This is a genomic window from Streptomyces sp. NBC_00083, from assembly GCF_026343295.1.
GTDB lineage: Bacteria > Actinomycetota > Actinomycetes > Streptomycetales > Streptomycetaceae > Streptomyces.
This window is the reverse complement of sequence record NZ_JAPELY010000003.1, coordinates 1-56,682: the sequence shown is the minus strand read 5'-3', so window position 1 is coordinate 56,682 and position 56,682 is coordinate 1. Positions and strand designations below refer to the sequence as shown.

Annotated in this window: 50 protein-coding genes (1 of these 50 only partly in view); 28 read left to right on the top strand and 22 right to left on the bottom strand. The window is 72.4% G+C overall.

Annotated elements, in window-relative coordinates:
• Positions 1-2,008 carry the 5' portion of a S8 family serine peptidase gene (locus OOJ98_RS24175; protein WP_267057118.1) on the bottom strand. Its footprint begins 1,775 nt before the window's first position, so the window shows 2,008 of its 3,783 coding nt (coding positions 1-2,008); the start codon lies at positions 2,006-2,008; its stop codon lies beyond the left edge, outside the window.
• Between the two features lie 192 nt (positions 2,009-2,200).
• Between OOJ98_RS24175 and OOJ98_RS24170 the strand changes: the two genes are divergently transcribed.
• The 4 genes from OOJ98_RS24170 (at position 2,201) to OOJ98_RS24155 (ending at position 6,599) form a co-directional block, all read left to right on the top strand.
• Positions 2,201-3,181: a helix-turn-helix domain-containing protein gene (locus OOJ98_RS24170; RefSeq protein WP_267058215.1), complete on the top strand. Its 981-nt coding sequence runs from the start codon at positions 2,201-2,203 to the stop codon at positions 3,179-3,181.
• A 92-nt stretch (positions 3,182-3,273) separates the two neighbouring features.
• A complete protein-coding gene (locus OOJ98_RS24165) occupies positions 3,274-3,756 on the top strand; it encodes a DUF456 domain-containing protein (RefSeq protein ID WP_267057117.1) in 483 nt (160 codons plus the stop codon).
• A gap of 18 nt (positions 3,757-3,774) precedes the next feature.
• Positions 3,775-4,143: a PPOX class F420-dependent oxidoreductase gene (locus OOJ98_RS24160; protein WP_267057116.1), complete on the top strand. Its 369-nt coding sequence runs from the start codon at positions 3,775-3,777 to the stop codon at positions 4,141-4,143.
• Positions 4,144-4,295: 152 nt separating this feature from the next.
• On the top strand, positions 4,296-6,599 hold the full coding sequence (locus OOJ98_RS24155; RefSeq protein WP_267057115.1) for a VCBS repeat-containing protein: 2,304 nt from the start codon (positions 4,296-4,298) through the stop codon (positions 6,597-6,599).
• A 77-nt stretch (positions 6,600-6,676) separates the two neighbouring features.
• On the opposite strand, the gene asnB is transcribed toward OOJ98_RS24155, so the two are convergent.
• The 5 genes from asnB to OOJ98_RS24130 form a co-directional block, all read right to left on the bottom strand.
• Positions 6,677-8,518 carry an asparagine synthase (glutamine-hydrolyzing) gene (gene asnB / locus OOJ98_RS24150; protein ID WP_267057114.1) on the bottom strand — a complete coding sequence of 614 codons (1,842 nt, stop codon included), beginning with the start codon at positions 8,516-8,518 and terminating at the stop codon, positions 6,677-6,679.
• 217 nt (positions 8,519-8,735) lie between these two features.
• Complete coding sequence (locus OOJ98_RS24145; RefSeq protein WP_267057113.1) at positions 8,736-9,836, bottom strand: calcium:proton antiporter; 1,101 nt, start codon at positions 9,834-9,836, stop codon at positions 8,736-8,738.
• A 42-nt stretch (positions 9,837-9,878) separates the two neighbouring features.
• The gene (locus OOJ98_RS24140; protein ID WP_267058214.1) at positions 9,879-11,252 is read right to left on the bottom strand and encodes a bifunctional transcriptional activator/DNA repair enzyme AdaA; all 1,374 of its coding nucleotides are present in this window, start codon (positions 11,250-11,252) and stop codon (positions 9,879-9,881) included.
• Positions 11,253-11,910: 658 nt separating this feature from the next.
• Positions 11,911-13,038, bottom strand: a complete 1,128-nt coding sequence (gene rsgA, locus OOJ98_RS24135) for a ribosome small subunit-dependent GTPase A (protein ID WP_267058213.1) — start codon at positions 13,036-13,038, stop codon at positions 11,911-11,913.
• Positions 13,039-13,458: 420 nt separating this feature from the next.
• Positions 13,459-13,587, bottom strand: coding sequence for a hypothetical protein (locus OOJ98_RS24130; RefSeq protein ID WP_267057112.1), 129 nt, complete (start codon positions 13,585-13,587; stop codon positions 13,459-13,461).
• Positions 13,588-13,834: 247 nt separating this feature from the next.
• Here OOJ98_RS24130 and OOJ98_RS24125 point away from each other — a divergent pair, with 247 nt between their 5' ends.
• The 4 genes from OOJ98_RS24125 to OOJ98_RS24110 all read left to right on the top strand — a co-directional run bounded on the left by OOJ98_RS24125 (position 13,835) and on the right by OOJ98_RS24110 (position 18,159).
• A complete protein-coding gene (locus OOJ98_RS24125; RefSeq protein WP_267057111.1) occupies positions 13,835-15,583 on the top strand; it encodes an ABC transporter permease subunit in 1,749 nt (582 codons plus the stop codon).
• A 62-nt stretch (positions 15,584-15,645) separates the two neighbouring features.
• Positions 15,646-17,040 (top strand): nitrate/sulfonate/bicarbonate ABC transporter ATP-binding protein, encoded by a 1,395-nt coding sequence (locus OOJ98_RS24120; RefSeq protein WP_267057110.1) that lies wholly within the window; start codon positions 15,646-15,648, stop codon positions 17,038-17,040.
• A 74-nt stretch (positions 17,041-17,114) separates the two neighbouring features.
• Positions 17,115-17,513: a metalloregulator ArsR/SmtB family transcription factor gene (locus OOJ98_RS24115; protein ID WP_267057109.1), complete on the top strand. Its 399-nt coding sequence runs from the start codon at positions 17,115-17,117 to the stop codon at positions 17,511-17,513.
• 247 nt (positions 17,514-17,760) lie between these two features.
• Positions 17,761-18,159, top strand: coding sequence for a VOC family protein (locus tag OOJ98_RS24110; RefSeq protein WP_267057108.1), 399 nt, complete (start codon positions 17,761-17,763; stop codon positions 18,157-18,159).
• Here the strand turns inward: OOJ98_RS24110 and OOJ98_RS24105 are convergent.
• Together OOJ98_RS24105 and OOJ98_RS24100 are read right to left on the bottom strand one after the other, a co-directional pair.
• The gene (locus tag OOJ98_RS24105; protein WP_267057107.1) at positions 18,093-18,854 is read right to left on the bottom strand and encodes a helix-turn-helix domain-containing protein; all 762 of its coding nucleotides are present in this window, start codon (positions 18,852-18,854) and stop codon (positions 18,093-18,095) included. The two genes, OOJ98_RS24110 and OOJ98_RS24105, sit on opposite strands and share 67 nt — an antisense overlap.
• A gap of 28 nt (positions 18,855-18,882) precedes the next feature.
• The gene (locus OOJ98_RS24100) at positions 18,883-20,097 is read right to left on the bottom strand and encodes a YihY/virulence factor BrkB family protein (RefSeq protein WP_267057106.1); all 1,215 of its coding nucleotides are present in this window, start codon (positions 20,095-20,097) and stop codon (positions 18,883-18,885) included.
• A gap of 17 nt (positions 20,098-20,114) precedes the next feature.
• Between OOJ98_RS24100 and OOJ98_RS24095 the strand changes: the two genes are divergently transcribed.
• The 14 genes from OOJ98_RS24095 to OOJ98_RS24035 all read left to right on the top strand — a co-directional run bounded on the left by OOJ98_RS24095 (position 20,115) and on the right by OOJ98_RS24035 (position 33,581).
• A complete protein-coding gene (locus OOJ98_RS24095; RefSeq protein ID WP_267057105.1) occupies positions 20,115-21,767 on the top strand; it encodes an acyl-CoA dehydrogenase family protein in 1,653 nt (550 codons plus the stop codon).
• A gap of 289 nt (positions 21,768-22,056) precedes the next feature.
• Positions 22,057-23,349, top strand: coding sequence for a helix-turn-helix domain-containing protein (locus tag OOJ98_RS24090; protein WP_267057104.1), 1,293 nt, complete (start codon positions 22,057-22,059; stop codon positions 23,347-23,349).
• 43 nt (positions 23,350-23,392) lie between these two features.
• Positions 23,393-23,956 (top strand): GNAT family N-acetyltransferase, encoded by a 564-nt coding sequence (locus tag OOJ98_RS24085; protein ID WP_267057103.1) that lies wholly within the window; start codon positions 23,393-23,395, stop codon positions 23,954-23,956.
• A gap of 154 nt (positions 23,957-24,110) precedes the next feature.
• Positions 24,111-24,194: a putative leader peptide gene (locus OOJ98_RS34845; protein ID WP_310591794.1), complete on the top strand. Its 84-nt coding sequence runs from the start codon at positions 24,111-24,113 to the stop codon at positions 24,192-24,194.
• Between the two features lie 114 nt (positions 24,195-24,308).
• Entirely contained in the window at positions 24,309-26,006 is a 1,698-nt protein-coding gene (locus OOJ98_RS24080; protein ID WP_267057102.1) for a nitrite/sulfite reductase, read from the top strand.
• Complete coding sequence (locus OOJ98_RS24075; protein ID WP_267057101.1) at positions 26,003-26,182, top strand: hypothetical protein; 180 nt, start codon at positions 26,003-26,005, stop codon at positions 26,180-26,182. The genes OOJ98_RS24080 and OOJ98_RS24075 overlap by 4 nt, the downstream gene beginning before the upstream one ends.
• Entirely contained in the window at positions 26,179-26,895 is a 717-nt protein-coding gene (locus OOJ98_RS24070; protein WP_267057100.1) for a phosphoadenylyl-sulfate reductase, read from the top strand. The genes OOJ98_RS24075 and OOJ98_RS24070 overlap by 4 nt, the downstream gene beginning before the upstream one ends.
• 32 nt (positions 26,896-26,927) lie before the next feature.
• Positions 26,928-27,473 carry an adenylyl-sulfate kinase gene (gene cysC / locus OOJ98_RS24065; protein WP_267057099.1) on the top strand — a complete coding sequence of 182 codons (546 nt, stop codon included), beginning with the start codon at positions 26,928-26,930 and terminating at the stop codon, positions 27,471-27,473.
• Positions 27,470-28,405, top strand: a complete 936-nt coding sequence (cysD, locus tag OOJ98_RS24060; RefSeq protein WP_267057098.1) for a sulfate adenylyltransferase subunit CysD — start codon at positions 27,470-27,472, stop codon at positions 28,403-28,405. Before cysC ends, cysD begins: the two co-directional genes overlap by 4 nt.
• A 1-nt stretch (position 28,406) precedes the next feature.
• Positions 28,407-29,756, top strand: a complete 1,350-nt coding sequence (locus tag OOJ98_RS24055; protein WP_267057097.1) for a sulfate adenylyltransferase subunit 1 — start codon at positions 28,407-28,409, stop codon at positions 29,754-29,756.
• A 236-nt stretch (positions 29,757-29,992) separates the two neighbouring features.
• Positions 29,993-31,105, top strand: a complete 1,113-nt coding sequence (locus OOJ98_RS24050) for an aliphatic sulfonate ABC transporter substrate-binding protein (RefSeq protein WP_267057096.1) — start codon at positions 29,993-29,995, stop codon at positions 31,103-31,105.
• A 45-nt stretch (positions 31,106-31,150) separates the two neighbouring features.
• Entirely contained in the window at positions 31,151-31,945 is a 795-nt protein-coding gene (locus tag OOJ98_RS24045) for an ABC transporter ATP-binding protein (RefSeq protein ID WP_267057095.1), read from the top strand.
• A complete protein-coding gene (locus OOJ98_RS24040) occupies positions 31,932-32,831 on the top strand; it encodes an ABC transporter permease (protein ID WP_267057094.1) in 900 nt (299 codons plus the stop codon). The genes OOJ98_RS24045 and OOJ98_RS24040 overlap by 14 nt, the downstream gene beginning before the upstream one ends.
• Positions 32,832-32,837: 6 nt before the next feature.
• Entirely contained in the window at positions 32,838-33,581 is a 744-nt protein-coding gene (locus OOJ98_RS24035) for a sirohydrochlorin chelatase (RefSeq protein WP_267057093.1), read from the top strand.
• A gap of 27 nt (positions 33,582-33,608) precedes the next feature.
• Here the strand turns inward: OOJ98_RS24035 and OOJ98_RS24030 are convergent, their stop codons facing one another.
• Positions 33,609-34,265, bottom strand: coding sequence for a DsbA family protein (locus OOJ98_RS24030; protein WP_267058212.1), 657 nt, complete (start codon positions 34,263-34,265; stop codon positions 33,609-33,611).
• A 185-nt stretch (positions 34,266-34,450) separates the two neighbouring features.
• Here OOJ98_RS24030 and OOJ98_RS24025 point away from each other — a divergent pair, with 185 nt between their 5' ends.
• Positions 34,451-35,302: an aldo/keto reductase gene (locus OOJ98_RS24025; RefSeq protein WP_267057092.1), complete on the top strand. Its 852-nt coding sequence runs from the start codon at positions 34,451-34,453 to the stop codon at positions 35,300-35,302.
• Positions 35,303-35,320: 18 nt separating this feature from the next.
• Here OOJ98_RS24025 and OOJ98_RS24020 read toward each other — a convergent pair whose 3' ends face one another.
• The 5 genes from OOJ98_RS24020 to OOJ98_RS24000 form a co-directional block, all read right to left on the bottom strand.
• Entirely contained in the window at positions 35,321-35,881 is a 561-nt protein-coding gene (locus tag OOJ98_RS24020; RefSeq protein WP_267057091.1) for a DUF1697 domain-containing protein, read from the bottom strand.
• 78 nt (positions 35,882-35,959) lie between these two features.
• Positions 35,960-37,165 carry a S8 family peptidase gene (locus OOJ98_RS24015; protein ID WP_267057090.1) on the bottom strand — a complete coding sequence of 402 codons (1,206 nt, stop codon included), beginning with the start codon at positions 37,163-37,165 and terminating at the stop codon, positions 35,960-35,962.
• Positions 37,166-37,435: 270 nt separating this feature from the next.
• Positions 37,436-38,707, bottom strand: a complete 1,272-nt coding sequence (locus OOJ98_RS24010) for an ABC transporter substrate-binding protein (RefSeq protein WP_267058211.1) — start codon at positions 38,705-38,707, stop codon at positions 37,436-37,438.
• 44 nt (positions 38,708-38,751) lie between these two features.
• Positions 38,752-39,591 carry a carbohydrate ABC transporter permease gene (locus tag OOJ98_RS24005; RefSeq protein ID WP_267057089.1) on the bottom strand — a complete coding sequence of 280 codons (840 nt, stop codon included), beginning with the start codon at positions 39,589-39,591 and terminating at the stop codon, positions 38,752-38,754.
• The gene (locus tag OOJ98_RS24000; protein WP_267058210.1) at positions 39,588-40,490 is read right to left on the bottom strand and encodes a carbohydrate ABC transporter permease; all 903 of its coding nucleotides are present in this window, start codon (positions 40,488-40,490) and stop codon (positions 39,588-39,590) included. Before OOJ98_RS24000 ends, OOJ98_RS24005 begins: the two co-directional genes overlap by 4 nt.
• A 144-nt stretch (positions 40,491-40,634) precedes the next feature.
• On the opposite strand from OOJ98_RS24000, the gene OOJ98_RS23995 reads away from it, so the two are divergent.
• Positions 40,635-41,588 carry a phosphotransferase enzyme family protein gene (locus OOJ98_RS23995; protein WP_267057088.1) on the top strand — a complete coding sequence of 318 codons (954 nt, stop codon included), beginning with the start codon at positions 40,635-40,637 and terminating at the stop codon, positions 41,586-41,588.
• A 64-nt stretch (positions 41,589-41,652) separates the two neighbouring features.
• On the opposite strand, the gene OOJ98_RS23990 is transcribed toward OOJ98_RS23995, so the two are convergent.
• Entirely contained in the window at positions 41,653-42,375 is a 723-nt protein-coding gene (locus tag OOJ98_RS23990) for a 3'-5' exonuclease (protein WP_267057087.1), read from the bottom strand.
• Positions 42,376-42,486: 111 nt separating this feature from the next.
• Positions 42,487-43,722: an SAV2148 family HEPN domain-containing protein gene (locus OOJ98_RS23985; protein ID WP_267057086.1), complete on the bottom strand. Its 1,236-nt coding sequence runs from the start codon at positions 43,720-43,722 to the stop codon at positions 42,487-42,489.
• 343 nt (positions 43,723-44,065) lie between these two features.
• On the opposite strand from OOJ98_RS23985, the gene glgX reads away from it, so the two are divergent.
• Positions 44,066-46,186: a glycogen debranching protein GlgX gene (gene glgX / locus OOJ98_RS23980; RefSeq protein ID WP_267057085.1), complete on the top strand. Its 2,121-nt coding sequence runs from the start codon at positions 44,066-44,068 to the stop codon at positions 46,184-46,186.
• Positions 46,187-46,377: 191 nt separating this feature from the next.
• Entirely contained in the window at positions 46,378-48,759 is a 2,382-nt protein-coding gene (gene treY / locus OOJ98_RS23975) for a malto-oligosyltrehalose synthase (RefSeq protein WP_267057084.1), read from the top strand.
• On the opposite strand, the gene OOJ98_RS23970 is transcribed toward treY, so the two are convergent.
• The 3 genes from OOJ98_RS23970 to OOJ98_RS23960 all read right to left on the bottom strand — a co-directional run bounded on the left by OOJ98_RS23970 (position 48,719) and on the right by OOJ98_RS23960 (position 50,785).
• Entirely contained in the window at positions 48,719-49,750 is a 1,032-nt protein-coding gene (locus OOJ98_RS23970; protein ID WP_267057083.1) for a cytochrome P450, read from the bottom strand. The two genes, treY and OOJ98_RS23970, sit on opposite strands and share 41 nt — an antisense overlap.
• An 82-nt stretch (positions 49,751-49,832) precedes the next feature.
• Positions 49,833-50,057, bottom strand: coding sequence for a hypothetical protein (locus OOJ98_RS23965; RefSeq protein WP_323177930.1), 225 nt, complete (start codon positions 50,055-50,057; stop codon positions 49,833-49,835).
• 173 nt (positions 50,058-50,230) lie between these two features.
• Positions 50,231-50,785 carry a DUF1707 and FHA domain-containing protein gene (locus OOJ98_RS23960; RefSeq protein ID WP_267057082.1) on the bottom strand — a complete coding sequence of 185 codons (555 nt, stop codon included), beginning with the start codon at positions 50,783-50,785 and terminating at the stop codon, positions 50,231-50,233.
• A gap of 190 nt (positions 50,786-50,975) precedes the next feature.
• On the opposite strand from OOJ98_RS23960, the gene OOJ98_RS23955 reads away from it, so the two are divergent.
• On the top strand, positions 50,976-51,929 hold the full coding sequence (locus OOJ98_RS23955; RefSeq protein ID WP_267057081.1) for a GNAT family N-acetyltransferase: 954 nt from the start codon (positions 50,976-50,978) through the stop codon (positions 51,927-51,929).
• Positions 51,930-52,002: 73 nt separating this feature from the next.
• Entirely contained in the window at positions 52,003-53,745 is a 1,743-nt protein-coding gene (gene treZ / locus OOJ98_RS23950; RefSeq protein WP_267057080.1) for a malto-oligosyltrehalose trehalohydrolase, read from the top strand.
• Between the two features lie 56 nt (positions 53,746-53,801).
• On the opposite strand, the gene OOJ98_RS23945 is transcribed toward treZ, so the two are convergent.
• The 3 genes from OOJ98_RS23945 to OOJ98_RS23935 all read right to left on the bottom strand — a co-directional run bounded on the left by OOJ98_RS23945 (position 53,802) and on the right by OOJ98_RS23935 (position 56,653).
• On the bottom strand, positions 53,802-54,932 hold the full coding sequence (locus OOJ98_RS23945; protein WP_267057079.1) for an aminopeptidase P family protein: 1,131 nt from the start codon (positions 54,930-54,932) through the stop codon (positions 53,802-53,804).
• 48 nt (positions 54,933-54,980) lie between these two features.
• Entirely contained in the window at positions 54,981-55,934 is a 954-nt protein-coding gene (locus tag OOJ98_RS23940; protein WP_267057078.1) for a hypothetical protein, read from the bottom strand.
• A 74-nt stretch (positions 55,935-56,008) separates the two neighbouring features.
• Positions 56,009-56,653 carry a nucleoside/nucleotide kinase family protein gene (locus tag OOJ98_RS23935; RefSeq protein WP_267057077.1) on the bottom strand — a complete coding sequence of 215 codons (645 nt, stop codon included), beginning with the start codon at positions 56,651-56,653 and terminating at the stop codon, positions 56,009-56,011.
• Positions 56,654-56,682 lie beyond the last annotated feature (29 nt).

Below are 56,682 nucleotides of genomic sequence, written 5' to 3'. Positions count from 1 at the left end.
GGCGCAGCCGGTAGAGCTGGTCGGTGGCGCCCTCGTTGAAGCGGCGCTCGCCGGTGGCGGTGTCGGTGCCGATGACGTCGAGGGAGGAGGCGCCCGCGGCGGGCCTGCCCTGGCGGTCGACGAGCTTGACGCGCAGGGTGACGGTCTCGGGCTCGACGTACAGCGAGAAGGGGGTGGAGACCTTGACGCCGTGCGCGGTGGCGAGCACGCGGCCGGTGACGTCTCCGTACTGGGCGGCCTTGAGGCGGGCGCCGGGGTCGATGGTGAGCGGCACCTTGACGGTGGCGCCGGCCGGGACGGTCACGGAGCGCGAACGCAGCGCGACCACAGCGGAGTTGACGGCGGAGCCGTCGTTGCCGGTGACCCCCGCGACCTTGAGGTCGAGTGTCACGGGGCGGTCGGAGGCGTTGGTGTAGGGCACGGTGACGGTGGTGCGGTCGCTCTTGTCCTGCGGCCAGTCGAAGGTGCCGGCCTGGACGGCGGGCGCGCCGATGACGGTCTCGTCGACGGCGGCCTCGACGTCGAGCCGGCCGCCGCCGGTCTCGCGCACGTCACCGGGGACGGCGCTGTCGGCGGACGAGACGAGCGCGGCCTTGATCTGCTGCGCGGTCCAGTCGGGGTGGCGCTGCTTGACGATGGCGGCGGCGCCCGCGACGTGCGGGGTGGCCATGGAGGTGCCGGACATGGACTGGTACGCGTAGACGCCCCGGCCGCCGGCGTTGGCGGCGAGGATGTCGACGCCGGGCGCGCTGATCTCCGGCTTGAGGGTGTGGGTGAAGGGCGCGGGGCCGCGGCTGGAGAAGCTCGCGGTGGCATCGTCGTGGTCGACGGCGCCGACGGTCAGGACGGCGGGTGCGCAGCCGGGCGAGGACACGGTGTTCAGGCTCGGGCCCGAGTTGCCGGCCGCGACGACGAACAGGGTGTGGTCGGCGTCGGTGGCGAGTTGTTGCGCGGCGACGCTCATCGGGTCGGTGCAGTCGGTCGGCACGGGGCTGCCGAGCGACATCGAGACGACGTCGGCCTTGTTGTCGACGGCCCACTGCATGCCGGCGATGATCCACGAACTGTCGCCCGAGCCCGAGTCGTTGAGGACCTTGCCGACGAGGAGGCCGGTGCCGGGCGCGATGCCCTTCTCCTTGCCGCCGCTCGCCGCGCCCGAGCCGCCCACCGTCGATGTGGTGTGAGTGCCGTGGCCCTGGCGGTCTTCGGTGTCGGGCGAGTCGGTGAAGTTCTCGGAGGCCACGATGCGGCCCTTGAGGTCGGGGTGTTCGGCGTCGACGCCGGTGTCGAGGACGGCGACCTTGGTTCCCTTGCCGTCGTATCCGGCGGCCTGCGCGAGGTCGGCGCGGATCTGCCGCGACGACTGGGCGAGGGAGGCGGTCACCTTCCGGTCGAGCCACAGCTTCTTGATGCCGGCGGACGCCGACCGGGTGCGGGAGGCATTGACGTCCGCCCACATCTGCGCGGCCTTCGTCTTGTCGGCGCTCAGGGCGCGGCCGTGCACGGCGGGCAGGTCGAGCCCGGCCCTGGTGCCGCGCGGCACGGCCGGGGCCGCCGACCTGGCCGCGGCGCTGCCGTAGACGGCGATCAGCGGGATCGTCTTGGAGTGCGCGTCGTCGTAGCCCTGGCGGATGAGCCCGGCCACGTTGAACAGTTCCTGGTCGACGGTGCCGGCGGCGAGCGCCGGGGCCGCGTCGTCCGGGTAGACGTACAGCTCCTTGCCCACCTGCCGGGTCTGGACGAGCGGTACGGAGCCGTCGTCGCGCGGCAGGGCGGTGACGCCTGTGGGGGTGCCGGAGGCGTCCCGGCCCACCACCACCTTGTCGCCGGTGACGAGTGTGACGGTGGCGGGTGTTCCCGTGCTGCTCGCGGCGGTGCCGACGAGCGGTCTCTTGGCGGTGTCCGCCGTGCCGTCGCCTCGTGGCGCTGCCACGGACGGCGCCACCGCGGTGACGGCGAGGGCGGCGGCGGTCGCCACCCCCAGAGCCGTACGCGATATCGGGCGCATCGCTCTCCCCAGATGATTCCGGAACAAAAGACACGCGTGCCCGAAGAGCACAAATGCCCTGCGCCCGGAGGCTGTTGGTGCTGCGGTGGCTCGACATTGGCAGAGCGGCGACGGATACGGCGATGATGTTGTGCGGCGGGTTTGTGCCGGGGCGGTTTCCCGCCATCGCGCAGGTGAGGAAGGCGGTCCGTGGTGCTGGGAGCGATAGGTCTCGACGAGACCCAGGAGTCGGCGTACCGCGCCCTGGTCGCGGTGGGGGCGGCCGAGGTGAGCGATCTCGCGCACCGTCTCGCGCTGCCGGAGAGCGAGACCGAGCGGGCGCTGCGCCGGCTGGAGCGTCATGGCCTGGCCGCCCAGTCGTCGGCCCGCACCGGGCGGTGGGTCGCGGCGCCGCCGGGGGTGGCGCTGGGCGCGCTGCTCACCCAGCAGCGGCACGAGCTGGAGCAGGCGGAGCTGGCGGCGGCGCTGCTCGCCACGGAGTACCGGGCCGAGGCGGCCGAACCCGCCGTGCACGACCTCGTCGAGGTGGTGACGGGGGCGAGCGCGGTGGCCCACCGCTTCCACCAGTTGCAGCTGGGCGCCGCCGACGAGGTGTGCGCGCTGGTGACGGGCACACCGGTCGCGGTGACCGGCATGGACAACGAGTCCGAGGAACGGGCGTCGAACCGCGGGGTCGTCTACCGGGTGGTGGTCGAGCGCGAGGTGCTCTCGCTGCCCGCCGGGATCGTCGAGCTGTCCGCGGCGCTCGGCCGCGACGAGCAGGTGCGCACGGTGGAGCGGGTGCCGACCAAGCTCGTCGTCGCGGACCGCACCCTCGCGATGGTGCCGCTGACCGGCCGCGGCGCCGAGCCGGCCGCGCTCGTGGTGCACGCGAGCGGGCTCCTCGAATCGCTGATGGGCCTGTTCGAGGCGGTGTGGCGGGACGCGCTGCCGCTGCGGCTCGGCGGCGGGGGGCGCGACATCGTGGAGGACGGGGCGGGCCCCGACGGGACCGACCTGGAGATCCTGTCGCTGCTGCTCGCCGGGATGACGGACGCCAGCGCCGCCAAGCAGCTGGATCTGGGCCTGCGGACCGTGCAGCGGCGGGTGAAGGGCCTGATGGAGCTCACCGGGGTGACGACCCGGCTCCAGCTGGGCTGGCACGCCTACGAGCGGGGCTGGGTCGCCCGCTGAACACCCCGGGCGGCAGCCCCCGCTGAGACCCGCGGAAGCCGCGGTCACCGCCCGGAACTGCGGGAACGGGCCGCTTCCTGCACCCTTGGCAGATGGGCGTGTGGCAGCTCCTCGCGGTCGGGGCGGTGATCCTGATGGGCCTGTGCGGTGTGCTGGTGCCCGGCATTCCGGGGCAGGCGATCGTGTGGGCGGCCGTGGCGTGGTGGGCGCTGGACGACACGACCGGGCTGGCCTGGGCCGTCCTGGCCGGGGCCACCGGCGTCCTGCTCCTGAACCAGGCGCTCCGCCCGTTCCTGCCGCCGCGCCGCTTCAAGTCGGCCGGGGTGTCCAGACGGTCGGTGCTCATCGCGGGCGCCGCGGCCGTGGCGGGGTTCTTCGTGGTGCCGGTGATCGGCGGGATCGCCGGGTTCCTCGGCGGGCTGTACGGGGCGGAACGGCTGCGCCTGGGCAGCCGTGCGAGCGGCTGGGCCTCGGCCCGTACGACCCTGCGCGCGGGCGGATATTCGGTGATGGCCGAACTCTTCGCCTGCCTCCTGGTGACCGGCGCCTGGATCGGTGCGGTCGTCTGGGGCTGAGCGTGTGAGGGTGATGCCATGACCCGATTCAGCGAGGCCGAGCGCACGTACCTCAGGAGCCAGCGCCTTGGCCGGCTCGCCACCGTGGACGGGAAGGGCCAGCCGCAGGCGAACCCCGTCGGCTTCTTCCCGCAGGACGACGGCACCATCCTCATCGGCGGATACGCCCTGGGCACCACGAAGAAGTGGCGCAACCTCCAGGGCAACCCGAGGGCCGCCCTGGTGATCGACGACGTGGTGAGCGTACGTCCCTGGAAGGTGCGCGGTGTCGAGATCCGCGGCAGGGCCGAACTCCTCACCGGGCCCCACGAGTTGGGGCCGCACTTCAGCGAGGAGCTGATCCGCATCCACCCGGAGAAGATCCACAGCTGGGGCCTCGACCAGTGACCGGAAGCAGGCCCTGACCTCCCGGTTGTTAAGATTTCGTGCATCAGTTGCGGGGGGATTCCGCTGATTGTGGGGGGTTCGCGGATGGTGGGGGATTCGCGCCCTCCGGTTGCCCTCGCCTGCACACGTATCACGCAACGCCTGGAGGGCACGTGCACCATTCCGCCATACCGAGCCGGACCCGCTCCTCACGGTCGACCGGAGGATCACGCCGTCTCGTCACCGCGGCCACCGTGCTCGCCCTGGCGGTGACCGCCGGCCCGCTCGCCGCGCCCGCCCTGGCCGCCCCGGCGGTGCCCGCCGCATCCGGTGCTCGGGCCGGCTCCGCCGAGGCGCCGTTCGCCATCGCCGCCGACGCGGAGGTCCTGAGCGCGGGGCGGACCGGTTTCCTGTCCATCGCGGGGTCGGGCAGCGGACACGACGTGCTGTGGACGCGCTACGCCGACGGGAAGACGACGGTCGTGGTGAAGGACGCGCCCTCGTACGCGACGCTGCCCGCGTTCTACGGGGCCGGGTCGGACGTCGTGGCGCTGCGGGACGACTCCACCGCCGCCTCGCAGAAGGTCACCCTCCTCGACATGGCCACCGGCTCGTCGAGCGTCATCGACCTCACCCAGTACGGCTATTACTACCTGGGCGCCGTCGGTTCGCGCGTCGTCGCGTACAAGCGGACCGGCGACACCGTGGAGGCCCACGTCCTGGAGGTCGTGGACCAGAAGGTGACCGACCGCGTCGTCACCGGCCTGCCCGCGGGCACGCGGGATCTCGACGTGAAGGCGGGATCGGGCGATTTCGCCGTGCTGCGGTACACGGTCTCGGCCAACGGCGATTTCTTCGACTACACAGCGGCCGACCTCTCCTCGGCCAAGGTCATCACCGGGAACGGCATGCTGGGCGACTTCGTCGCGGGCGTCGCGGTGTCCGCCACCCACCTCGCCGTCGCCGGCGGTCTCTTCATGAGCGACACCTCGTCGTCGGTGCGGACCATGGAGCTCGGCGGGGACCAGAAGCGCTGGTCCATGGACCTCGGCCCGCAGCAGGGGGACGGGCTGGTGGGTCTGGTCGGCGGCTGGACGCTGTACGGCGAGAACCGCAGGCTCAACGAGGGCAACAGCGTCAAGGGTTCGGCCCTGCGCGCCACCCCGATCGGCGGCGGCACGGAGCGCATGGTCATGGACCACGCCAGCTCCGTCGCACCCGCCCCGGACGGCACTCTCCTGGCGGTGGGCGGCACCGCCGCCGACGGTGAGGGCCTCTACCGGATCTCCGCCGGGGCCGACGGGGCACCCGTCGCCCGCCTCCTCACGGGCACCGGCCACCCCACGAAGCTCGTCGTGGAGGAGGAGCAGGTCCCGGCGGCGGCCGACCTCGACAAGGCCCCCTGGCGGCCGAAGTGGCGGCTGACGCACAACAACGCCGATGTGACCGTCACCCTGCGCCACACCGCCTCCGGCGCGGAGCGCGAGATCGAGCTTCCGGTCGACCCCGCCACGTGGGAGTCGACCGAACCCGCCTGGCGCGAGCTGAACTGGGACGGCCTGCTCGGCCCTTCCTACGCCCCGGACCGGGCCGCCCCCAACGGCGACTACACCTGGACCCTGACCGCCAAGCCCCGCAACGGCATCGGCCCCGACCTGGTCGAGAGCGGCGCCTTCAAGGTGTCCCGCAAGGCCGCCCCGCACGACTTCACCGACAACGGCTCTCCGGACCTGCTGATCCGCAGCGGCCTGGGCGGGCTCCAGCGCAAGGACACCTACCGCGCGCCGGGCACCGGTGAGCTCAAGAGCGGCGAGGCACAGAGCATCGGCTTCGACTGGGACATCTACAACCAGGTCACGGCGGTCGGTGACGTGGCCGGCGGCCCCGGCGCCGACGTCGTGGGCCGGGACAAGGACGGCGTCCTGTGGCTCTACCTCGGCAAGGGCGACGGCACCCTCGACTCCCGGGTGCGGATCGGCGCCGGCTGGGGCGCGTACAACCAGCTCACCGGCGGTGGCGACGTCAGCGGCGACGGCCGCAGCGACCTGCTGGCCCGGGACTCCGACGGGGTGCTGTGGCTGTACAAGGGCACGGGCAACTGGCGGGCCCCGTTCGCTCCCCGCGTGAAGGCCGGCACCGGCTGGAACATGTACAACCAGGTCACGGCGGTCGGTGACGTGGCCGGCGGCCCCGGCGGTGACCTCGTGGCCCGGGACAGCGACGGCGTCCTGTGGCTCTACCTCGGCAAGGGCGACGGCACCTTCGAGAACCGGGTGCGGATCGGCACGGGCTGGGGCCAGTACAACCAGACGGTCGGGATCGGCGACTCGAACGGCGACGGAAAGGCCGACCTGTTCGTCTCGACCCCGGACGGTGACTCGTACGTCTACCGCGGCACGGGCGACTGGCGGGCGCCCTTCGCGCCGCGCGAGCTGACCGGCCTGTCCCGGGTCCGGCCCGACGAGACCATCAGCTAGGCGCGCACGGCGGCGGGGCGGGGTGGCACGCCCACCCCGCCCCGCCGTGAGGGGCGGATACGGCTCCGCCGGTCCCGTCAGGCCAGTTTCACCTCCGGCTTGTACAGGTCGAGCCAGATCGCCAGGTCGAGGGAGCGCTCAAGACCGCGGCGCGAGGCCTGGTGGATCTGCGGGGCGCTCACCTCGGCGGCCCGGCGCAGGCCTTCCCGGTCGATGAGGTCGAAGACCGGGTGCGAGGGCTGGGCCAGCAGGTCCTTGGCGTGGCCCTGGAGGGCGGTGGCGTACTTCGGGTCCTGGGTGGAGGGGTAGGGGCTCTTGACGCGGTCGTACACCGACTGCGGGATGACGTCCCTGGCCGCCTCGCGCAGCAGGCTCTTCTCGCGGCCGTCGAAGGACTTCACCGACCAGGGCGCGTTGTAGACGTACTCGACGAGGCGGTGGTCGCAGAACGGCACGCGCACTTCGAGCCCGACGGCCATACTGGCGCGGTCCTTGCGGTCGAGCAGGATGCGTACGAAGCGGGTCAGGTGGAGGTGGCTGATCTTGCGCATCCGGTACTCGAAGTCGCTCTCGCCGTCGAGGCGTTGGATACCGGCGACGGCGGTGTCGTAGGAGTCCTTGACGTAGGCGGGGACGTTGAGCGCGGCGGTCAGGTCGGGGCGCAGCAGGCCCGAGTCGTCGCCGAACTGCTCGGCGAACTTCACGAGCCAGGGGAAGGTGTCGGCGGCGCGGGCGTCCTCGTCGAAGAACTGCTTGTAGCCGCCGAAGACCTCGTCCGCCGATTCGCCGGACAGGGCGACCGTGGAGTGTTCGCGGATCGCCTTGAACAGCAGGTAGAGCGAGGCGTCCATGTCGCCGAAGCCCATGGGGATGTCGCGGGCGCGGATGACCTTGGCGCGGACCTCGGGGTCGGCGAGCGCCTGGGCGTCCAGGACGATGTCCTGGTGGATGGTGCCGGAGTTGCGGGCCACGTCGTGGACGAAGGGCGTGTCGGGGGTGGCGCGGAGTTCGTCGGCGACGAAGTTCTCCGTCTGGCCGACGAAGTCCACGGCGAAGCTGCGCACCTTCTGGTCCACCTCGCCGAGCTGGCGGGCGGCTATCGCGGTGAGCGCCGAGGAGTCGAGGCCGCCGGAGAGCAGCATGCAGCGCGGCACGTCGGCGACGAGCTGGCGCCGGACGATGTCGTCGAGCAGCTCGCGGACGTGGGCGATGCTGGTGGCGCGGTCGTCCTCGTGCGCGCGGGTCTCCAGGGACCAGTAGGTGTGGGTGCGCAGGCCGCCCCGGTCGACGGTGACGACGGTGCCGGGTTCGACCTCCTTCATGCCGTCCCACACGGCGTGGCCGGGGGTCTTGACCATGGTGAACAGCTCGCGCAGGCCGTCGAGCGAGACGGAGCGGCGGGCCAGCGGGTTGGCGAGGATCGCCTTGGGCTCGGAGCCGAAGAGCACGCCGTCGGGGGTCTCGTAGTAGTAGAAGGGCTTGATGCCCATCCGGTCGCGGATCATGACGAGGCGCTGGACGCGCTCGTCCCAGACCGCGAAGGCGTACATGCCGTTGAGGCGTTCGGCGACGGCCTCGCCCCATTCGAGGTAGCCGTGCAGGACGACCTCGGTGTCGGAGTCGGTGGTGAACCGGTGTCCGCGCGCGGCGAGTTCGGACTTGAGCTCGGTGAAGTTGTAGGCCTCGCCCGAGTAGACGAGGGCGACGGTCTTGCCGCCGGCTTCGACGGTCATGGGCTGGCGCCCGCCCGGAAGGTCGATGATCGCGAGCCGGCGGTGGCCGAGCGCGGCCGGCCCCGCGGCCCAGACCCCGCGGTCGTCGGGACCGCGGCAGTCCATCGTCTCGGTCATCGCATCCAGGGTGTCCCGCTCGGCGCGCAGTTCACGGTCGAAGGAGATCCAGCCGGTGATGCCACACATGGTGCCTCCTGCCTCGCCGCCCGGACCGGAGGGGGGACGTTCCGCCGGCCCAAGCGGATGTATTGAGCAACTACCTACCTTTCGATCGTGTGACTCGGCAGGGGGGTCCGTCAACAGGGCGGCACCCCAGGTGACTTGAAAGCATCGGCGGTCGGCCGGGAAGGGGGCGCGGCCCGGCCCCCGTCACGGGGAGCCGGGCCGCGGGGGCGCTCGGGCGTTACGGGCTGACCGCGAGCACGATGTACGCGGCGAACAGCGACAGATGGACGCCGCCCTGCATCAGCGTGGCGCGCCCCGGCACGACGGTCAGGATGCCCACCGCCACCGTCAGGGCGAGCAGCACCATGTGGCTGGCGCCGAGGCCGAGCACCAGCGGCCCGGAGAGCCAGATCGTGGCGAGCGCGACGGCCGGAATGGTGAGCCCGATACTGGCCATCGCCGAGCCGAGCGCCAGGTTGAGGCTGGTCTGGACGCGGTCGCGGCGGGCGGCGCGCACCGCGGCGATGGTCTCGGGCAGCAGCACCAGCAGCGCGATGACGACACCCACCACCGAGGCGGGCAGCCCGGCCGCGGCCACCCCTCGCTCGATGGTGGGCGACACGCCCTTGGCCAGGCCCACGACCGCGACGAGCGCGACCCCGAGCAGGGCGACGCTGATCCAGGCGGTGCGCGCGGAGGCCGGGTTGGCGTGGTCGTCGTCCCGCATCACCTCGCCCTGCTGGGTCACCGGCAGGAAGTAGTCGCGGTGGCGCACGGTCTGGGTCGCGACGAAGAGTCCGTACAGGAAGACCGAGGCGATCGCGGCGAAGATCAGCTGGGCCGGCGAGAACTCGGGGCCGGGCTTGCTGGTGGTGAAGGTGGGCAGGGCGAGGCTGAGGCCGGCGAGCGTGGTGACGGTACCGAACGCGGTGACGGTGCCCTCGGCGTTGAAGACGGTGACCCGGCGGCGCAGGGCGCCCACCAGGAGGCACACTCCGACGATGCCGTTGCAGGTGATCATCACGGCGGCGAAGACCGTGTCCCGGGCGAGCGAGGCGCTCTTGTCGCCGCCGTCCGACATCAGGGTGACGATCAGCGCGACCTCGATGACGGTGACCGCGACGGCGAGCACGAGCGAGCCGAACGGCTCGCCCACCCGGTGCGCGACCACCTCGGCGTGGTGCACCGCGGCGAGCACCGCGCCGGCCAGGAAGCAGGCGACCAGCGCCACGAGGCCGGCGGGCAGCGAGCGCCCCCAGGTGAGCGCGAGCAGCACGACGGCGAGCAGCGGCATCACCGTCGCCCAGCGGTCCAGGGGCAGGCGCGCGAGACGGATCATGCCTCTGACGTTCTCAGAAGTGGCCGGGACCCGCCCGTCGGACTACTGCGCCCTGGCCGCCGCGACGGCCAGGTGCCGCCGGGCGTAGGAGCGCCAGGGCCGCCGGGCGTCCTCCCCCGCCGCCGCCCCCACGTCGGGGTCGCCGAGGGCCCGCGTGCGGATGGCGTCGACGGTCTCCTCGTCCATGCCGGGCAGCGTCCGCAGAATCCGTACGGCCTCGTCGCGGTCGGCGCCCGCGTCGAGGCGCAGGGTGGCGTCGGCCAGGGCGGTGGCGAGGGCGGCCAGGTGCGGGTCGGGGTGGCCGGCGAGCAGGGCGGGCTCGGGGAAGAGGTGGGTGAGAGCGCCGCAGGGCGCGTCGAGCCGTTTGCCGTACGTCTCGACGAGGGCGGCGGCGCGGTGCTGTCCGGCCAGCGCGCGTACCGCGTACTCGTCGGGGTCGGCGGCGCCGGGCGAGCGCAGGCCCGGGGTCCGGGCGACGAGGGGCGCGAGGAGCGGGTCGGCGCCGAGCCGCTCGTCCACGGCGTACGGGTCGGCGTCCAGGTCGAACAGGCGGCGCAGGCGCTGTACGGCGGTGGTCAGGTCGCGCGGGTCGGTGAGGTGGATGCGGGCGTCCAGCCAGCCCTGGCGGGCCGGGGGGTGCGCGGGGGCCGCCTCGTCCACGGCCACGACGGCGGTGCCGTGGGGCAGCCGCAGCGTACGGCGGTACGTGCGGGCGCCGGGCCCGCCGGTGACCTGCTCGACGTGCTCGACGGCCTCGGCGGCCAGCAGGTCGAAGGTCTCCTTCACCGCGTACGCCCCTCGGTGGGCGAGCCGCAGCGGAATCCCGGCGGTGGTGTGGGCGCCGGGCCTCGTGGCGCGGGTGCCGGCCTCGTCGCGCAGGGCGCTGGGGGTACGGGCGTAGATCTGCCGGATCGTGTCGTTGAACTGGCGCACGCTGGCGAACCCGGCGGCGAAGGCGATCTCGGTGACGGGCAGCTCGGTGGTCTGGAGCAGCACGCGGGCGGTGTGGGCGCGCTGGGCCCTGGCGAGGGCGACCGGGCCCGCGCCGACCTCGGCGGTGAGCTGGCGCTGCACCTGGCGGGTGCTGTAGCCGAGCCGGATCGCGAGCCCCGGCACGCCCTCCCGGTCGACGACGCCGTCCCCGATCATGCGCATGGCCCGGCCCACGACGTCGGCCCGGACGTTCCACGCGGCGGAGCCGGGCACGGCGTCCGGTCGGCAGCGCCGGCAGGCCCGGAAGCCGTTGCCCTGGGCGGCGGCGGCGCTGGGGAAGAACCGGACGTTCTTGCGGCGGGGAGTGACGGCGGGGCAGCTCGGGCGGCAGTAGATGCCGGTCGTCGCCACGGCGAAGAAGAACTCCCCGTCGAACCGGGCGTCCCTGCTGCTGACTGCCTCGTACTGAGCGTCTTGGTCCATCACGGGTCCCATTGTGCGGGGCCCCCTCCGCGCACGCTGGCGGCTTTCGGACACCCTGTTCCCCCGCGGACGGGCTGAGATGGCCTGAACTGGGCATGCCGCCCAGGCCGGCCCACCTGGGGGCGCGGAGAACTGCGCGGGAGGTGGGCACGGTCCGCAGGGGCAGGCGGGGTTGCCTGGGGCTCCGCCCCAGACCCCGTATCGCGCCTGAAGGCCGCTCGTCCTCAAACGCCGGACAGGCTGAAGATGCTCGGGGTCAGCACCCTGCCAAGACCAACCCCGCCAGGGGCGCGGGGAACTGCGCGAGACGCGGGCACGGTCCGCAGACGAAAGCGGGGTGTCCTGGGGCTCCGCCCCAGACCCCGTATCGCGCCCGAAAGGCGCTCGTCCTCAAACGCCGGACAGGCTGAAGATGCTCAGGGTCAGCACCCTGCCAAGACCAACCCCGCCAGGGGCGCGGGGAACTGCGCGAGACGCGGGCACGGTCCGCAGACGGAAGCGGGTTCAGGAGGCCCCGCCGGCCTGCCCCCGGAGAGGCAAGAGCCGGCGGGGCCGGGGCGAAGCCCCGAAGAGAGCGGGGCCGGGGGCCGGGCCCCGGGTGTCGGCGGAGGCGGGGCCGGGCCCCGGGGGCGGCCGAGGCGGGGCCGGCGCCCCGGGGTCAGCGGAGGCGGCCTCGCTTGAGGGCGCCGTTCGCGCGACCCTGGGCCCCCTTCGCCTTCCAGTCCCGCCGAATCTCCGCCCGCACCCGCGCATCCGTCTTCGCCACGATCCGCTGGTTCTCGCGCAGCAGCTTGCGGTAGCTGTCGAGGCGGCGCTCCGGCAGCGAGCCGTCCTCGATCGCGGCGAGCACCGCGCACCCCGGCTCCGCGACGTGCGCGCAGTCGTGGAAGCGGCACTCGGCGGCCAGCTGCTCGATCTCGGCGAAGACCTGGCCGACGCCGCTCTCCGCGTCGTACAGGCCGACACCCCGCAGCCCCGGTGTGTCGATGAGCGCCCCTCCCCCGGGCAGCACCAGGAGGTTGCGCGTGGTCGTGGTGTGGCGCCCCTTTCCGTCGACCTCCCGGGCCGCCTGGACCGCCATCACCTCCTCGCCGAGCAGCGCGTTGGCGAGCGTCGACTTGCCCGCCCCCGACTGCCCCAGCAGCACACTGGTGCCGCCCGCGACGGCCTCGGCGAGCGCCTCGACCCCCTCGCCGGTCCGTGCGCTGACGGCCACGACCCGTACGCCCGGCGCGGTGGTCCGCACGTCCTGCACGAGGTAGGAGAGCCCGACCGGGTCGGGCACCAGGTCGCACTTGGAGAGCACGACCACCGGCTGCGCGCCGGACTCCCACGCCAGCGCCAGGAAGCGCTCGATGCGTCCGAGGTCGAGTTCCACGGCGAGCGACACCGCGATGATCGCGTGGTCGACGTTGGCCGCGAGGATCTGCGCCTCGGAACGGTTGGACGAGGTGCTGCGCACGAACGCGGTGCGGCGCGGCAGATACGTACGGACGAACTGCGGGTCGCCGCCCGGGTCGACGGCGGCCCAGTCGCCGGTGCAGATGACCCGCATCGGGTCGTGCGGGGTGACGAACGCGGTGTCGGCGCGCAGCATGCCGGACGCCGTCACCACATCGCACTGGCCGCGGTCGACGCGTACGACCCGGCCGGGCACCAGGCCCTGCGCGGCGTACGGGGCGAACTGTGCGGCCCAGTCGTCGTCCCAGCCGTAGGCGGCGAGCGGACGTGACGGAGCGGAGCTGTTGAACGAAGTGCCGCTGAACTCAAGGGAGTTGGACGGCACGCTGTTCGGCTCGGTGGAGAACTCGGTGGAGAACTCGGTGGAGATCGAGGAAGACCAGGAAGACAAGGGGGACCCTTCGAAGGGCGGTCCCGGCGCCACGCGCACAGGCGTGGAGGAGAAAGCGGTCGGTCAGCCGGAGACCACGGGGAAGTGAGGAATGAACTGCGTGATGCGGGCAGCGCCCTTCGCAACGACAGCCATCGTTCACACCTCCCCGAACACGTCTCACCACCGGCGACGACATCCTGCCGTCCCGCTCGAACAGCCCCGACCTTAAGCCCGCCCGTCCCGGCGGCGCCACCCTTTTGTTTCGACGTGCGGAACACGATCGCGTCCAGCCCCAACTCCCTTGACCGGGCGACAGGTTGGGACGGCTCGATCACCCGGCGCGAAACCCGGGCCGCGGCGGCCACTCCCCCCTTATTTGCGCATCAGCGCAATAAGCGGCAGACTGCCCACGTCACCAAAAGCCACATCCTCGACATCGGCGGCATAGCCGATATCGCCGGTACGACCGGTACCACCGACATCACGGAAGGGGGCAGTCATGGACGCCGATCCTCCCAGTCCGCGCTGCCCCGCCGGCCGCGCCTGACTCCTGCCGTCCCGTCCCGCCCCACTCTTCGGGGTCCGGGCCACCGGCACACGTCGCGGTTGCTCACGGGGTTCTTCGGGGCCCGACGGCCCCCCCTCCTCCCCATCCGTTTTCTCACCACGCCGGGCCGCGCCCCGCCGGGGTCGCGCGGTCGCGCCCCCGGGGCTCCTGTGCCCACAGTGTGGTCGGAGGTCTCCTGTGATGTCGTACCGGACGAGCAGCCGCACACCGCGGCTCGCCTCCCGTTTCACCGGTCGTCTCGCCCGTCTGAGCTGGGTCGACGCCGTGGTCGCGGCGGCCGTGCTCGTGCTCTTCTACGTCGTGCTCCAGGTGGGGCACGGGACCACGGTCCGGTTCTCCACCGACCAGTCGATCAAGGTCGACACCGATCCGGCCCAGCTGCCCTACGACGCGGCGCGTTCGCTGCTCCGCATGTTCCTCGCGCTGGCCGCGTCGATCGTGTTCACGTTTGTCTACGCGCTGGCCGCCGCGAAGAGCCGGCGCCTCGAACGCGTACTGATCCCCGCGCTCGACATCCTCCAGTCGGTGCCGGTGCTCGGCTTCCTGACGGTCGCCGTCAGCGGGTTCATCGCCCTGTTCCCCGGCTCCCTGCTCGGCCTCGAATGCGCCTCGATCTTCGCGATCTTCACCTCGCAGGCCTGGAACATGACGTTCGGCTTCTACCAGTCGCTGACCTCGCTCCCCCGAGAACTCGACGAGCTGTCACGGTCGTTCGGGTTCACGCGCTGGATGCGATTCTGGAAGGTCGAGCTTCCGTCGGGAATGATCAGCCTGATCTGGAACGGCATGATGAGCTTCGGCGGAGGCTGGTTCTTCCTCGTCGCGTCCGAGGCGATCAGCGTCAACAACAAGGACTACGCGCTGCCCGGCGTCGGCTCGTACGCGGGCGCCGCCATCGCCGACGGCGACCTCGGCAAGGTCGGCTGGGCCATCCTCACCATGGCCGTCATGGTCATCGGGGTGAACTTCGTCTTCTGGCGGCCGCTGACCGCCTGGGCCGAGAAGTTCAAGAACGAGCAGTCGGAGGCGAGCGAGGTCCAGCGCTCGGTGGTCCTCACGTTCCTGCGGCGCTCCCACTGGCCGCGGCTGCTCGGCACGGCGTTCCGCCCGGTGGGGCGGTTCCTGAGCGGCGCCGGCCGGATCTTCGGCACCGACGACCGCCCCCTCTGCGTCGACCCGGCACGGCGGCGCACCGGCGACATCGCGTTCACCGTCGTCGCGGGCGCCCTCATCCTGTGGGGCCTGTTCGACCTGGGCCGCTACCTCCACGACGAGACGGGACTCGGCGTCTTCGGCGAACCCCTGCTGCTCGGTCTCGCGACGCTGGCCCGGGTGGTGGTCCTGGTGGCCGCGGCCACCGTGATCTGGGTGCCGGTCGGCGTGAAGATCGGCTTCTCGCCACGGCTGACCCGGATCGCCCAGCCCGTCGTGCAGGTCCTGGCGAGCTTCCCCGCCAACTTCCTCTTCCCGCTGGCCGTCTGGTTCTTCCTCAGGACGGGCCTGTCCATCAACATCGGCGGCATCCTGCTGATGGCACTCGGCGCCCAGTGGTACATCCTCTTCAACACCATCGCGGGCGCCATGTCGATCCCCAGCGATCTGCGCGAGGCCATGGACGACCTCGGCGTACGCGGCCGGCAGCGGTGGAAGCGGCTGATCCTGCCGGGCATCTTCCCCGCGTACGTCACCGGCGGCATCACCGCGTCGGGCGGCGCCTGGAACGCCTCGATCGTCGCCGAGGTCGTCACGTTCGGCGGCACCACCCTCACGGCCACCGGTCTCGGCGCCTACATCGCCGAGGCCACGGCCTCCGGCGACTTCCCGCACCTGCTCGCGGGCGTGGCGGTGATGAGCCTGTACGTCGTCGGCCTCAACCGCCTGCTGTGGCGCCGCCTCTACCGGCTCGCCGACACCCGGTTCGCCCTCTGACGCCGCCGGTTCCTCCGCATCCCCCGACATCTCCGAACCTCTGAACTTCCCTGGAGCCCCCCATGGTTCTGAACACCCTCCGCACCCTGCGCAACGCCCGGCACACGGCCGCCCCGAGGGCGCCCCGCCCCGCCGACGGCGAGATCCTGCTCGAAACGGTCGGCCTCACCAAGGCGTACGCGGGGGCCGACGGCGAACTGCCCGTGCTCGGCGGCATCGACCTCCAGATCCGGGCCGGCGAAGTCGTCGCACTGCTCGGCAAGTCGGGGTCGGGCAAGTCGACGCTGCTGCGCTGCCTGGCCGGTCTCGTGCCGCCGAGCTCCGGCACGGTCTCCTACCGCGGCACCCCGCTGACCGGCGCCAACCCGGGCACCGCCATGGTCTTCCAGACCTTCGCGCTGCTGCCCTGGCTGACCGTGCTGCAGAACGTCGAGCTGGGCCTGGAGGCGCGGGGCGTACCGGCCGAAGCGCGGGCCGAAGCGGCGCGCCAGGCCATCGACCTGATCGGCCTCGACGGCTTCGAGTCGGCCTACCCCAAGGAGCTGTCGGGCGGCATGCGCCAGCGCGTCGGCTTCGCGCGGGCGCTGGTCGTCGAGCCGGACGTCCTGATGATGGACGAGCCGTTCTCCGCGCTCGACGTGCTGACCGCGGAGAACCTGCGGGGCGAGCTGATGGAGCTGTGGGAGTCGGGGCAGTTCCCGACGCGGGCGATCGTCCTGGTGACCCACAACATCGAGGAGGCGGTCTTGATGGCCGACCGGATCGTGGTGCTCGGCTCCCGCCCGTACGGGACGATCCGCGAGACCTTCGAGGTGGGGCTCGACCGGCCGCGCGACCGTGAGGCGCCGGAGTTCGACGAGCTCATCGACCGGGTCTACCGCACGATGACGGGCCGTACGAAGGAGACGTCGCCGCACGTGGCGCACGTGCGCGCGGGTCGCCCCGAGGGCGTCGAGGCGGACCGGCGCACCCTCGCGAACACCCCGCTGCCCGCGGCGAGCGTGGACGGCCTGTCGGGCCTGGCCGAAATGGTCGCCCACCGGGGCGGCGGCTGCGACCTCGCGGACCTGGCGGACGACCTCGGCCTGGAGATCGACGACGTGCTGCCGCTGGTGGACGCGCTGGAGCTGCTCGGCTTCGCGGCGGTCAGCGGGGACGACCTGGTCCTGACCGAGCTGGGCGCGGCGTTCGCGGGCGCGGACGTCCGGGGCTCGAAGGAGATCTTCGCGGCGGCCGCGACGGACGCGCCGCTGGTCCGCCTGATCACGACCAGCCTGGGCCAGAGCCCCGACGGCACCCTGCGGGCGGGCTTCTTCCGCGACGTCCTGTCCCACCACTACACGAGCGAGCAGGTGGCGCGGCAGGCGGAGACGGCGACGGACTGGGGGCGGTACGGGGAGCTGTACGGGTACGACGCGGAGCGGGAGGAGTACGCGCTGATCACCCCGGGCCCGTGAGACGCCCGCCCGCGCAGTTCCCCGCGCCCCTGTGGGGCGGTGCCGAGCCGGCACGGGGCCGTTAGGGTATTTGCATGGGAGTGCAAGTGGAGAGTTGGGACGACGAGCGGGCCGAGCGGGCGGTCGCGGTGCTGAAGGCGGTGGCGGATCCGTCGCGGTACCGGCTGCTGTGGGCGCTGAGCGGAGCCGAGCTGCCCGTGAGCGCGCTCGCGGAACTCCTCGGCGCGCATGTCGCCGCCACCTCCCAGCACTTGGCGAAGCTCCGCGCGGCCGGCCTCGTCACCTCGCGCCGCGACGGCACCCGGATCTTCTACCGCGCGGCCGGGCCGGGCGTGCGCGCCCTGCTGGAGGAGGCGTCGGTGGCAGCCCTCGCGGCCTCACCCGAGCAGCCGTCCCCGTCCCCCGGCCCCGAAGCACCCACACCGTCCCGGGCCCCCCGCAGAGCGAGGGCTCCCCGCCCGGTGGCCGACTGACGGCACGCCCCGCGCACGAGCAACCCCTGACCATAGGGGCGCGGGGAACTGCGCGACCAGCCACGCACGGCCCGCGGACGAACGCCTCGCGAACAGCCCCGCCGGAAAAGGGGCGCGGGGAACTGCGCGAGGGCCGCCGTGCTCGCGGACGGAGCCCGCTCGGAGCACCCCCCGCACCCCCCGCCCGCCCCGCAGGGAGTCCGTTTCGTTCAAGACCCGCCCGCCCCGCCCTGCCTACGGTGAGGCCATGACTCCCCGACTCGACGCCTTCGGCCTCATCGTGGCCGACATGGCCGCATCGCTCGCCTTCTACCGCCGTCTCGGCCTCGCCCTCCCCGCCGAGGCGGACACCCAGCCCCACGTGGAGTGCACGCTCCCCGGCGGCACCCGGATCCTGTGGGACACCGAGGACACGATCCGCTCCTTCGACCCCTCCTGGACCCGCCCCGAGGGCAGTGGCCGCACGGGCCTCGCCTTCGCCTGTGACTCCCCCGCGGAAGTCGACGCGGTGTACGACGCGCTGACGGCGGCCGGGCACCACGGGCACCTCAAGCCCTGGGACGCCTTCTGGGGTCAGCGCTACGCGACGGTCCTCGACCCGGACGGCACGGAAGTGTCACTGTTCGCGGCGTCCGCGTCGGCATAGACGTCGGTGGCGGCATGGGCGTACGCGTACTCGCCCAGCGTCATCCCGGCGAGCGACCGCATCTCGCGGGACAGGTGCGCCTGGTCGGCGCAGCCCGCGGCGAGCGCGGCCTCCGCGTACGGCACGCCCCGCCGCACCAGATCGAGCGCGCGCTGCAGGCGCAGCACACGGGCCAGCGTCTTGGGCCCGTAGCCGAACGCGTCGAGGCAGCGCCGGTGCAGCTGGCGCGCGCCGAGGCCCGCGTCGGCCGCCGTGGCCGTCACGCTCCAGCCCGCGGCGATGCGGCCGGCGACCGCGCGGGCCAGCGGGTCGGGGGCGGGCGCCCGGTCCAGGGCCACCGCCTCCAGCGCCGCGGCCGGCGCCGCCGCCTCCCCGATCAGTTCGGCGAGCCGGCGTACCTCCGGCCCGGCCCAGATCCCGTCGAGCGCCACTCGTGCGTCGCGTACCGCGTGCGCCGGGACGCCGAGGACACCGGGCCCGGTGCCCGGCGCGAACCGGATCCCGGCGTAGCGCGTGCCCGGAGCCGCCTCGGGTACGTGGGCGCGGGTGTCGGGGCCCGCCACCAGAAGGCGGCCCTCGCACCAGAGCAGGTCCATGCAGCCGTCGGGGAGGACGGGCCGCGCGCCGTCGTCGTCGCCGATGGTCCGGGTCCACACGACCGCGCCCGCCAGCCGTGAGGGACGCTCTCGGTACATCCTTCGAGGGTAGTCCGGGCCCTGCCGGTCAGTCGGACGGCTTCTCTGACGGCTTCTCTGACGACTTCTCGGCCGCCTTGTCCTCGTGCTTCTTCACCGAGTGCAGGCGCGACTTCACGTCCTCCGGCGGCAGAAACTTCGACCAGCGTTCGGGGAACTCCGACGGCATCCCCGGGTCGTTGCCCTCGTCCACGTCGTCGTCATCCTCGTCGTCGTCCCCTTCGTCGACGTCGTCGAAGAGCGTCGGCTCCCAGGGGTTGGCGCGGGCGACCAGCTGCGCGGCCTGCGCGGCCCGCACCCGGTCGGCCGCGGCGCGGGCCGCCGCCGTGGCGACCGACGGCCACACCCGGTCGATGGCCGCGTTGACGGCGGCGCCGACCAGGACCGCGAACGCGGAGATGCCGATCCAGAGCAGCACCGCGATGGGCGCGGCGAGCGAGCCGTAGATGGTGGGGCCCTCCACCGTGCTGGTCAGATAGATCCGCAGCAGGAACGAGCCGAGCACCCACATCGCGAGGGCCACCAGCGCGCCCGGTACGTCCTCGATCCACGGCGAGCGGACCGGCACCGAGACGTGGAAGAGCGTCGTCAGGAAGGCGATGGACAGCAGGATCATCGTGGGCCAGTACAGGAAGCTGATCACGTCCGTGCCCCACGGGATCAGCTCCACCACCCGGTCCGGGCCCACCACCGCGAGCGGCAGCACGACCGCGCCGATGAGCAGCGCGATGACGTACAGCAGCAGCGAGAGCAGCCGGGTCTTCACGATGCCGCGCTGCCCGTCGAGCCCGTACATCACGGTGATGGTGTCGATGAAGACGTTGACGGCGCGCGACCCCGACCAGAGGGCGATGGCGAAGCCGATCGAGACGATGTCGGGGCGCTTGCCCTTGGTGACGTCTTCGAGGAGCGGCTGCGCGAACTCGTGGACCCCCCGGTCGGACAGCACGGTTCCGGCCGCGTTGAGGATGTTCTGCTCGATGCTGGCGACGGTGTGGGTGCTGGTCCAGCCGTCCACGTAGCCGAGCAGCGCGATGACGCTGAGCAGCAGCGGGGGCAGCGAGAGCAGCGTGAAGAACGCGGCCTCGGCGGCCAGGCCCAGGATCCGGTACTCGACACAGGAGTTGACGGTGTCCTTGAGGAGCAGCCAGCCCAATTTCCGCTTCGAGACGTTGCGGTAGACGACGCGGGCCCGATGAAGGCGGCCGGATGTCCGCTCGGGTGTTTCATTTGCTGGCTGCACGTCCTTACCGTATCGGCATGGCAGCCACCACCCACACAGTGACCAACCAGGCTCCGCCCCTGGTGGGGTACGACGTCTTCACCGCCGACCGGGCCCTCAGCGAGGCGGTTGAGCGGCACACAGCGCCGGAGCTCGTCGACGAGGTACGAGAGGAGCTCGCGGGTCTGGGAAGGACCGCGGGATCGGCCCAGGCCCAGGAGTGGGGTGTGCTGGCCAACGAGAACCCGCCGAAGCTGCGCACCCACGACCGGTACGGCAACCGGATCGACGAGGTCGAGTTCCATCCGAGCTGGCACCGCCTGCTCGGCAAGGCCGTCACGTCGGGGCTCACCGACGCCTGGGGGCGGCCCGCGGGCCATGTGCGCCGCGCTGCCGGATTCCTGGTGTGGACCCAGGCGGAGGGCGGCCACGGCTGCCCGGTCTCCATGACGCACGCGGCGGTGCCCGCGCTGCGCACCGACCCGGCACTCGCCGCCGAGTGGGAGCCGCGGCTCACCTCCCACGTGTACGAGGAGGGGCTGCGGCCCGCGTCCGAGAAGAGCGGTGTCATCTTCGGCATGGGGATGACGGAGAAGCAGGGCGGCAGCGATGTGCGGGCCAACACGACGTCCGCCGCGCCGCTCTCCGCGGACGGCGAGTACGTCCTGACCGGGCACAAGTGGTTCTGCTCGGCGCCGATGAGCGACGGGTTCCTCGTTCTCGCGCAGGCATCCCCCGCCAAAAAGGACAGCCTCACCTGCTTCCTGGTGCCGAGGGTCCTCGAGGACGGCACCCGCAACGCGTTCGCGATCCAGCGGCTCAAGGACAAGCTGGGCAACAAGTCGAACGCGTCGAGCGAGGTCGAGTTCGACGGGACGTGGGCGCGCCGGGTCGGCGAGGAGGGGCGCGGGGTGCGCACCATCATCGAGATGGTGGCGGCGACACGGCTCGACTGTGTGATCGGCTCGGCAGCGATCATGCGGCAGGCGGTGACGCAGGCCGTCCATCACGCCGCGTACCGCAGCGCGTTCGGCGGGCTGCTCATCGAGAAGCCGCTGATGCGCAACGTCCTGGCCGATCTGGCCCTGGAGTCGGAGGCCGCGACGACGCTGGCGCTGCGCCTGGCGGCGGCCTATGACGCCGCCCCCGACGACGCCGAGGAGCGGGCGTTCCTGCGGCTCGCGGTGCCGGCCGCCAAGTACTGGGTGACCAAGCGGTGTACGCCGGTGGCGGGCGAGGCGCTCGAATGCCTGGGCGGCAACGGGTACGTGGAGGAGTCGGGGATGCCGCGGCTGCTGCGCGAGGCCCCGCTCAACTCGATCTGGGAGGGCTCGGGCAATGTCCAGGCGCTCGATGTGCTGCGGGCGCTCCAGCGCGAGCCGCAGGCGATCAACGCGTTCCTCCAGGAGGTCGGCAAGGCGCGTGGCGCCGACCACCGGCTGGACGGCGCCATCAAGGGCCTGCTGACCGAACTCGCCGATCTGGACGGCATCGAGGGGCGGGCGCGCCGCCTGGTGGAGCGGATGGCGCTGGTCCTCCAGGGCTCGCTGCTGGTGCGCTGGGCGCCGCCGGAGGTCGCGGACGCGTTCTGCGCCTCGCGGCTCGGCGGCGACTGGGGTGCGGCCTTCGGAACGCTGCCGCACTCGCTGGACCTGGCCTCGGTGGTGGAGCGGGCCAGGGCCGAGGCCTGAGGCACGGTCGGCGTGGGCCGGAGGGCCGTCGGGGGTGGTGCCGCGCCGACACGGCACCACCCCCGCGCTCTCATGCCTCCGCGAACGGGGCATGACGACCGGCCAACCGGTGCATGCTCACTGTCGTCCACCCGCGTGCGGCCCGCGAGAGTTGCACGGGGTTGCAACCGTGCGGAGCCCGCGTACGGCTGCCGGGTGCCAATCGCCGCACGGGCAGCTCGAGTTGATGACGTCCGGGCGCCGGACGCCGGTTTTCGGCGGGCTTCGGAGCCGACCGCAGGAGGTTCGCGTGGAGAGCGACACGCTCGATGTGGCCCGGCTGGCCGCCATGGACTCCCGGGAGGCGACACGGCTCCTGCAGCGGGTGCGGGCCGCCACCCTCGCCGGCCGGCGCCCGACGGTCGTACCGCGCAAGGACATCGGGGAGTCCTGGCGGCGGGCGCTGAGCAGCGGGCTCGATCCGGACGGCGGCCGCCACGCGGGGATCCTGTCCGCCGCCGAGGTCGAGCGGCGCAGGCGGCATTCGCCGCTGACGGACGTCCTGCCGGTGCTGCGGGACGCGCTGGTGTCGGTCGCCGACGCCGCGCAGCACATCATGGTCGTCTCGGACGCCGAGGGGCGGGTGCTGTGGCGCGAGGGCCACGCGTCCGTGCTGAGGCTCGCGGACACCCTGGGCTTCGAGGTGGGCGCCGACTGGAGCGAGCCGGCCGTCGGCACCAACGGGGTGGGCACCCCGCTCGTCACCCGGCGGCCGGTGCAGGTGTTCTCGGCCGAGCACTTCGTCTCCGCCCACCACACCTGGACGTGCGCGGGCGCGCCCGTTGTCGATCCGCGGGACGGCCGGCTGATCGGTGTGGTCGACGTCAGCGGGCCGCTCGCCACGATGCATCCGGCGACGCTGTCCTTCGTGACGTCGGTGACCCGGCTCGCCGCGGCCGAGCTGCGCGCGCAGCACCTGCGCGCCCTGGAACGGCTGCGCGCGGTGGCGGCGCCGGTGCTGTGCCGGGTCGGTGGGCGGGCCCTCGCCGTCGACGCCAACGGCTGGGTCGCCGCGGTCACCGGCATGCCGCCGAGGGACCGGCTCGCGCTGCCGGCGGCGCCCCCCACGGGCCGCGTGTGGCTTCCCTCGCTCGGCATGTGCACCGTCGAGCCGCTGCCGGGCGGCCGGCTCGTCCAGGCCGTCGACGGGGCGGGCGGCGCTCCGGCCGCGGGTGCCCTGCGGGTGGTGCTCGACCTGAGCCGGCCGCGGCACCGCTCGGTGACGGTGTCGGGGGACGCGGGCAGCTGGACGCAGGAGCTCAGCCCGCGCCACGCCGAGCTGCTGTTCGTCCTCGCCCTGCACCGGGAGGGGCGCAGCGCAGCGCAGCTCGCGCAGGACATCTTCGAGGACCCGACGCGCACGGTGACCGTACGGGCCGAGATGTCGCGCCTGCGCCGGCGCCTCGCGGAGGTGCTCGCGCATCGCCCGTACCGCTTCGGTGAGGGCGTACGCGTCGAGGTGATCCGGCCGGACCGCGCCGCGGACCTGCTCCCCCGCTCGTCGTCGCCCGCCGTCAGGGCGGCCCGGGAGCGGCAGGCCTGACCTGCGTTGGAGACCGCGGCGGCCGCATGATTGCCTGGGCCGCATGAGTACTACCGTGACCATCTGGTCCCTGGAGCAGACCTCGCCCGCGGATCTGCGCCCGGCCGCCGAGCCGCCCGGCGCCGTCACGATCGCGCGCGCCGAGGTCCCCTCGCCCGAGTTCAGCCGCTTCCTCTATACGGCGGTCGGCGGTGACATCATGTGGACCGACCGGCTCGGCCTGACGTACGCCGAGTGGGAGCGGGCTCTGGACAAGCCGGGTACGGAGACCTGGGTGGCCTACGAGCGGGGCACCCCGGCGGGCTATGTCGAGCTGGAGGCGCAGCCCGGCGGCACCGTGGAGATCGTCTACTTCGGCCTGATCCCGGCTTTCCGCGGGCGGCGCATCGGCGGCCACCTCCTGACGTACGGGATCCGGCGGGCCTGGGACCTGGCCCAGCGCTGGCCCGGCCTGCCGGCCACCGAGCGGGTGTGGCTGCACACCTGCTCGCTCGATGGCGAGCACGCGATGGACAACTATCTGAGGCGCGGCTTCAAGCTCTTCGCCACGAAGGAGGAGCCGGGGACGGACGCACCCGTGCCGGGGCCCTGGCCCGGAGCGTTCTGAACCGCCGTCAGGCCGCGCGGACCGGGCCCCGACGGAGCGGGCGAGCCGCCCCAGGCCAGTGATCCGGAACACACCGTCTCGTCCTTCGAGACATCTATGTCCACATTTTGGATAGTGGTGGACTGGGTCCAAAGTCCCGTGACACGCTTCCGTCATGTCTGGAACTGGAATTGCCTTGGTGAGTCGGCGGCACGTCGACCTCGGCCGCATGTCCAGCGCCATCTGTCCGGCACGCTGACGCCTCCGGCAGCGCCGCGAATCCGTTTCTCCCCTTCCTGCCTGCGCACCGCCGCGCCGAAGCGCGAGTGTGCAGGTCAGAGCCGCCCTCCTGCAGTCCCGAAGGACATACGCCATGGCCGCCAGCCCAGAAAACCCTGCCCCCACGACGCCCCGCCGCAAGCCGGGCCGCCACCGTGGTGAAGGCCAGTGGGCCGTCGGCCACTTCACCCCGCTCAACGGCAACGAGCAGGTGAAGAAGGACGACGACGGTCTCAATGTGCGGACACGCATTGAGACGATCTACTCCAAGCGGGGCTTCGACTCGATCGACCCCAGCGACCTGCGCGGCCGGATGCGCTGGTGGGGGCTGTACACCCAGCGCCGCCAGGGCATCGACGGCGGCAAGACGGCGATCCTGGAGCCGGAGGAGCTGGACGACGAGTTCTTCATGCTGCGCGTCCGCATCGACGGCGGCCGGCTCACCACCGAGCAGCTGCGGGTCATCGGCGAGATCTCGCAGGAGTTCGCGCGCGGCACCGCCGACCTCACCGACCGGCAGAACATCCAGTACCACTGGATCCGCATCGAGGACGTCCCGGAGATCTGGGAGCGGCTCGAAGCGGTCGGCCTGTCCACCACCGAGGCCTGTGGTGACACCCCGCGCACCATCCTCGGCTCGCCGGTCGCCGGGATCGCCGCGGACGAGATCATCGACGGCAGCCCGGCCGTCGACGAGATCCACCGCCGCTTCATCGGCAACCCGGCCTTCTCCAACCTGCCCCGCAAGTTCAAGACCGCGATCTCCGGCTCCCCGCAGCTGGACGTCGCCCACGAGATCAACGACATCGCGTTCGTGGGCGTCGACCACCCCGAGCACGGCCCCGGCTTCGACCTGTGGGTCGGCGGCGGCCTCTCCACCAACCCCAAGCTCGGGGTGCGGCTCGGCGCGTGGGTGCCGCTCGACGAGGTGCCGGACGTCTTCGAGGGCGTCATCTCGATCTTCCGCGACTACGGCTACCGGCGGCTGCGCAACCGCGCCCGCCTGAAGTTCCTGGTCGCCGACTGGGGCCCGGAGAAGTTCCGCCAGGTCCTCCAGGACGAGTACCTCAAGCGCGACCTGCTCGACGGCCCCGCCCCCGAGCTGCCCAAGGACGTCTGGCGCGACCACCTCGGGGTGCACCGCCAGAACGACGGCCGCTTCTACATCGGCTTCGCCCCGCGCGTCGGCCGGGTGGACGGCGCGACCCTGAGCAAGATCGCCGAGCTCGCCGAGACACACGGCTCGGGCCGGCTGCGCACCACCACCGAGCAGAAGCTCATCGTGCTCGACGTCGAGGAGGACCGCGTCGAGTCGCTCGTCGCCGGCCTGGAGTCGCTCGGCCTCAAGGTCAACGCCTCGCCGTTCCGGCGCGGCACGATGGCCTGCACCGGCATCGAGTTCTGCAAGCTCGCGATCGTCGAGACCAAGGCGCGCGGCGCCTCGCTCATCGACGAACTGGAGCGCCGCATCCCCGAGTTCGACGAGCCGATCACCATCAACATCAACGGCTGCCCCAACTCCTGCGCCCGCATCCAGGTCGCCGACATCGGCCTCAAGGGCCAGCTGGTCCTCGACGACGAGGGCAACCAGGTCGAGGGGTTCCAGGTGCACCTGGGCGGCGCGCTCGGCCTGGAGGCCGGCTTCGGCCGCAAGGTCCGCGGCCTGAAGGTCACCTCGGCCGAACTGCCCGACTACGTCGAGCGCGTCCTCAAGCGGTTCCAGGCGGAGCGCGCCGAGGGCGAGCGGTTCGCGACCTGGACCGCCCGCGCGAGCGAAGAGGCCCTGTCATGAGCGAGCGGGCGGCGCCCTTCCACTGCCCGTACTGCGGCGACGAGGACCTGCGTCCCAACGAGACCGGACACGGCGCGTGGGAATGCGCGGCGTGCAACCGGGCCTTCCAACTGAAGTTCCTCGGGCTGCTCGCCCGTGGAGTGACGCGCAACGACCGGGGAGGGGAAGCGATATGACAGCCACTCAGGTTTCCGACGACCTCACGGCGGCCGAGCTCAAGGCGCTCGCCGAGCAGGCGGGGCGGGACCTCGAAGAGGCGTCCCCGCTGGAGATCCTGCGGTGGGCCACGTCCACCTTCGGCAAGCGCTTCTGCGTCACCTCCTCCATGGAGGACGCGGTCGTCGCCCACCTCGCCTCGCGCGCCATGCCCGGCGTGGACGTGGTGTTCCTCGACACCGGCTACCACTTCCCCGAGACCATCGGCACCCGTGACGCCGTCGCCGAGGTGATGGACGTCAACGTCATCACCCTGACGCCGCGCCAGAGCGTCGCCGAGCAGGACGCCCAGTACGGCCCGAAGCTGCACGACCGCGACCCCGACCTGTGCTGCGCGCTGCGCAAGGTCAAGCCGCTCGAAGAGGGCCTGAGTTCGTACACCGCGTGGGCCACCGGGCTTCGCCGCGACGAGTCCCCGACCCGGGCCGGCACCCCGGTCGTCGGCTGGGACGAGAAGCGGCAGAAGGTCAAGGTCTCGCCGATCGCCCGCTGGACCCAGGACGACGTGGACGCCTACGTCGCCGAGCACGGCGTGATCACCAACCTGCTCCTCATGGACGGCTACCCCTCGATCGGCTGCGCCCCGTGCACCCGACGGGTCGCCGAGGGCGAGGACGCGCGCGCCGGACGCTGGGCCGGACGCAACAAGACCGAGTGCGGACTGCACGGATGACGGACCGTCACCACAGTGATCAGGAGACTTCGATGAGCGTGACGGAGGCGGGAGCCACCATCTGGCTGACCGGTCTGCCGAGCGCCGGCAAGACCACCATCGCGTACGAACTCGCGGGGCGGCTGCGCACGGACGGCCACCGGGTGGAGGTGCTCGACGGCGACGAGATCCGCGAGTTCCTCTCCGCGGGCCTCGGCTTCAGCCGCGAGGACCGGCACACCAATGTGCAGCGGATCGGATTCGTCGCCGAACTGCTCGCCGCCAACGGCGTGAAGGCACTCGTGCCGGTCATCGCGCCGTACGCCGACAGCCGTGAGGCCGTGCGGGGGCGTCACCAGGCGGAGGGCACCGCCTATCTGGAGGTGCACGTCGCGACCCCGGTGGAGGTCTGCTCCGTACGCGATGTGAAGGGCCTGTACGCCAAGCAGGCGGCCGGCGAGATCAGCGGCCTGACCGGCGTCGACGACCCGTACGAGGCGCCCGCCGCGCCGGACCTGCGGATCGAGTCGCACACCCAGACCGTGCAGGAGTCCGCGGCGGCGCTTCTCGCGCTGCTCACCGAAAGGGGCCTGGCATGACGTCGGCAGCTACCGTGACCGAGGGTGTGGACAGCCCGTACGCGCTCAGCCACCTGGACGCCCTGGAGTCCGAGGCGGTGCACATCTTCCGCGAGGTGGCGGGCGAGTTCGAGCGGCCGGTGATCCTCTTCTCCGGCGGCAAGGACTCCATCCTCATGCTGCACCTGGCGCTGAAGGCGTTCGCCCCGGCGTCCGTGCCCTTCTCGCTGCTGCACGTGGACACCGGGCACAACTTCCCCGAGGTCCTGGCCTACCGCGACCGCGTGGTGGCCGAGCACGGCCTGCGGCTGCACGTCGCGTCGGTGCAGGAGTACATCGACGCCGGCAAGCTGCGCGAGCGGCCCGACGGGGTGCGCAACCCGCTCCAGACGGTGCCGCTCACCGAGGCCATCCAGCAGCTCCGCTTCGACGCGGTGTTCGGCGGCGGCCGGCGCGACGAGGAGAAGGCCCGCGCCAAGGAGCGGGTGTTCTCGCTGCGCGACGAGTTCTCGCAGTGGGACCCGCGCCGCCAGCGCCCCGAGCTGTGGCAGCTCTACAACGGCCGGCACGCCCCGGGCGAGCACGTGCGCGTGTTCCCGCTGTCCAACTGGACCGAGCTGGACGTGTGGCAGTACATCGCCCGCGAGGACATCGACCTGCCGGGGATCTACTTCGCCCACGAGCGCGAGGTGTTCAAGCGGTCCGGGATGTGGCTGACCGCCGGCGAGTGGGGCGGCCCCAAGGCCGACGAGAGCGTCGAGACCCGCCTGGTGCGCTACCGCACCGTCGGCGACATGTCCTGCACCGGCGCCGTCGACTCCGACGCGACGACGCTGGACGCCGTCATCACCGAGATCGCCGCATCGAGGCTGACCGAGCGGGGCGCCACCCGTGCCGACGACAAGCTGTCCGAGGCCGCGATGGAAGACCGCAAGCGCGAGGGGTACTTCTAGAATGTCCAACTCTGTTGACACCGCGGCCCAGTTGGCCGACGTCTCGGCCACCACGCTGCTGCGCTTCGCGACCGCCGGTTCCGTCGACGACGGCAAGTCCACCCTGGTGGGCCGGCTTCTGCACGACTCCAAGTCGGTCCTCACCGACCAGCTGGAGGCCGTCGAGGCGGCCTCCCTCAAGCGCGGTCAGGAAACCCCCGACCTGGCGCTGCTCACCGACGGCCTGCGCGCCGAGCGCGAGCAGGGCATCACCATCGACGTGGCCTACCGCTACTTCGCGACCCCGCGGCGCCGGTTCATCCTGGCCGACACCCCCGGGCACGTGCAGTACACCCGCAACATGGTGACCGGCGCCTCCACCGCCGACCTCGCCGTGGTCCTGGTCGACGCCCGCAACGGCGTCATCGAGCAGACCCGCCGCCACGCCGCGGTCGCCGCGCTGCTGCGCGTCCCGCACGTGGTCCTCGCCGTCAACAAGATGGACCTGGTGGCGTACGAGGAGAAGGTCTTCGCGGCCATCGCCGAGCAGTTCACCGCGTACGCGAGCGAGCTGGGCGTCCCGGAGATCACCGCCATCCCCATCTCGGCGCTCGCGGGCGACAACGTGGTGGAGCCCAGCGCCAACATGGACTGGTACGGCGGGCCCACCGTCCTGGAACACCTGGAGACGGTGCCGGTCAGCCACGACCTGACCTCCTGCCACGCCCGGCTCCCCGTGCAGTACGTGATCCGGCCGCAGACCGCCGAACTCCCCGACTACCGGGGCTACGCGGGCCAGATCGCCGCGGGCACGTTCCGGGTCGGCGAGCCGGTGACGGTGCTCCCGTCGGGGCGCACCAGCACCGTCGCGGGCATCGACCTGCTCGGCGAGTCCGTCGACATCGCGTGGACGCCGCAGTCCGTGACCCTGCTGCTCGATGACGACATCGACATCTCGCGCGGCGACCTGATCGTGCCGAGCGGGGACGCGCCCGCCACCACCCAGGACGTCGAGGCGACGGTGTGCCACGTGGCCGACCAGCCCCTGACGGTGGGTCAGCGGGTGCTGCTCAAGCACACCACCCGCACGGTCAAGGCGATCGTCAAGGAGATCGAGTCCCGGCTCACCCTGGACGACCTCTCCCAGCACCCCAACCCCGGCCGGCTGGTCGCCAACGACATCGGCCGGGTCAAGGTCCGCACCGCGGAGCCGCTCGCGCTCGACTCGTACGCGGCCTCGCGGCGCACCGGATCCTTCCTGCTCATCGACCCCGCGGACGGCACCACGCTCGCGGCCGGCATGGCGGGCGAGGCGTTCGCCGGCGACCAGGCCGTCGCCGCCGTCGCGGACGAGGACGGCTGGGACTTCTGATGACTCTCGACGTCTATTCGACCTTCGCGAAAGAGGGCGGCCGCATCGGCAGCGGCGCCCTCGGCAGCGGGCAGGGCGGGGTGTCCCGATGTGCGTGATGACGTACGCGCACCGCTCGCGCGCCCTGCCGCACCACCACCCCCCGCACCATCGAAGACCTGCCGACTTCCCGGCCGCGTCCCGGAGTTGAGACTCCGCCGGACGTAAGCACCGGGCCTCCGAGAGGACACCCTCCCGTGCCTGTCAGTTCCCCCTTGAAGCGCAGCCTCGTCGCCGCCGCCGCCCTGCCCCTGCTGTTCGGCGCGCTCGCGGCCTGCGGCTACGGCTCGTCCGCCGACAAGGACGACGCGGGGAAGGTCACACCCGCCGCCAACGGCAAGAAGCTCTCCGCCGACTCGGTGAAGATCGGCTACTTCCCGAACCTGACCCACGCCACGGCGCTGGTCGGTGTCCAGGAGGGCCTCTTCCAGAAGGAGCTGGGCGGCACGTCGATCAAGACGGCCACCTTCAACGCGGGGCCCTCCGAGATCGAGGCGCTCAACGCGGGCTCGATCGACATCGGCTGGATCGGCCCCTCCCCGGCCATCAACGGCTACACCAAGTCCAAGGGCCAGAGCCTGCGCGTCATCGGCGGCTCCGCGTCGGGCGGCGTGAAGCTGGTGGTCGACCCCCACAAGGTGCCGTCGGTGGACGCCCTCAAGGGCAAGAACATCGCCACCCCGCAGCTCGGCAACACCCAGGACGTGGCGTTCCTCAACTGGCTGGCCGGCAAGGGCTGGAAGGTCGACGCGCAGAGCGGCAAGGGCGACGTCAACGTGGTCCGCACCGACAACAAGATCACCCCGGACGCCTTCAAGTCCGGTTCGATCGACGGCGCGTGGGTGCCCGAGCCGACCGCGTCCAAGCTGGTCGCCGAGGGCGGCAAGGTGCTGCTCGACGAGTCCGACCTGTGGCCGGACAAGCAGTTCGTGATCACCAACATCATCGTGTCGCAGAAGTTCCTCAAGGAGCACCCCGACGTCGTCGAGGCGGTCCTGCGCGGCTCGGTGAAGACCAACGAGTGGATCGGTGCCCACCCCGACGAGGCGAAGGCCTCGGCCAACGCCGCGCTCAAGAAGCTCTCCGGCAAGGCGCTCCCCGCGGACATCATCGACCCGGCATGGAAGTCGATCAAGACGCTGGACGACCCGCTGGCGGCCACCCTCCAGGCGCAGGCCGACCACGCGGTGAAGGCCGGTCTCCTCAAGGCGCCCGAGCTCAAGGGCATCTACGACCTCGCTCCGCTCAACAAGGTCCTCAAGTCCCTGGGCAAGCCCGAGGTCGGCGACGCCGGTCTCGGCGTCAAGTAGTCCCCCACCCAGCCGGTTCCACAGGTTTCCCAGGAGGTGACGACCATGGCCACCGCACTCGTCAAGGCCACGGACCGTACGACGGCGACGCACGAGTACGCCGCGCGCATCGGGCATGTCTCGAAGTCCTTCGGCGGTCCCGCGGGGCCCCAGCTCGTCCTCGACGACATCACCCTCGATGTCGCGCCGGGCGAGTTCGTCACCCTCCTGGGCGCCTCCGGCTGCGGCAAGTCGACGCTGCTCAACCTGGTCGCGGGTCTGGACGCCCCGACGGCGGGCACCATCGAGACGCCCGGCGGGCGGCCCGCCCTGATGTTCCAGGAGCACGCCCTCTTCCCGTGGCTGACCGCGGGCAAGAACATCGAGCTCGCGCTCAGGCTGCGCGGGGTGCCCAAGAACGACCGGCGCGAGCGGGCCGAGGAGCTCCTCTCGCTGGTCCGTCTCCAGGGCGCGTACGGCAAGCGGGTGCACGAGCTGTCCGGCGGCATGCGCCAGCGCGTCGCGATGGCGCGGGCGATCGCCCAGGACTCCCAACTCCTGCTGATGGACGAGCCGTTCGCGGCGCTCGACGCCATCACGCGTGATGTGCTGCACGACGAGCTGACCCGCATCTGGCGCGAGACGAACCTGTCGGTGCTCTTCGTGACGCACAACGTGCGCGAGGCGGTCCGGCTCGCGCAGCGCGTGGTCCTGCTCTCCTCGCGGCCGGGCCGGGTGGCCCACGAATGGACGGTCGACATCGACCAGCCGCGCCGCATCGAGGACGCCGAAGTGGCGGAACTCTCCGTCGAGATCACCGAACAACTGCGTGGGGAGATCCGCCGCCATGGCCAGCACTGAGACCACCGCCGTCAAGGACGCCGAGGACTCCCCCGGGCTCGGCAGCCTCGAAGCGGGCCTCGACGCGCTCGAAACCGTCCAGACCCACCGCACCCCGGTGCGTGAGGTGCTGGTCAGGAAGGTGCTGCCGCCGCTGACCGCGGTCGCGCTCGTCCTCGTGGTGTGGCAGGTCCTCGTCTCGGCGAAGGTCACCGACGCGTACAAGCTGCCCGCGCCGTCCGCGGTGTGGTCGAGCCTGCACGACATGTGGCTCCAGGGGACCCTGCTCGACGTCGTGTGGACCAGCGTCTCGCGCGGTCTGCTCGGCTTCCTGCTCGCGCTGGTCATCGGCACGCCGCTCGGTCTGATCGTCGCCCGGGTCAAGTTCGTGCGGGCGGCCATCGGCCCGATCCTGTCGGGCCTCCAGTCGCTGCCGTCGGTGGCCTGGGTGCCGCCGGCGGTGCTGTGGCTCGGCCTCAACGACTCGATGATGTACGCGGTGATCCTCCTCGGCGCGGTCCCCTCGATCGCCAACGGGCTCGTCTCCGGCGTCGACCAGGTGCCGCCGCTGTATCTGCGGGCGGGCCGCACCCTGGGCGCGACCGGGGTGCGCGGCGCCTGGCACATCCTGATGCCCGCCGCGCTGCCCGGCTACCTCGCCGGTCTGAAGCAGGGCTGGGCGTTCTCGTGGCGCTCCCTGATGGCCGCCGAGATCATCGCGTCCTCGCCCGATCTGGGCCTGGGGCTCGGCCAGTTGCTGGAGAACGGCCGCAACAACTCCGACATGCCCGGCATCTTCCTGGCGATCATCCTGATCCTCATCGTGGGCATCGCCATCGACCTGCTGATCTTCAGCCCGCTGGAGCGCAGGGTGCTGCGCGGCCGCGGTCTGCTCGTGAAGGGCTGAGCCGCCGTGCACCGCCCGGTCCTCCTCGTCATCGCCCACGGCAGCCGCGACCCCCGGCACGCCGCGACCGTCGACGCCCTGGTGCGCCGGGCGCGGACGCTGCGGCCGGGGCTGCGCGTGGAGACCGCCTTCCTGGACTTCAACGCGCCGTCCGTCCCCCAGGCCCTGGACCGGCTCGCCCTCGAAGGCGTACGGGACGTGGTGGCGCTGCCGCTGCTCCTGACCCGCGCCTTCCACGCCAAGGCCGACATCCCGGCGGTGCTCGACCGGGCCCCGGCCCGGCTGAACATCCGTCTCGCGGACGTCCTCGGCCCCTCACCCCTGCTGCTCGCCACCCTTGAGCGACGGCTGTACGAGGCGGGGCTCAGCCCCGCCGACAGAAGCTCGACCGGGCTCGTCCTGGCCTCGGCGGGCTCCACCGACCCGGAGGCGATCGCAGTGATCGCTGAAATCGCGCGGGAGCTGCGGCACACCGGTTGGTGCGCCGTGCGGCCTGCGTTCGCCTCCGCGGCTCTGCCCCGTACGGAAGACGCCGTACGGGAGTTGCGGGCCACCGCGGGCGTGCGACGGGTCGCCGTCGCCCCCTATGTCATCGCGCCCGGCTTCCTGCCCGACCGGATCGCCCGGGGCGCGGCGCACGCCGACGTCCTCGCCGGGGTGCTGGGCGCCGCGCCGGAGGTGGCGCGCCTGCTGCTCGTCCGGTACGACCAGGCGCGGGCGCGCGAGAGCGTGACCGCGCTCAGCGCCTGACGTCCCGCCGGCCCGCGCCCTCGGCTCTCAGTCGAAGCGCAGGGACCCGGTCCGCGCCCTCTTCAGCTCGAAGAAGTCGGGGTGGGCCGCGATCGTGCGCACGCTGTCGAAGAGCCGGGCGGCCTCCTCGCCGCGCGGGATCGAGCTGAGGACCGGACCGAAGTAGACCGTGCCGTCGAGGTGCAGGGTCGGGGTGCCGACATAGCCGTCCTGCGCCGGGTCCTTGCCGGCGTCGTGGCTGCGCAGCACGGCCTCGTCGTAGGCCGGGTCGTGGGCGGCCGCGGCGAGGGCGACGGGCAGCCCGAGCTCCGCGAGGGACTGCGCGATCACCTCGTCGAAGTCCTGGTTCCCGCCGTCGTGGATGCGGGTGCCGAACGCGGTGTAGAGGTCGCGCAGCACCCCCTCGCCCCGTGCCTGGGCGGCCGCCACGGCGACCCGGACCGGGCCGATGGAGCGGTCCACCAAGTCCCGGTACCAGTCGGGCAGTTCGTTGCCGACGTTGTGGAAGTAGAGACTCATGGGCCGGAAGCGGAGGTCGATGTCGCGGTGCCGCTCGACCTCCAGCATCCAGCGAGAGGTGATCCAGGCGAAGGGGCAGGCGGGATCGAAGTAGAAGTCGACGGCGGTGCGCCGCTCGGGCTCGGTCGCCGGGGCCGTCGTCGGGCCGGTCGTCAGGTCGGTCATCGGGTCCGTCATGGGTCGAGCCTAGCCGGGCAGTGGCCCTGGTTCGTGGGCCACTGCCACCCGTATTCATTGGGCCATTTCGGCACCGTGCCACCCGGCCGCGCCTCGGGGCGGCCGGTGTTCGTCAGCGCTCCGCGCCCGGACCCGCGGCCGGGGTGCGGGCATGGCTTGGATACGGTGACGGCATGATCCCCGCAACCTTCCCCCTCGGCGCGGAACGGCCCGTGCGGCGCCTCGGGTTCGGCACCGCGCAGCTCACCGGCCCCGGCTACTGGGGTCCGCGGGGCGAGCGGGCGGACGCGCTCGCCGTGCTGCGGCGGGCCGTCGAGCGGGGCGTCACCCTGATCGACACCGCCGACAACTACGGCCCGGAGCTCGCCGAGGAACTCGTCGCGCAGGCGCTGCACCCCTACCCCGCCGATGTCGTCGTCGCGACCAAGGGCGGTGTCGTACGGACCAGCGACCACGCCTGGCACATCGCGGGCCGGCCCGAGCAGCTGCGGGCGATGTGCGAGGCGAGCCTGCGCCGGCTGCGCGTGGAGACCATCGACCTTTACCAGCTGCACCGGCTCGACCCGGCCGTGCCCCTGGCCGAACAGCTGGGCGCCCTGGACGAGTTGAGGCGTGCGGGCAAGATCCGCCACATCGGCCTCGACAGCGTCGACGCCGGCCAGGTGGAGCAGGCGCTGCGCCTGACCGCCATCGCCTCCGTGCAGAACCGCTTCAACCTCCTGGACCGCGCGTCGGAGCCGGTCCTCGACCTGTGCGAGGCGCACGGCCTGGCGTTCCTGCCCTGGTTCCCGCTGGCCAACGGCGCCCTCACCGAGGGCGGGGCGGCCGTTCTCGACCGGGTCGCCCACGCGCACGGGGCGAGCCGGGGCCAGATCGCCCTGGCCTGGCTGCTGCACCGCTCCCCCGCCCTGTGCCCGACGCCCGGCACCGGTTCGCCGAAGCATCTGGAGGAGAACCTCGACGCCGCCCGAGTACAGCTCTCCGAGGCGGAGTTGACCGATCTCAACGCGCTCGCACAGGCCTGAGCGGGACGGCCTTCATCCTCATCCCCGGGCCGACTCCGTCATCTCCACCAGCGCCTTGACGGTGTTCCAGTTGCGGGAGGTCGCCGAGACGCCCTTGAGCAGGCCGGGCCGGGACAGGGCAGGGGCGAGCTTGGAGGTGCCGAGGCCGCCGGGCGCGTACAGGTAGAGGACCTGGTCGCCGAGGCGGAACTCCTCGGGGAGGAAGGCCGCAGCGTCGACGCCTGCGAAGCGGTCGGCGGTGACGGGCGCCCCCGCGAAGAAGGTGGCGTGCAGCTGCTTGCCCGCGAGCCGGTCGGCGGGGAAGGGGCAGGCGTCGAGGACCGCCCGCAGGTAGGGCCCGCCGCGCACCATGCAGGCGACGGAGAAGCCGAAGTGCTCCTCGATGGCGGCTTCGAGTGCGGCGGCGAGCGCGTCCTCGTCACGGGAGGCGCTGCTGAAGACGGCGTTGCCGCTGTTGAGGTACGTCTTCACATCGCCGTGTCCCAGGCCGCCGAGGATCTTCCGCAGCTCGGCCATGGGAACCTTCTTGGCCCCGCCCACATTGATGCCGCGCAGCAGCGCGGCGTACGTCGTCGTCATGGGCCACACCCTAGGACGGCCCCCGCGCCCCGTGGGGGACGGGCGCGGAGGCCGTCGTTCAGTGCTGCCGGATGCCGTCTACTCGACGACCCTCAGCAGCCTGTTCGGGGTGCCCTGGCTCGCGTTGGAGATCTTGTCGGCCGTCGCGCCCTTGGTGAGGGCGTCGGCGACCTGGGCGGGTGTGGCGTCCTTGTGCCCGGCGAGGTAGACGGCGGCGGCGCCGACGACGTGCGGGGTGGCCATGGACGTTCCGGAGATGGTGTTGGTGGCCGTGTCGCCGGTGTTCCAGTCGGACGTGATGTCCGAGCCGGGGGCGTACAGGTCGACGACCGAGCCGAAGTTGGAGAAGCTCGACTGCTGGTCGTCCTTGGTGGACGAGGCGACCGTGAGGGCCTCCTTCACCCGGGACGGTGAGCCGTTGCCCGCGTCGGCCGACTCGTTGCCCGCCGCCACGCCGAAGGTGACGCCGGAGGCGATCGCCTTCTGGACGGCTTCGTCGAGCGCCGGGTCGGCGGTGCCGCCGAGGCTCAGATTGGCGACGGAGGGGCCCTTGTGGTTCTTGGTGACCCAGTCGACGCCCGCGACGACCTGTTCGGTGCTGCCGGAGCCGTTGTTGTCGAGCACCCGCACGGCGACGATCTTCGCCTTCTTGGCCACGCCGTGCGCGCTGCCCGCGATGGTGCCCGCGACGTGGGTGCCGTGGCCGTTGCCGTCGTCGGCCTTGTCGTTGTTGTCGACGGCGTTGAAGCCGTAGGAGGCCCGCCCGCCGAAGTCCTTGTGGGTGATGCGGACCCCGGTGTCGATCACGTAGGCCGTGACGCCGTCCCCGGCGGCGGCCGGGTAGGTGTACTTCCCGTCGCCGGCGGTGCCGGTCTGGTCGATCCGGTCCAGGCCCCAGGACGGCGGGTTGGTCTGGGTGTCGTTGATGTGGAACTTCTTGTTCTGTACGACCTTGCCGACGGCGGGGTCGGCGGCGAGCCGCTTGGCCTCGGTCTGCGAAAGCCCGTCGGCGGAGAAGCCGTTGAGCGATGAGGAGTAGTCGCGCTTGAGTTCGCCGCCGTATTCCTCGGCGAGTTTGCGCTTGGAGTCCGTCGAAGCGGAACTGTCGAGCAGGACGATATAGCTGCCCTCGACCGCGTCCTTGGCGTTCAGTCCGAAGACCGTGCCTTCGGCGGGAGAGGCCCCGGCGAAGGGGGAGTTGAGTGCGGTCGCGCCGGCCGCGGCCAGGACCGCGGTTATCGCCACGGTGAGTTTGATCTTGCTCGCACGCTTGTGGGATGCCATGAAGAGGGGTCTCCTCGTCACTGAATGTGGGGGGTTGACCTACCGGAGGGGATCCCTCCGGGGCTGGTTCGAAACCCTTGCCGATTGACGCGCGCAGATCAAGGACTTCATGCAGCTGTGACTTAGGCAACAAGATTTCGTAATGCGATATCGACCACGGAGGGGCAACTCGGGCTTTATGGAGGGCCGGTGGACATCCGACGCGGACCGCCGAATTCCCCGGCTCCCCACTTCCCTTGCGACGGTGGGGATTTCCGTTCCGGTCGCGGCTCAGCGCCGATAGCGCGCGAGCACCCGGTTTCCGTCCTGGACCAGGCGCTTCTTCAGTTCCGCCGTGTCGATCGCGCCGCTGTAGTACTCCTGGAGGGCCGGGGTGGCGACCTTGTCCTTCCACTCCGGATATCCGCGCACCGACTGCGCGGGCGCCGGCCGCAGATGGGGCGCGAGCGCCACGCCCGTCGCCCAGCCGTGCTCGGCGGTGCCCAGCGCCGGGTCGGCGAGCGCCTCGGTCCCGGTCGGCAGCATCCAGTCCCCCTCGGCCAGGCGGACCGTGTTCGCCGGGCCGAGCAGGAAGTCGATGAACGCGACGGCTTCCTTCCGGTGCGGGCTGTCCTGGGCGACCGACAGGGTCTGGGGACTGACTCCCTGATCGAGTCCCGCGCTGCCGGCGGGCGCCGGGAGGACCGTCCAGTCGAAGCCGGGCGGCGCCTGCTGGACGATCTGCTGGCGGTAGGAGAAGCCGAGCGGCACCATGGCGTACTTGCCGCCGAAGAAGCCGGGCAACGTGTCGGAGCCGCCCATGCCGAGGGTGCCGCGCGAGGCGCTCCGGTCGGTGGTGACCTGGTCCCGAATGGTTTCGGGGACGACCGCGTCGGCGGCGGTGAACGTCACCTCGGCCCGGCCGTCCGCGGTACGGGTGAAGAGCCGGCCGCCGGTGGAGAGGCTCAGGTTGAGGGTGGCCGAGACGGGCTCCTTGAGCGGCCAGGCCACTCCGTACCGCCCCTCGCCGCTCATCTTCCGGGCCGCCTGCCGGAACTCGGCCCAGCTCCACGGCCGTTCGGGCGTGGGGATCCGCACCCCGGATGCCGTGAGGAGCTTGGTGTTGGCGATGAGGACCCGGGGTTCCTGGAGGAACGGCACCCCGTAGACACCGGTGCCGAACGTGGCCGACTCCCAGCTCCTGGCCGGGATCCCGTCCTTGAGGCGGGACGGCAGCAGACCCCTGAGGTCCGCGAGGTAGCCGCCGTGGGCGAAGTCGGCCAGGTCGTCGGAGGCGTCATGGATGATGTCGGGCGCCTCCCCGCCCTCGAAGGAGGTCAGCAGCTGGTCGTGGACGGTGTCCCAGCTGCCCTGCACGTAGTCGACCTGGACGGCCGGATGCGCCGCGTTCCACTCCTCGACGAGGCTCCTGGTCGTCGCGACCGACTCCTTCTGCCAGGCCAGGGACTGGAAGCGGAGCCGGATCACTCCCCCGCCGTCCGGCCCCCCGCCCCCGCCCCCGCACGCCGCGAGGAGCGGCACCAGCAGCGTCAGCACGGCCATCACGCCCAACAGGCGGGTGCGCGCGCTCGGTTCGGGACAGCGCATCAGCTCTTCACCGCCCCGGTGAGCATGCCGCCGGTGATCCTCTTCTGGATGATCGCGAAGATCACCAGGGAGGGCAGGGTGGCGAGGAAGGCCGCGGCGGCGAGCGGGCCGAGGTCGGCGGTCCCCTCCGCACCGAGGAAGTGGGTGAGGACGACCGGCAGGGTCTGCTTCTCCGGGGTCTTCAGGAGGACGAGCGCGAAGAAGAACTCGTTCCACGCCGTGATGAAGGCGAACAGAGCGGTGGCCACGATGCCGGGGGCGAGCAGCGGCGCGGTGACCGAGACGAGGGTGCGCAGCCGCCCCGCGCCGTCGACGGCGGCCGCCTCCTCCAGCTCGGCCGGCACGGCGCGCACGTAGCCGCTCAGCATCCACAGCGCGAACGGCAGCGACCAGACCACGTAGACCATGACCAGGCCGCCCACCGAGTTGATCGCGTGCAGGTTCTTGAGCACGAGGAAGAGCGGAATGATCAGGAGCACGAACGGGAACGCCTGGCTGACCACCACCCAGCCGGTGGCGGCCGCCGCGAGCCGGCCCCGGTGGCGGGCCATGGCGTACGCCATCGGTGTGGCGAGGACCACCGCGATGAGGGCGGCCGAGACGGCGGCGATCAGGCTGTTCAGGCCGGCATGGAGGAGGGGCTGTTCGTCGAAGGCCTGGCGGAAGTTGCCGAGCGTGGGATGGCGCGGGATCCAGGTGGGGTGGAGCGAGCCCAGCTCCCGGGCCGGCTTGAAGGCGGTGGAGATCAGCCACAGGAAGGGAAAGGCGAGGAAGACCAGATAGGCGAGGAGCGCGAGGTACTGTCCCGCGCGCCCCGCCCTGCGCGTACGCGTGCTCACCTGTCGCTCCCTTCCTTGAGCCGTCCGACCAGGAAGAGGGCGAGGCAGGCGGCGACGACGGCGACCATGACACAGCCCATGGCCGCCGCGTACCCGAACTGGCCGTAGCGGAAGGCCTCTTCGTAGGCGAAGAGCATGGGGAGCCGGGTGCGTCCGCCGGGGCCGCCGTTGGTCAGGACGTAGACCAGGGCGAACGAATTGAAGTTCCAGATGAAATTGAGCGCCGTGTTGGCGAGGGCCACGGGTTTCAGGGCGGGCCAGGTCACCGTCCGAAAACGCCGCCAGGCGCCGGCCCCGTCGATGGCGGCGGCCTCGTGCAGCTCCTGCGGGGTGTTCTGGAGGCCGGCGAGGAGGGCGACGGTGGTCTGGGGCATGCCGGCCCAGATCCCTACGAGGACGACGGCGGGCAGCGCGGTGGCGAGACCGGTGAGCCAGTCCCGTCCGTCGCCGAGGCCGAGATCGCGCAGGGTCTCGTTGAGGACGCCCGCGTCGGGGTGGTAGACGATCCGCCACATGATGCCCACCACGACCTCGGGCATGGCCCACGGGATGATCGCGAGCGCGCGGGCCAGCCAGCGCAGCCGGAGCCGCTGGTTGAGGAGCAGGGCGAGGCCGAGGGCGAGCAGGAACTGCGGCCCGGTGACAGCCACCGCCCACAGCAGTCCGATCCTGAACGACTCCCAGAACAGGCCGTCGTGGGCCAGATCGCGGAAGTTGAGCAGCCCCGTCCATCGTGTCGCGGCGGTGCGGCCCGACTGCGCGTCGGTGAAGGCGAGCGCGATGCCGTAGAGGAGGGGTCCCACGCTGAGGACCAGGATGGGGATGAGGGCCGGGAGCACGAGGAACCAGGCGCCGCCGGGTCCGTCGGCCGGCGCTCGGATGGCCGCCCGCGTCCGCACGGTCGTCGATGACACCGTTTCGACCCCTCCGTCCAGTGCGGGCGACCAGCCCCCGTCATCGTGCTGACGGTCCGTCCCTTTCGTCAAGACGATCTGCGCGAATGCGAGACTTGACCGCATCCGAACGATCACCGGGAGACGACGATGGACGAGGCAAGGGCTCGCGAGCTCCTGACCGCGGCGGCGCTGCACGACCCCGGAGCCCTGCCCGGAACCGAGCGGGCCGAGCTCCTGGCGCTCGGCGAGAACGCGGTCTTCGCCCTGCCCGGCACCGGATCCGGCACCGGCACCGGCACCGGATCCGGCCCCGACTCCTCGGCGGCCCCGGCGGGCGGTCTCGTCGTCAAGGTCGGCCGGGACGCCTCGCGCCACCCGCAGCTGGTGGAGCGCGCCGAGCGCGAAGTGGCCATCGCCACCTGGCTCGCCGGGGCCGGGGTGCCGGCGGTGCGGGCCGCCGAGCCCGAGCCGAGGCTGGTGGAGGGCCATCCCCTGACGGTGTGGCACCGGCTGCCCGCGGCCGAACGCCCCGCGACCGCCGCCGATCTGGCCACGTTGCTGCGCCGGATCCACGCCCTGCCGGCGCCCGCCTTCCCGCTGCCCCGCCGCGAACTGCTCGGCGGTGTCGAACGATGGCTGACCCTGGCCGGCGCGGCGATCGACCCCGCCGACGCGGCGTTTCTGCGCGCCCGCAGAGACGGCTTCGCTGCCGCGGCCGCGGCGCTCACCCCGCGCCTCCCGCTCGGCCCCATCCACGGCGACGCCCTGCCGCGCAATGTGCACATCGGGCCCGAAGGGCCGGTCCTGGTCGACCTGGAGACCTTCTCCTTCGACCTGCGCGAGCACGACCTGGTCGTCATGGCCCTCTCGCGCGACCGCTACGGGCTGCCCGCCGAGCAGTACGACGCGTTCGTCACCGCGTACGGCTGGGACGTGCGCGAGTGGGAGGGGTGCGCGGTGCTGCGCGGCGCCCGCGAGACAGCCAGCTGCGCCTGGGTGGCACAGCACGCCCCGACCAACCCGAAGGCGCTCGACGAGTTCCACCGCCGCGTCGCGTCGCTGCGCGACGACGATCCCGAGGTGCGCTGGTACCCCTTCTGACCACGCGGGGGTCCGGTCGCCCGCCCCGCGTCAGGAGGTTCGGCCGTAGGCGACGGCGGGGCGTTCAGCCGCGGGCGGGCGTCAGCTCGCGCAGCGGCCAGGCGCCGTCGATCACTGCGTCGACGGTGCCCTTCGTGCGCAGGAACCGCTGGAAGTCCGCCGCCCACTGGGCGTACCACTCGATCTGACGCTCATGCAGCTCCGCCAGGGCGAGCCGCGCCACCTGCGGGTGACGCTCGGCTATCGCCACCGCCACCAGGGCCGCGGCCAGCGCGTCGGCCCCCGCGTCGTGGGCCGTCTCCAGCACCACTCCGTACTCCACACACACGGCTTCGAGAGTGCGCTTGCCCTTGCGGTAGCGGTCCACGGAGCGGTCGATCGTGTAGGGGTCGACGACGGGTCCTATGGGCGCGCCGCCCAGCCGGTCGCTGAGCGAGGGCAGTTGGTGGCGGCGCAGCTCGGCCGCGAGAAGCGTCAGATCGAACGCCGCGTTGTAGGCCACCACCGGCACGCCGCGGCGCCAGTAGTCGGCCAGGGTGTCGGCGATCTCGTCGGCCACCTCGGGTGCGGGCCGCCCCTCGGCCGCCGCCCGCTCGCTGCTGATGCCGTGGACCGCGGAGGCCTGGGCCGGGATCCTCATCCCCGGATCGGCCAGCCAGCCGCGCCGCCCCACCACATCGGTACCCCGCACTTCGATGATCGCGGCCGTCACGATGCGTGCCTCGCGCGGCTCGGTCCCCGTCGTCTCCAGGTCGAAGCCGACCAGCGGCTCCAGGTGCCAGCTCATGCTGCTGCCCCTCCTTCGTGGTGCTTTCCCCCAGGTGACGACCACCCTCGCACGCGGCACTGACAATCGGCCGCGCGGCCGGAATCGCACCGCGCCGAGCACCAGCGCAATTCAGGACACGGGGCGCGAATCCACCCAGACGGACTCGAACTCCTCGCGGTAGGTCTCGAAGAGGCCGTGCTCCACGTCCTGGCCCGGCCGCACCACACCCCGCCGGCCGCCCCCGCGCAGCACCAGCACCGGCGCCTCCATGCCCCGGGCGCGGCGCAGATAGGACTGCACGACCGCGAGGCCGTCAGCGCCGTCGCCGTCCACCAGGTACGCGGTGAAGCGCGGTGTCTCGTCGAAGACCTGGATCTCGAAGGCGCCCGGATCGCGCAGCGCCGTGCGCACCCGCCGCATGTGCAGGATGTTCATCTCCACCGAGCGGCTCAACTCGCCCTTCTTGAGGCCGAGTTCCCGCTCGCGGCGCTTGACTGCGCTGCTCGCCGGGTTGAGGAAGAGCAGCCGGATGCGGCAGCCGGACTCGGCGAGCCGCACCAGGCGGCGGCCCGAGTAGTTCTGCACCAGGAGGTTGAGCCCGATGCCTATCGCGTCGAGACGGCGGGCGCCGCCGAAGAGGTCCTCGGCGGGCAGCTGGCGCTGGAGGCGCACCCGGTCGGAGTGGACGGAGACGACGTCCGCGTACCGGTCGCCGACGAGGTCCTCGACGGCGTCGATGGGCAGCCGGTGCGCGGCCGGGGCGCCGCTGCCGCCGCCGAGGACGTCCAGGAGCCGCGCCGAGGCCCGCTCCGCCTGGGCGAGCACCGCCTCGTTGAGCGCACGGTTGCGGGAGACGACGTTGCGCGCCACCTCCAGCTCGTCGAGGGCGAGCTCGACGTCGCGCCGGTCGTCGACGTAGGGCTCGAAGCAGGGCCAGTGCTGCACCATCAGCTCGCGCAGCTGCGGCAGGGTCAGGAAGCTGAGCACGTTGTCGTCGGCGGGGTCGAGCAGATAGCCCTTGCGGCGCGAGACCTCGCGCACCGCGACGGCCCGCTGCACCCACTCCTGTCCGGCGGGACCGGCCGCGGCGACCACCCAGTCGTCGCCGTGGACCGGTTCGTAGATCGGCCGGAGCACGGCGGCCACCACGGCGCGCAGCCGCTGCTCCACCAGGTTCAGCCAGATGTAGGCGCGCCCGGCCCGCTGGGCGCGCGTGCGCACCTCGCTCCAGGCGTCGGCGCCCCAGTCCAGCTCGGCCCCGATCTCCATCGGGCGCGCGAGGGAGACCGCCCCGGGCGGGATGTCGCCGGACTCCCCCTCATGACCCGTGTCACCAGGGGGCAGCTCAAGCCCTCCCGAGCTCACCCGCGCACCGCCTTCCGCCCCCCGGCAAACCCGAGCGGGCCGAGCCCGCCCCGCACACCCTTCAACGATCAAGGAAGGGTACTCCGGGAGCGGGAGGCGTTGCAGCCGGATGGCGAGTCGAGTTTGCCAACTCGGCGGAGGATACGGCCTGTTCTGGTGGGCACTATCTGACGGGGTGAGCCGATTCATAGCTCCTGGCTGCCCGCACGCACCGCCGGGTCACCCGTTGGCGCACCCGGACGTCCCGGGTGACCCCCGTCTTTTCAGGGAGGATCTGGCTTTCAGAGAGGATCTGGCCGAACAGCCCCTCAGGACCCCGAGTGGAAGTGGAAGAGTCTTGCCCATGCAGGTGTGGCCGGGACAGGCTTACCCACTCGGCGCCACGTACGACGGCGCCGGGACAAATTTCGCGGTCTTCTCCGAGGCCGCCCGTCGGATCGAGTTGTGTCTGCTGCACGACGACGGCTCGGAGACAGCCGTCGAACTGCGCGAGTCCGATGCGTTCGTACGCCACGCCTATCTGCCCGGTGTGCTGCCGGGCCAGCGGTACGGCTTCCGGGTGCACGGACCGTACGAGCCGCAGGGGGGCCATCGCTGCAACTCGGCGAAGCTGCTGCTCGACCCCTACGCGCGCGCCATAAGCGGCCAGGTCGAGTGGAACGAGTCGGTCTACGGCTACCACTTCGGGCGGCCCGACAGCCGCAACGACCTGGACTCGGCGCCGCACACCATGGCCTCGGTGGTGGTCAACCCCTTCTTCGACTGGGGCGACGACCGGCCGCCCCGCACCGACTACCACCACACCGTCTTCTACGAGGCGCACGTCAAGGGCCTCACCATGCTCCATCCCGAACTCCCGCCCGAGCAGCGCGGCACCTACGCGGCCCTGGCGCACCCGGCCGTCATCGAGCACCTGACCCAACTCGGCGTCACGGCGCTGGAGTTGATGCCGGTGCACCAGTTCGTCAACGACCACCGGCTGGTCGACGCCGGGATGGCGAACTACTGGGGCTACAACACGATCGGCTTCTTCGCCCCGCACAACTCCTACGCCTCCTGGGGCGACCGCGGCCAGCAGGTCCTGGAGTTCAAGCAGGCGGTGCGGGCGCTGCACGAGGCCGGCATCGAGGTCATCCTCGACGTGGTCTACAACCACACCGCCGAGGGCAACCACCTCGGGCCGACCCTCTCCTTCCGGGGCCTGGACAACGCGCAGTACTACCGGCTCGCCGACGACGCGCGCTACTACGAGGACACCACCGGCACCGGCAACAGCCTCCTCATGCGCTCTCCGCACGTCCTGCAGCTGATCATGGATTCGCTGCGCTACTGGGTGACCGAGATGCACGTGGACGGGTTCCGCTTCGACCTCGCGGCGACGCTGGCGCGCCAGTTCCACGAGGTGGACCGGCTGTCGTCCTTCTTCGACCTGGTCCAGCAGGACCCGGTGGTCAGCCAGGTCAAGCTGATCGCCGAGCCGTGGGACGTGGGCGAGGGCGGCTACCAGGTGGGCAACTTCCCGCCGTTGTGGACGGAGTGGAACGGCAAGTACCGCGACACCGTACGGGACCTGTGGCGCGGCGAGCCCCGCACGCTCGCCGAGTTCGCGGGCCGGCTCACCGGCTCGTCCGACCTCTACCAGGACGACGGGCGGCGCCCGCTGGCCTCCATCAACTTCCACACCTGCCACGACGGCTTCACCCTGAGCGACCTGGTCTCGTACAACGACAAGCACAACGACGCCAACGGCGAGGGCAACCGCGACGGCGAGAGCCACAACCGGTCCTGGAACTGCGGCGCGGAGGGCCCGACCGACGACGCGGAGGTGGCGGAGCTGCGCGCGCGGCAGATGCGCAACTTCGTCGCCACCCTGATGCTGTCGCAGGGCGTGCCCATGATCAGCCACGGGGACGAGTTCGGCCGCACCCAGGGCGGCAACAACAACGCGTACTGCCAGGACAACGAGGTGGCCTGGGTGCACTGGCCGGACCCGGACGACGACCCCGAGGGCACCCTCCTGGAGTTCACCCGGGCCATGGTGTGGCTGCGCAGGGACCACCCGGTCTTCCGGCGCAGGCGCTTCTTCCACGGCCGTCCGGTGCAGGGCACGCACGACGAGCTCTCCGACATCGCCTGGTTCACGCCCGAGGGCGAGGAGATGGCGGACCGGGACTGGCAGTCGGCGAACGCGAAGGCGCTGTCGGTGTTCCTCAACGGCAACGCGATCTCCGAGCCGGGGCCGCGCGGCGAGCGGATCAGTGACGACTCGTTCCTGCTGATGTTCAACGCGAGCGCCGAGACGCTCGACTTCGTGGTGCCGGTGAACCACGGCCGGCAGTGGCAGGTGGTCGTGGAGACCGCCCTTCCCGAGGGCGTGCCGCCGGAGGGCGGCGCGAAGATCGAGGCCGGGGGCCGGATCACGCTGATCGGGCGGAGCATGACGGTCCTGCGCCGGCCCGCGTAACCGCCGGCGCACCCTGCAACGGCCGTGGAAGGGGCCGGAGTTCCCCCGCACAGGGACTCCGGCCCGGCGGACCGCACGCCCGCGGGCACCGTCGGCCGGAAACCGGCCATCGGGCGGGGCGGACGCCGCCGACCGGAGCAACCACATGCGTCCGAACGCACACAACCCGCTCAACGGGGTACGTACGTTCCATGACCCCGCCCATCGCGACTTACCGGCTCCAGCTGCAGCCTGCGTTCCCGTTCGCCGCCGCCGAGGAGGCGCTGCCCTACCTCGCGGGTCTCGGAGTCTCCCACCTCCACCTCTCCCCCGTTCTGGAAGCCGTGCCCGGCTCGACCCACGGGTACGACGTCACCGACCACACGACGGTCCGCCGCGAACTCGGCGGCGAGGCCGGTCTGCGCCGACTGGCCGCGAAGGCACGGGAGTCGGGCCTCGGCCTGGTCCTCGACATCGTGCCGAACCACATGTCGGCGTCCGCCCGCCACAACCGCCCCCTGTGGGAGGTGCTGCGCGCGGGCCCCTCCTCGCCGTACGCCTCATGGTTCGACATCGACTGGGCCGCCGGTGACGGCCGGGTCCTGCTGCCCGTGCTCGCCGGGCCGCTCGGCACGGAAGCGGACCGCATGACGGTGGAGGGCGACGTCCTGCGCTACGGCGAGACGCGCTTCCCGCTGCGGGAGGGCACGGCCCACCTGCCGATGGCCGAACTGCTCGACGCCCAGTGGTACCGGCTCGGCTGGTGGCGGCTGGCCAGGACCGAACTCAACTACCGGCGGTTCTTCACCATCTCCGACCTGATCGGCCTGCGGGTGGAGGACGAGGACGTCTTCGCCGCGACCCACGCCAAGGTCCTGGAGCTGCTCCACGACGGTGTGGTGGACGGGCTGCGCATCGACCACCCGGACGGGCTCGCCGACCCCGAGGCCTATCTGCGCCGCCTGAACACGGCGACCGGCGGACGCTGGACGGTCGTCGAGAAGATCCTCACCGGCGACGAGCACCTCCCGGCCGACTGGCAGGTCGCCGGGACGACCGGCTATGACGCCCTGCGGCACATCGACGGTCTCTTCACCGACCCGTCCGGAACCAGCCAACTCCATTCCCTGTACCGGCAGTTCACCGGAGTCGACGACGATCTGGGCGGGCAGTGGGAGCCGACGGTGCGCAAGGCCGCGTACCGGGTGCTCACGCACGACCTCGCGGCCGAGACCGAGCACCTCGTGCGGCTCGCCCGGCGGATCTGCGCGGCCGGCGGCCCCGAGCTGCGCGACCACGCCCCCTGGGCGCTGCGGCTGGCCCTGCGCGAGCTCCTGGTACGCGTCCCGGTCTACCGGCCCTACCGCGTCGGCGCGGCGTCGGTGCTGCCCGCGTCGGCGGCCGCGGCGGCCAAGGCGGCCTTCACGGTGGCTGAGGAGTCGGCCGCCGTGGACGTGGTGCGCGACCTGGCCCTCGGCCTGCTCGGCGACGGCGACGGCCCGGACTCCGAGGCCACCCCGGACCCCGACCGTGAGCGCTTCCGGGCGCGTTTCGCACAGACCTCGTCGGCGCTGCACGCCAAGTCCGTCGAGGACGCGGCGTTCTACCGGTACACGCCGCTCCTTTCGGTGAACGAGGTCGGCGGCGACCCGGCCCGGCCCTCGGTGGAACCCGCCGAGTTCCACGCGTTCTGCTCCCGCCTGGCCCGCGACTGGCCGGCCACCGGCACCGTCCTCTCCACCCACGACACCAAGCGCAGCGCGGAGGTGCGGGCCAGGATCGCCGTCCTGTCGGAGTGCCCCGACCGGTGGGCGGCGCTCCTCGACCGGGTCGCGGGGGTGCCGGCGCCCGACCCCCACCTCGCGTGGGTCGCGTGGCAGACCTCGGTGGGGCTCGGCGGCGCCGCGGAGACGGAGCGGATCGGCGGAGCGCTCCTGAAAGCGGCGCGCGAGGCCGCGCTGCACACCGGCTGGACGGAGCAGGACGCCGCCTACGAGAAGGCCCTGAGCGACTTCGTCGCGGCGGGCCCCGGCGGTCAACAGGCATCCGCTGTACGGGAGTTCGCCCAGGAGACCGAGGACGCCGCGCGGGCCAACAGCCTCGGGGCGGCGCTGCTCCACCTCACGATGCCGGGTGTGCCGGAGCTCTACCAGGGCACGGAGGCCGAGTACACGGCGCTGGTGGACCCGGACAACCGGCGTCCGGTCCCCTTCGATCCGGCGGCCCTCGCCGATCCCGGTGACAAGCTCGGGGTGACGTTGGCCGCGCTGCGGCTGCGCCGCGAACTCCCGGAGGTGTTCGGCCCGGCGTCCAGCCATGCGCCGCTGACGGCGCGGGGTCCGCGGGCCGCGCACTGTGTGGCGTTCTGCCGTGCGGAGCAGGTGGTGACGGCCGTGACGCGGCTCTCGCTGCGGCTCGCCGAGTCGGGCGGCTGGACGGGCACCGAGCTGGTGCTGCCGGACGGGGTCTGGGCGGATGTCCTCACCCCGGGACGGCGGTTCAGCGGCGCCGTGGAGCTGGACAAGCTGTTCGCGCAGCGGCCCGTGGCGCTGCTCAGGCGGGTCGCACCAGAAGAAGGCGAGGGGCCCGGGTGAGCAGCCCGCTCTCGGCCGGGTCGAAGCCGTCGGCCCGGCGCAGGCCCGGCATGGCGGTGAGCAGAGCCGTCACGGCGCACTCCGCCTGAAGCTCGGCGACCCGCGCGGCCGGGCAGCCGGCCGGCCCGAAGGCGAGCCCGCCGGGCGTGGTGCGGTGCAGGTCGAACCGGTCGGGGTCCGCGAACCGGTCGGGGTCGCGGTTGGCGGCCCCGACGAGCAGGGCGACCGCGGCCCCGGCCGGCACCACACCGCCGGACAGCGCACGCTCCCCGTCGGCCCTGCGCAGCACCACGTGGACCGGCGGGTTGCGCCGCAGCGCTTCCTCCCACGCCTGCGCTATCAGCGCGGGCACCGCCTTCACCAGCTCCAACTGGTCGGGGTTGTCGAGGAGGTTGGCGAGCAGCGAGGCGAGGGCCCGGCCGGTGAGGACGGCCTGCCCCGCGGAGTTCGCGGCGAGCAGCGCCACCCCCGTGCCGCCCCGGCCCCGGCCCGCGTCGACGGCGGCCGGCGCCTCGGCCCGGCTCCGGGCCGCCACCGCGCCGCGGCGGCCCATTACCGCCCCGTAGGACAGGCCGGTCGCGGCGGCTATGGTCCCGGTCGGCAGCCACCGGCAGAACTCCTCGACGAGGTCCGCCTCCTGCCGCCCGGCCAGGCGCCGGGCGAGCACGTACGCGGTGCGGGCGCACACCTCGCGCAGCAGCGCGAAGGCGCTCTCGGGCGCCGCGTACTCCTGCCCGCAGCGCACCGTCCCCGGCCCGCAGCAGCCGCCGCGGCGCGGTCCCGCGAGGCCCGGGTCGCCGAGGGCGGGGGCCACATCGGCGTACCGGCTGACCAGCCACGCGCCGAGCCGGGCGTCCCACAGCAGGGGGTGTTCCTCGCGCAGGGTCCGGTAGAAGGCGTACGGGTCGCCACGCGCGGCGGGGCCGAGCAGCGAGAGCGTCCGGGGCGAGAAGGCGAGAGCCGATGCGTCGGCCGGCTCGACGGTCGTCATGGCGCCTCCCCGTTGGGCGCCCGGCGGGCGCGGCCGATGCGGCCCGGAGTCCCGAAGGGCCGCCGGGCGCCGGTGACTGCCCTCAGCGGACCACTTCCGCGGCGCGGTCGCGATCGGCGTTCGGCCGTACGGGTGAGAGGTGAGCCGGGCCGTACGGCGTTGACCTGCGGAACAGTTCCGTGAAGGCGGCCGCGGCGCCGGCGAGCTCGGCGCGCGAGAACCCCGCCAGATCGCGCTTCCACGCCGGGTAGACCGCGAGCACCGCGCAGTCCTCGCCGACGCTGCCGCGGAAGGGCTGCCCCTCCACGACGGGCTCCATCGCGCACCGCACCCAGGCATGGCCCGCAAACTCTTCGAGCCGCACCGAGGCGCGGCCCGCGAGCGGATCGTCGAAGGCGACGACGAGGCACCCTGGCCGGACGGGGTGGCCTGCACCAGCAGTGAGCGCGAGGGTGCGTCCGTGCCGGCCCGGGGCGCCGCTCAGTGGGTGGCGAGCCGGAACACCATTCGGCCGAAGCTGACCTGGTCCCCGTCGGCCACGGCGACGACTCCCGTCACCCGGCGCCCGTTGACGCAGGTCCCGTTGGTGGAGCCGAGGTCGCGCAGCTGCCAGTACCCCGACTGGAAGACGAGCTCCGCGTGCACCCGCGACACCGTCTCGTGGCTCAGCCGCAGCCCGTTGGCCGGGTCGCGGCCGATGCGCAGCGGATAGGGGCCGGGCGCCGGGAAGAGGAGCTTGGGCAGCCGCTCCGACTGCCAGGCCCTGCGCAGCGAAACGGAGAACTCCGACACCCTGCCGACCGCCCCGAACACCGCCTTCGACCACCGGCCGCGGCTCTGCAAGTCGGCGGTGAGGGGCACCAGTTCGTCGGGTCGGCGGGCGGCCAGGGCGATTTCCATGCGCCGCAGGAACGTGTCCTGCGACAGCTTGCCCTCGGCGGCGCCCTCGCGCAGCACGTCCAGGACCCGGTCGCGCTCCGCGTCGGAGAGCCGCGCGGGCACCGAGGAGGTCCCGAATTCGAAAGAGGGCGTCACACCGGCGATTGTCCTTCCCCGGGGCCGGACGTGTCCAGCAGAAGACGGCCCCTCCTGCGCGCCTCCCGTCCCCCGCCGCCCCACCGCTGACCTGCGACGCAGACGCACCGCCCACCCAATTCCCCTTGCGGGCGGGCCCCATGGGGCTGTTAGGGTCCCCCGACTCGTACATCACCCGGGGGGACCTCACTTGACGAACACCGCGTCGGACATCACCATCCGTCCGCTCGCCGGGCCCGAAGAACTCGGACTCTTCCAGCAGCTTTCCTACGTCCTCGACCACGAAGTGGCGGACGATCTCGCCACCGGCCGCCGCGTCCCGCGATGGATGTGGGTGGCCGTGCGCGACGGCCGCGTCCTCGCGCGCCTCGCGTGGTGGGCGGCGCAGCACGGCGACGCCCCGCACAGCCTCGACTTCTTCGACGTCGACGACGGGCTGCCCGCCGCGGAGCGCCGCGCGATCGGCCTGCGCCTCCTGGAAACGGCGACCGCGGCCGTGGTTCCCGCGGGCACCCCGCGCCCCGAGTACGGCCGCTTCGTCCCCGGCGACTGGCGCGAGGATCCGGCGGCCCGCGAGGCCGTCGAAACCAGGCTGAACATCCTGACCGCGTCCGGCGCGACCCCGCTCGTCGAGCGGCTGCGCCTGGAGTGGCGGCCGGGCACCCCGCTCGCGGAGCCGTCCGGGCACCTGACGTTCCGGCCGGCCACCGACCGCGCGGAGCTGCTCGATCTGATGACGCTGGTCGTGGAGGGCTCGCTCGACGCGCACACCCGCGAGGAGCTGCGCACCATGGCACCGCGCGAGTCCGCGGAGCTCATGTACGAGGAGGAGTTCGCGTCGTACGGCTCGCCGCGCGCCTGGTGGCGGATCGCCGAACTCCCGGACGGCGGCGGGCCGGTCGGCTTCGTCATCCCGGCCCGCAACAACTACAACGCGATCATCGCGTACATCGGGGTGCTGCCCGCCCACCGCGGCCACGGCCACATCGACTCCATCCTGGCCGAGGGCACCCGGATCCTCGCCGCGCAGGACGTACCGCGGATCCGTGCCGCGACCGACCTGCCCAACGTTCCGATGGCGAACGCGTTCACCCGCGCGGGATACGTCGTCTTCGAGCGCGCGATCAACATGATCTGGAAGTAGTCCCGAATTGCGGGCGTGTCCCCCTCGTCTGTCGCACCATGGTCGCAACCGCTTACGACAGGGGGACACGCCAGTGCTGTTCGAAGTGTGGGCACCGCACACCGACCGGGCCGCCCTTCTCCTGGAGGGCGCCACCCATCCCATGCGCCGCCACCCCGTCCGCGCGGGCTGGTGGCTCGCCGAGGCCGACGCCCACTCCGGCGACCGCTACGGCTACGTACTGGACGACGGGCCGGTCCTTCCCGACCCGCGTTCGCGCCGTCAGCCCGACGGCCCGGACGGCCTCAGCGCCGTCGTCGTCCACGAGAGCTTCGGCTGGGGGCACCCGTGGCGGGGCGGGCCTCCGCTGCAGCGCGCCGTCCTGTACGAACTGCACATCGGCACGTTCACCCCCGAGGGAACCCTCGACGCCGCACACCAACACCTGGCCGGTCTGGCCGAGTTGGGCATCACACACATCGAGCTGATGCCGGTGTGCCCGTTCCCCGGCCGGCACGGCTGGGGGTACGAGGGCGTGTCGCTGTGGGCGGTGCACGAGCCCTACGGCGGACCCGACGCCCTGAAGAGGTTCGTCGACGCGGCCCACGCCCACGGACTCGGCGTGGTCCTCGACGTGGTGCACAACCACCTGGGCCCGTCCGGCAATTACCTGCCCGCCTTCGGGCCGTACTTCACGGACACCCATCACACGCCCTGGGGTTCGGCCGTCAACCTGGACGCTCCCGGCTCCGACGAGGTGCGCGCCTTCCTCCTGGAGAGCGCGCTGGCGTGGCTGCGCGACTACCACCTCGACGGGCTGCGCCTGGACGCGGTGCACGCGCTGGCCGACACCCGCGCCCACACCTTCCTCGAAGAGCTTTCCACCGCCGTCGACGCGCTCGCCGCCGAGCTGGGCCGGCCGCTCTTCCTGATCGCCGAGTCCGACGCCTGCGACCCGCGCACCACCACCCCGCGCGACGAGGGCGGCACCGGGCTGCACGCCCAGTGGAACGACGACTTCCACCACGCCCTGCACACCGCCCTCACCGGCGAGTCCCAGGGCTACTACGCCGACTTCGCGCGCGCCCCGCTCTCGGCGCTCGCCAAGACCCTGGCCCGGGTGTTCTTCCACGACGGTACGTATTCGAGTTTCCGGGGCCGCACCCACGGGCGCCCCGTCGACCGCGTCCGCACCCCCGCCCACCGCTTCCTCGGCTACGCCCAGACCCACGACCAGATCGGCAACCGCGCCCAGGGCGACCGCCTCTCGGCCACGCTGTCGCCCGGCCTGCTGGCCTGCGCGGCGACGCTGACCCTGACCAGCCCGTTCCCGCCGATGCTGTTCATGGGCGAGGAGTGGGGCGCCCGCACCCCCTGGCAGTTCTTCACCGACCACACCGACCCCGAGCTCTCACGGGCCGTACGGGAGGGCAGGCGGCGGGAGTTCACCTCGCACGGCTGGGCCGCCGAGGACGTGCCCGACCCGCAGGACCCCGGGACCCGCCGGCGCTCGTGCCTGGACTGGACGGAGCCGGCGGCCGAGCCGCACGCTCGGCTGCTCGCCTGGTACCGCCGGCTCATCGCCCTGCGCTACGAGCGGCCCGACCTCACCGACCCCGACCTCGCGGCCGTCAAGGTGGCGTACGACGAGGAGGCCCGCTGGCTCACCTACCGCCGCGGCGACCTGCGGGTCGTGGTCAACCTCTCCAAGGAGGCCGTCACGATCAAGCTCGGTGGCGGTGGCCGGGTCCTCGCGGCCTGGGAGCCGGTCGAGGCACCCGGCGCGGACGGCCTGATGCTGATGCCTCCGGAGTCCTGCGCGGTGCTCGGTCGCTGAGGAGGCGCCCGGGGGCCGGGCCTCGCGAGACTCAACCCCCGTACAGCTACGGCGTGTTACTCCACGACGGCCATCGCGCGGTCGGTGGTGTTGAACCGCCGGCCGCCGTCGTCCGTCACCGTGACGATGTCCTCGATCCGGACGCCGAACCGGCCGGGCAGATAAATGCCGGGCTCGACGGAGAAGCACATCCCGGGCACCAGCGGCTGCTCCTCACCCTCGATCATGTAGGGCGGCTCGTGGGTGGTGACGCCGATGCCGTGGCCGGTGCGGTGGATGAAGTACTCGCCGTATCCGGCCTTCGCGATCACCGCGCGCGCCGCCCGGTCGACGTCCTGGCAGGTGGCGCCGGGCCGCACCGCGGCGAAGCCCGCCTCCTGCGCCGCGCGCACCACGTCGTGGACGCGCTGCTCCTCCGCGGTGGGCTCGCCGACGTGGACCGTACGGCTGGTGTCGGAGCCGTATCCGTGCTTGAGCCCGCCGAAGTCGAGCACCACCATGTCGCCCTGCGCGATGGTGCGATCGCCCGCCTCGTGGTGCGGATTGGCGCCGTTGGGCCCGGACCCGACCACAGTGAAGTCCACCTGCTCATGGCCGTACTCGATGAGCAGCGCGGCCAGGTCGGCGGCCACGTCGGTCTCCTTGCGGCCCGCGAACCGCACCTTCACGATCTCCTCGTACGCGGCGTCCGCCGCCGCGCCCGCCGCCTCCAGACGGGCCAGCTCGTGCGCGTCCTTGACGGCCCGCAGCATGGGCAGCGCCTCGGTCAGCGAGACGTAGGAGGTGCCGGGCAGCTCCTTCTGGAAGCCGAGCAGATGCATCGCCCACGTGTTGTCGCTGACACCGAAGCGTCCGTCGGCGGCGAGGAGCGGCGCCGCCACGGCGTACGGGTCCTTGCCGTCGGTCCAGTCCCGCAGGGTCAGCGCGGCGGCGCCGACGGCGTGCGCGGCGTCCGGCGCCTCCAGGGTCGGCACGACCAGCACCGGGTCCTGGCCCGCCGCGAGGACCAGCACGGTGAGCCGTTCGGTGGTCGCGGTCGGCTGGTAGCCGGTGAGGTGGACGAGGTCGGGGCCGGGCGCGACGAGGAGACCGGCGAGCCCGGCATCGGCGGCGGACCGGGCGGCACGGGCCATCCGGGCCCGGTAGTCGTCGGCGGTGAAGGGCGCGGGAGCGGGCGAGGAGAGCATGGGCTCATCCTGCCCGCAGGCCGCCGCGGACGCGAGCAATCCGTTGTCTCAGAGCCCCTCCGTCTCCTCGGCGACGAGCCGCTCCAGGAGTTCGCCGAACTCGTCGCCGACGACGATGCGCAGCCCCTCGCCGTCCCGGTCGCTGAGCTGGGTGAGCGTGCCGCCGCGCCACCAGTAGACGTACGGGCTGATCGCCCCCGGGGTGTCCTCGTAGCCGGATGCGGCGAACGACGCCATGGCGTTGAGGGCGAGGACCATGCCGGAGTCGCGGATGACGTGGAAGGCGAGCTGATGGCGGAAGGGCATCGCGACGAGGGCGCCGTCCGGCGGGATCTCCTGCCCGGCCACCTGACGGACCACGGACTCCAGGGCGAGCACCCGGCTCGCGGTGTAGAAGGAGTCGCCGACGACGATGTCGAAGTGCGCCCCGTCGTCGCCCTTGACCCTCTCGTGTCCCTCGACGGGCAGCTCCCGCAGGTTGCGCAGGGCCATGTCGCGCAGGTCGGGAACCTTGCCGAGGGGTTCCAGCGCCTCGTCCGTCAGCATCATGACGCTTTCGGGGAGGTCGAGGGCGAGGATCTCGTAGAGACCGGGCGCGACGCTGCGCGCATAGCCGAAGCTCTGCGGGTCGAGACCGTCACCGCTGATCACCCGGGGGTAGAGCTGGGCGCGGATCTGGTCGGGCGGCATGGTGTCGAGCGCGGACGGCGCGTCCATGGTGCGCAGCACCATGCCGACGTGTCTGCGAATAAGTTCCGGCCACACACGTGGCCCCCGGGGCTCGTTGTGACATACGGCGGCGAGGTTGCCGAGCCCGAACCGCCGGCCGCCGCTGTCCTTCACCGAGTCCGGGTAGACCGTGACCTCCAGGCCGAGCTCGGCGAACGCCTCCCTGACCAGGGCACGGAACCGGGCTCCCTCGTCCTGGGAGAAGAAGCCGAACTCGAAGTCCCGTGGAACGTCGCTCGCGTCCCGCCTCGGTCCTCGTCGGAATATCCCCACGTCCACTGCCTTCCGCTCGCACGTCTCGTCGCACGCCTGGCCCGCCCGTCTCACCGGGCGCCAGAGCTGCGAGCCTACCCAGTGAGTGCCCCGGTGATGACAAGATCCGCCCGCCTCCGGGTCGTGGCCACGAGACGTGCGTTGACCTCGTCGGACTCCCTGACCCAGCGCTCGGCGTGGGGCCGGGCCTTCCCGTGCCGCACATGGCGCTCGATCAGCCTGGCCACCCGCTCATCGTCGTCGATGTGCAGGTACCAGACCTCGTCGAGGAGGTCCCGGACCTGCTGCCACGCGCCCTCGTCGTGGAGGAGGTAGTTGCCTTCGGTCACGACGAGCGGCACTGACGGATCGATGGCGATGCTGCCGGCCACCGCCTCCTCCAACGACCGGTCGAAGTCCGGCGCGTAGACGACGGTGCCGGGCTCCGGGCTCCGCAGCCGCCCGAGCAGTGCGGCGTATCCGGCGGCGTCGAAGGTGTCGGGGGCTCCTTTGCGTTCCGCACGCCCGAGCCGGCGCAGCTCCGCGCCGGCGAGGTGGAAGCCGTCCATGGGGACCAGCACGGCCTCCCCGTCGAGCCGCGCCACCAACGCGCCGGCCAGCGTGGACTTACCGGCCCCGGGCGGTCCGACGATGCCGAGGATGCGGCGCCGTCCGGGGACCACGAGCCGGCGGGCACGGCCGACGAGGTGGTCGAGTTCGAGATCCGTAGCGAGATCCATGACTGCATTGTTCCCCAGCCGTGAACGCG

Excerpts from the sequence above, each read along its gene's own strand:
- OOJ98_RS23935 (WP_267057077.1), bottom strand. The coding sequence starts at position 56,653 with ATGGATCTCGCTACGGATCTCGAACTCGACCACCTCGTCGGCCGTGCC.
- asnB (WP_267057114.1), bottom strand. The coding sequence starts at position 8,518 with ATGTGTGGCATCACCGGCTGGATCTCCTTCGACCGTGAACTGCGCGCC.
- OOJ98_RS24145 (WP_267057113.1), bottom strand. The coding sequence starts at position 9,836 with ATGATCCGTCTCGCGCGCCTGCCCCTGGACCGCTGGGCGACGGTGATG.
- OOJ98_RS23945 (WP_267057079.1), bottom strand. The coding sequence starts at position 54,932 with ATGCTCTCCTCGCCCGCTCCCGCGCCCTTCACCGCCGACGACTACCGG.
- OOJ98_RS24025 (WP_267057092.1), top strand. The coding sequence starts at position 34,451 with ATGATCCCCGCAACCTTCCCCCTCGGCGCGGAACGGCCCGTGCGGCGC.
- OOJ98_RS24030 (WP_267058212.1), bottom strand. The coding sequence starts at position 34,265 with ATGACCGACCTGACGACCGGCCCGACGACGGCCCCGGCGACCGAGCCC.
- OOJ98_RS24165 (WP_267057117.1), top strand. The coding sequence starts at position 3,274 with ATGGGCGTGTGGCAGCTCCTCGCGGTCGGGGCGGTGATCCTGATGGGC.
- OOJ98_RS24110 (WP_267057108.1), top strand. The coding sequence starts at position 17,761 with ATGACTCCCCGACTCGACGCCTTCGGCCTCATCGTGGCCGACATGGCC.
- cysC (WP_267057099.1), top strand. The coding sequence starts at position 26,928 with ATGAGCGTGACGGAGGCGGGAGCCACCATCTGGCTGACCGGTCTGCCG.
- OOJ98_RS24080 (WP_267057102.1), top strand. The coding sequence starts at position 24,309 with ATGGCCGCCAGCCCAGAAAACCCTGCCCCCACGACGCCCCGCCGCAAG.
- OOJ98_RS24040 (WP_267057094.1), top strand. The coding sequence starts at position 31,932 with ATGGCCAGCACTGAGACCACCGCCGTCAAGGACGCCGAGGACTCCCCC.
- OOJ98_RS24115 (WP_267057109.1), top strand. The coding sequence starts at position 17,115 with ATGGGAGTGCAAGTGGAGAGTTGGGACGACGAGCGGGCCGAGCGGGCG.
- OOJ98_RS24140 (WP_267058214.1), bottom strand. The coding sequence starts at position 11,252 with ATGGACCAAGACGCTCAGTACGAGGCAGTCAGCAGCAGGGACGCCCGG.
- OOJ98_RS24010 (WP_267058211.1), bottom strand. The coding sequence starts at position 38,707 with ATGGCCGTGCTGACGCTGCTGGTGCCGCTCCTCGCGGCGTGCGGGGGC.
- OOJ98_RS34845 (WP_310591794.1), top strand. The coding sequence starts at position 24,111 with ATGTCTGGAACTGGAATTGCCTTGGTGAGTCGGCGGCACGTCGACCTC.
- cysD (WP_267057098.1), top strand. The coding sequence starts at position 27,470 with ATGACGTCGGCAGCTACCGTGACCGAGGGTGTGGACAGCCCGTACGCG.
- OOJ98_RS24130 (WP_267057112.1), bottom strand. The coding sequence starts at position 13,587 with ATGACTGCCCCCTTCCGTGATGTCGGTGGTACCGGTCGTACCGGCGAT.
- OOJ98_RS24120 (WP_267057110.1), top strand. The coding sequence starts at position 15,646 with ATGGTTCTGAACACCCTCCGCACCCTGCGCAACGCCCGGCACACGGCC.
- OOJ98_RS23995 (WP_267057088.1), top strand. The coding sequence starts at position 40,635 with ATGGACGAGGCAAGGGCTCGCGAGCTCCTGACCGCGGCGGCGCTGCAC.
- OOJ98_RS23990 (WP_267057087.1), bottom strand. The coding sequence starts at position 42,375 with ATGAGCTGGCACCTGGAGCCGCTGGTCGGCTTCGACCTGGAGACGACG.
- OOJ98_RS24070 (WP_267057100.1), top strand. The coding sequence starts at position 26,179 with ATGACAGCCACTCAGGTTTCCGACGACCTCACGGCGGCCGAGCTCAAG.
- OOJ98_RS24085 (WP_267057103.1), top strand. The coding sequence starts at position 23,393 with ATGAGTACTACCGTGACCATCTGGTCCCTGGAGCAGACCTCGCCCGCG.
- OOJ98_RS24125 (WP_267057111.1), top strand. The coding sequence starts at position 13,835 with ATGTCGTACCGGACGAGCAGCCGCACACCGCGGCTCGCCTCCCGTTTC.
- OOJ98_RS24015 (WP_267057090.1), bottom strand. The coding sequence starts at position 37,165 with ATGGCATCCCACAAGCGTGCGAGCAAGATCAAACTCACCGTGGCGATA.
- OOJ98_RS24105 (WP_267057107.1), bottom strand. The coding sequence starts at position 18,854 with ATGTACCGAGAGCGTCCCTCACGGCTGGCGGGCGCGGTCGTGTGGACC.
- OOJ98_RS24020 (WP_267057091.1), bottom strand. The coding sequence starts at position 35,881 with ATGACGACGACGTACGCCGCGCTGCTGCGCGGCATCAATGTGGGCGGG.
- OOJ98_RS24045 (WP_267057095.1), top strand. The coding sequence starts at position 31,151 with ATGGCCACCGCACTCGTCAAGGCCACGGACCGTACGACGGCGACGCAC.
- OOJ98_RS24160 (WP_267057116.1), top strand. The coding sequence starts at position 3,775 with ATGACCCGATTCAGCGAGGCCGAGCGCACGTACCTCAGGAGCCAGCGC.
- glgX (WP_267057085.1), top strand. The coding sequence starts at position 44,066 with ATGCAGGTGTGGCCGGGACAGGCTTACCCACTCGGCGCCACGTACGAC.
- OOJ98_RS24095 (WP_267057105.1), top strand. The coding sequence starts at position 20,115 with ATGGCAGCCACCACCCACACAGTGACCAACCAGGCTCCGCCCCTGGTG.
- treY (WP_267057084.1), top strand. The coding sequence starts at position 46,378 with ATGACCCCGCCCATCGCGACTTACCGGCTCCAGCTGCAGCCTGCGTTC.
- OOJ98_RS23970 (WP_267057083.1), bottom strand. The coding sequence starts at position 49,750 with ATGACGACCGTCGAGCCGGCCGACGCATCGGCTCTCGCCTTCTCGCCC.
- OOJ98_RS24055 (WP_267057097.1), top strand. The coding sequence starts at position 28,407 with ATGTCCAACTCTGTTGACACCGCGGCCCAGTTGGCCGACGTCTCGGCC.
- OOJ98_RS24075 (WP_267057101.1), top strand. The coding sequence starts at position 26,003 with ATGAGCGAGCGGGCGGCGCCCTTCCACTGCCCGTACTGCGGCGACGAG.